The organism is Aeromonas sp. R9-2 (genome assembly GCF_040908025.1).
In the GTDB taxonomy this organism is placed as follows: domain Bacteria; phylum Pseudomonadota; class Gammaproteobacteria; order Enterobacterales; family Aeromonadaceae; genus Aeromonas; species Aeromonas veronii.
The window spans coordinates 228,475-285,766 of the sequence record NZ_JBFOCX010000026.1; the positions used below are offsets into that span (position 1 = coordinate 228,475).

Consider the following 57,292-nt stretch of genomic DNA (forward strand, 5'->3'; position numbering starts at 1 on the left):
GCCCCAGTCGCTGATGCGGTAGTGTCCCTGCAGGTGGCGAGCCCCCTCGGTCTGCTCGAAGGCGCAGCTGATGTCGAGCTCGGCCAGCGCGCTCAGGGTATCTTGCGCGGTGCGGCGCGGCATGCCGGTTGCCTCCATGATGGCGGGCACCGTATCCGTGCCCTGGCTGATCAGCCAGGCCACGTAGAGCCGCCGGTAGAAGCTGGTGCGGGTCTTGCTCGGCTCGCTCATAGCTCGTCCTCAAGACGATCGAAGTAGCGCCAGGTCGCAATCGCTGCTTTGCCCATCACCAGTGCCCAGAGGCCGAACCAGAACCAGCGGAAGAAGCTCCAGGTGGAGGCGTCAGGCTCTGTGCTCTCAATCTTGGTGACGTTGGGGAACATGGAGAACATGTTCACGCGCCAGCCGTAGGAGGTAATGATGGCCAGGCGTTTCTCGAACTCCATGGACTTGGCCTTGGCCTGGACGTCGGCGGCGTTGAACTTGAAGTAGAAGGGCCAGCCCCACTCGGTATCTTCATTGCGAAACACCCGGATCTTCTCGCCGGGGCGCTCGGTGTAGATGTAATAGACGTCGGTGGTGGGGCCGTCAGCCGGGTTCTTCTGGCTGATGGGGCCATCCTTGTCGGTGCGCTTCACCTCGACCCCGGTGATGGTGGCGATGGTGTGCTCCGGCAGGTAGTAGTCGAGCCAGGCGGCGGAAATGAGGGCGATGAGCCCCAGGGCGATAAAAGCGGGTTTCTTGAATCTCAGGCTCATGGTGTGCTCACGTGAGGGGGAGTAACGTGCCTCTACCATACCGATATTTGACAGGGCAGCCCAGCCCCTTATGGCACCAACGGCCAAAAAATGGCGTTTAAAACAGAGACAAAGCCATTGCTCCATCAACAAGAAAGGCCCTTGCGGGCCTTTTTGTCTGGTTCACTTTGTGCGCTTACAGCTGGAATTGGGCCAGCTGCTTGCGTTGCTGCTCGGCGAGCTGGGAGAGCTCGTTGCTGGCACTGGCGCTCTGGCTGATGCCGGCAGAGCTCTGGCTCACGATCTCGTGAATATTGGTGATGTTGCGGTTGATGTCGGCGGTAACGCAGGACTGCTCCTCGGCGGCGGTGGCGACCTGGGCGTTGGCATCGTTGATCTGGCGCACGGCACCGGTAATGCCGCTTAGCAGATCCTGCACCTGAGCGGACAAACGCTGGTTATGGCTGAGGATCTCCAGGGTCTCCTGCACGCCGTTGTTGGCGGACTGGGACTGGCCCTGCAGCCGCTCGATGATGGCCTGGATCTCCTTGGTGGAGTCCTGGGTGCGGGCTGCCAGCATTCTCACCTCGTCGGCCACCACCGCAAAGCCGCGCCCCGTTTCACCGGCTCGTGCCGCTTCGATGGCGGCATTGAGCGCCAGCAGGTTGGTCTGCTCGGAGATCCCCTGAATCACTTCAATTACCTTGCCGATCTGCTCGGACTGGGATTTGAGCTGAGCCACGATGGCGGCGGCATCTTCCAGACTGCCTGCCATCCGGCTGTTGGCGGCGATGCTTTCGGTAAAGAGGGCGAGCCCCTGTTCGACCCGGCCATTGGCATCCCGCGCCAGCTCGTCGGCGATGGCGGCGTTGTGGTTGACGTTGTCAGCGGTGCTGGAGAGTTCGGTCACGGCGGAGGCGACCTGTTCGATCTCGCTGTGCTGCTGCTTTGCATTGGCCTCGGACTGGGTCATCACGGCGGCCAGCTCGGTGGCGGCGGAGGCGACGCTGTTGCTGATTCCGGTCAGGCTCTCGATGGTGCTACCAAGTTGCCCCAGAGTGAGATTGATATCTTTGGCCAGACGGGTCAGCTCGTTGTTGCCCTCCGCTTTGGCGCGCACGTTGAAGCGCCCTTGCGCCACGGCGTGCATCACCTCTTGCAACTGACCGATGGGGCTGACGATGCGCCCGGAGAGGACCCAGCCACAGATCAGCGCTGCTAGCAGGGTACCGGCGGTGAGCAGCAGGGTACGCAGCAGGGTGGCGTCGTAGTGGGCCTGCTCTTCGGCCAGCTCTTGCTGGATCAGCTGGTTGATGTGGGCGGACATGCTGTCGATCTGTTTGATCAGCTGTTCACCCAGCTCGCGGAAATGGAGGCGAGCCGCCTCGTAGGCGACCGGATCGCCGCCACCCTGATGTTTTTGCGCAAGCAGCGGCAGCATGTTGCTGCGGGTATGGCTGAGGTAGGCCTGCAGGGCGGCAGCGACCTGACGGTTATCCTGCTCGGCACCGGGAAGCACCAGACGGCCGAGGATGGCGTTGATCTCCTGCTCGGCGCTGTTGAGGTTTGCGGGCAGAGCGGCAAACAGCTTGGCATCGTAGAGGCCATAGATGGCGCTGGTGCGCAGCCGGTAGGTGGCGTGGATCAGTTTGGCAATATCGTCCTTGTGCTGGACCACGCTCTGGGTCGTCTCATCTATGTCATTGATGGCTTCATCCAGACCCTGTTTGCTGATGGCGATCATCACCATCATCAGCAGGCTGGCCAGCAGCAAAGGTATCAAGACCTGGACACGTATTGATAGATTATTCAATGACATAAATGGCTCTAATCCGGAATTGGAGGAGCCGACATCTTACACATGCACGTCAGGAGCTGTCACAGGCTTTTATTGCTGAAATGTGCTGAAGAAAAGGTTTTTTCTTGTGAGAAAGGAGCCATTTAGGCATGATTGAGCGCTTTATCCCCTGAATATGTGGTACAACTGGCTGGGTTGTGTCAATCCTGTCCCGTTTTCGTGATTTCCCGCTCTCGTCATATGGAGGTGTGTTGTGTCCAGCTGGATCGATCCGGCCATTCTGGCTCTGTTTATCCCGACCTTTTTCTTTGTCTCGGTGACCCCCGGCATGTGCATGACCCTGTCGATGACGCTGGGGATGAGCCTGGGGGTGCGCCGAACCCTGCACATGATGTGGGGGGAGCTGATCGGGGTCGGGCTGGTCTCGGTGCTGTCGGTGATCGGGGTGGCAGCCATCATGCTCAACTATCCGGGGATCTTCGCCGCCTTCAAATATGTGGGGGGCGCCTATCTGGTGTGGCTTGGCATCCAGATGTGGCAGGCTAAAGGGAAGATGGCCATTCCGGCGGATCTCTCGGCCGGTCAACAGACCAGCGCCATGGGGTTGGCGCTGCAGGGCTTTGTCACCGCCATCGCCAACCCCAAAGGGTGGGCCTTCATGATCTCCCTGCTGCCCCCCTTTATCTCTGCCGACAAGCCGATGGCGCCGCAGATCAGCGCACTGGTGGCGCTGATCCTGGTCATCGAGTTCTCCTGCCTGCTGCTCTACGCCAGCGGCGGCCGCACCCTGCGCCACTTCCTTGCCAAGAGCGGCAACGTCACCCTGATGAACCGCATCGCCGGTACCCTGATGCTGGGGGTGGGAGTCTGGCTGGCGCTCGGGTAAGAGCTGTCAGTGACTCTCGCCACAAAAGAAAAATGCCACCGATCGGTGGCATTTTTTATGGGCGCAGGGGAGCTCAGCGCGGTTTGAAACGCTCGACCCAGGGGTTGGCAGTGAGGCCGTGCAGGATGACGCTCAATATGATGGTGCAGAGCACGGTGGCGATGATGGGGCGTTGGCCAATCAGGGAGGGCTCGTTTTGCAGCACCATCACCGCAAAGACGATACTGGCAAGGCCCCGCGGGCCGAACCAGCCGATAAAGAGCTTGAGCTCCGGCTTGAGGCCGGTGCCGATGAGGCTCAGCCAAACCGGCACCATCCGCAGCAGGGTGAGGCTGGCAATGGCATAGAGCCAGTATTGCCAGTGCAGCAGCTCCGGCAGAATGGGCATCAGGGTTGCACCAAACACCATCCAGATCACCACGGAGAGCAGGTCGCCGTAGCCTTCGCAGCTGTCCATATAGGCGTGCTTGTGTTCGCCGAGGCGGCGTCCCATTAGCAGGCCACCAACGAAGGCGGCGATAAAGCCGCTGCCACCGAGAGTCTGGGCCAGCGCAAAGCAGAGCAGGGCCAGTCCCGGCATGGTGAGCTGGCGCCAGAGCGGCAGTTGCCAGCCGTTGAGATAGGAGATTTTCAGTAGCCGGATGGTGAGGCAGGTCAACACAAAGGCGACCAGCAGGCCAATGCCGATCTCCTCCAGCATCAGAGTGATAGCCAGCGTCGCGGTGCCTGCGTGCTGCTCGGTGGGGGCGATAAGGGCCAGCAGCAGAAGCAGCACCGGTACGCAGATGCCGTCGTTGAGGCCGCTCTCCTGATTGAGCCCTTCACGTACCGGTGCCGGCACCGCGGGGTTGCTTACCACCGCCTTGCCGAGCGCCGCATCGGTGGGCGCGAGAATGGTCGAGAGGATCGCCATCTCCAGCAGTGGCAAGTTGGGGAAGATCCAGTGGCCAAACAGGGCGCCACAGAGCAGGGTGAGGGGCAGGCCAATCAGCAGCAGCCGGATGGGGAGCTGGCGGTTGGCCAGCAATACCTGCCAGTTGGTGTTGGCGGCATCGTTGAACAGCACGATAACCAGCGTCAGCTCGGCCAGCAGCTTGATGCCGGCGCTGTCGATAGAGAGGGAGAGCAGCTCCAGCCCTCCCGGCCCCAGTAACCAGCCGGTCAGCAGAAAGAGCAGGGGGCCGTTGACCAGTTTTGACTCGAAGCGCCCCGCGATCAGGCTGTAGAGCAGTAAAAAGGCGGCGATCACCGCCAGATTCTGGTAAAGCAGGTGTGTATCCATACAACCTCCTTCCAGCCCCGGGGGGCGGTTTAATCGGTCAGGCAGTCCGGGTCGAACACATACTCGCCGTCCAGCCAGCGCACGATTTCATCGACGCAAGCCTGATCGCGAAACGGCAGGTAGCGCGCCTTGAGGGCGGCAATCTGCTCGGGAGTGAGCCGGGCCAGCCCCAGATCCTGAAACAGCGGCAGGTCGGCCTCAATCATCGCCGAGATCTGCGGGCCGCAGGTGGCGTTGAGGGAGGCGTGCAGCGCCTTGTCGGGATCATACTGCTTGCCGAGCTTGTAGCTCATCGGCAGGGTGGCGAGGGGCAGGGCGGAGAGCGCCGCCTGCTTCATCGGGTTGACCGCGTGGCCGGAGAGCAGCTCCGCCAGCTCGGCGGGGCGGTTCTCGAAGGCACGCAGATAGAGATAGCTGCTCGCCTTGCTGCCATCGTTGACCGGGTAGTTGTCCCACAGGAAGGGCTTGCGGCCGAGCAGCTCGGTCACCTGCTTGAGGTGCACCGCCGGATACTCGGTCGAGCAGACCTTGGGGCCGGTCCAGAAGATCTCGAAGCGGCGGTCGAGTTGCTCGCCAATCTCCTCCAGATAGCGCGGTGGCATGGCGCCGAACACCTTCTCCAGCACCGGATCGGTCGAGTAGTAGCTGGGGCAGAAGATGAGGCGGGTCGCCTTGCTGTGGGCCGCAATGTCGTGGGCGATGGTGAGCTGGTGCCGGGCCAGGTCCGGGGTATCCCCCTTCATGTCGTCAAACAGTACCGCCAGAATGTCGGGTTGCAGCACTTCGTCGATAAGGCGCACCTTCTCAAGCAGCGCCGGGCGCTTGCGATCATAGTCGTGATGCGCCCCCATGGGGCTCAAGCCCACCCCGAAGGCGAGCCCGTTGGCACGGCACTGGCGTGCCAGTTCGGCGAGATCCGCCAGCTGCTGCTCGGGCCAGGGGAGGGCCCAGTGCTTGCGCAGATAGCCATCCTCTTTCGGGGCGTAGATATAGAAGCCGTAGCCGTGGCGCGGCAGCCACTGGGCGTAGCGGGCACGGGCCTGCCAGCTCCATCCCTTGCCAAAAAAGCCCTCGATCACCCCCAGATTGGCAGAGGGGGGCAGCAGACCGGACTGCAAACTTTGATATGGCATAACTCTCTCCCTTCTTGCTGGGGACTTGATACGGGACGGTCGGTCAGACCGGGTCCTCTTCCTGAAAGCGCACCCCGATCTTGCCCGGCACGCTCTCGTCCATTTCGGCCACGGTCCAGATCAGGCCCTGCCATTCGATGTTGTCACCGACCACCAGATTATCGCCCAACTGGCTTGCAATAAAATCGCCCAGTGTCTGATCCGCCACCTCGCTCACATCCAGACCGTAGAGAGGGGCGAGATCCACCAGCCGCGCGGCTGCTTCCAGCAGGAAGTCACCGAAGAAGCGGGGGCCGAGATCTTGCTCCGGCGCCTGACTGAACAGCTGACCGAGGGCTGGGAGGTCGCGTTCGTGACCGATGACGCAGAGGATGTCATCGGCCTGTAGACAGGTACTGCCCGAGGGGTGGAGCAGCTCGCGGCCACGAAACAGGGCGCAGATCCGGGTGCCGGTAGGCATCTGGAGATCCCGCAGCGGCGAGCCGATGCACCACTTCTCCTCCCCCAGCTGGTAGACGAAGGTCTCCCACTGGCTGTCGAGATCGATTTCGAGCCCGGAGCGGTTGATGGGGGACGGTGGTGCCGGTACCTCCACCCGCGCCAGTTTTGAGGCCAGCGGTAGCGAGCTGCCCTGCAAAATCAGCGAGACCAGCACCACGAAGAAGGCGACGTTGAAGTAGAGCTGAGCGTTGGGCAGCCCCGCCATCATGGGGAACACTGCCAGAATGATGGGCACGGCGCCGCGCAAGCCGACCCAGGAGATAAACCAGCGCTCGCGGGGGGCGAAGTTCTTGAACGGCAGCAGCCCGATCCAGACCGACACCGGGCGGGCAAACAGGATCATCCACATCGCCAGCGCCAGCGCGGGCAGGGCGATGGGCAGCAGCTTGTGGGGGGAGGCGAGCAGCCCCAGCACCAGAAACATGCCGATTTGGCTGAGCCAGGTCAGACCGTCCAGCACCGACAATGTGGTGCTGCGACTGCGCAGGGCGAGGTTGCCGAGCAACAGACCGGTGAGGTAGATGGCGAGAATGCCGCTGCCACCGACCGCCGTGGTGAGGGCGAAGATCAGCAGACCGCCGCTGACGGTGAGCAGCGGATAGAGCCCCGGCGCCAAGCGGGCGGTGTTGATAAGGCGCCACAGCAGCCAGCCGCCGCCAAGGCCAATCCCGGCACCAAGTCCAAACTGCTTGACCAGTTGCAGCAGCAGGAAGCCCCCATCCAGCCCTTGTTGGGCGGTGGCGAGCACCTCGATCAGGGTGACGGTGAGAAACACTGCCATGGGGTCGTTGCTGCCTGACTCTATCTCCAGCGTCGCGCTCACCCGCTCGTTGAGGCTGCGCCCGCCGAGCAGGGAGAAGACCGCTGCCGCATCGGTGGAGCCGACGATGGCGCCGATCAGCATCCCCTGCATCAGGTTGAGGTCAAACAGCCAGGCGGCGGCGAGCCCCGTCAGGCCGGTGGTGATAGCCACCCCGACCGTCGCCAGCGACAAGGCCGGCCAGAGCGCCACCCGGAACGAGGAGACCCGGGTGCGCATGCCGCCGTCGAGCAGGATTATGGCAAGCGCCAGGTTGCCCACCAGATAGGCGATGGAGTAGTCAGCGAAGTGGATGCCACCGGGGCCATCCTCACCGGCCAGCATGCCGACGGCGAGGAAGATAACCAGAATGGGAATACCGAGGCGGGAAGAGAGGGCGCTCAACAGTACGCTGGCTCCCACCAACAGGGCAGCGACAAAAAAGAAACTGTTGATGGTAGCGGCATCCAAGGGCGAACTCCTTCCTGGTAATGTGCAAAGTAGGCACATTATATGCAGTTAGGCCCCCCTTGTGTGGCTTATTTGTGCATCAATTTGCACTTTCTTACATTTTTCATCCCTTTTTTCAGCATGACCGCGCCATATTCTGACAGTGACGGGGTTAACAAAAGCGGAGTCAAAGGAGCGTCGATTTCAGGATACGCAGGGAGGAGAGGGCGGGGAAAAGTGAAACGGCACAGCAGAGGGAGAGGGGAGCACAAGGGCGCTCCCCACGGGATGGGGGCGGGATTCAGTCGTCCTCGTCATCCTTCACTTCGCGGATCTTGTCCTTGTAGTTGGGCAACTGCTTCTCCAGCCGTTTCATGTCTTTGATGGCATTGAGAAACAGCCCGAGCAGGAACAGCAGCGGCAACCCTATCCACAGCCAGAGATTCATGGGATTTTCCTTTCGTCAGGACAGGTGGTGACATAACGGGCCAAAATTTCATCAAGGTTGGCCAATATGGTCGACTTGCCTTCAATATCCGCCTGTTGCAGACAAAGCGCCAGTGCCGCGGGATCGAGCCGCTGCTCATCGGACTCCAGCGAGAAGCTGATATGCCAGGGCTCGTAGGCGACCCCGCTCTCTGCCCCGACCGGCTTGGCATAAGGGAGGAAGAAGCCGAAGTCGCTCATATGGTCGCTGAGCCACTCGCTGAGATCCGCAAACCAGCCCCCGGCTTCATACTCCCACGGCTCCAGCGCCAGTTTGGTGTCGGCAGGCAGGCAGTCCGGGTCGTAGATATCGAGATCGGTCCCCCAGTGGTGACGGCTGGTGCCGGGCAGGGCGCTCCAGCGCAGGATGGCGTGCAGCCGCTCCACCTCGCTTAGTTGCAGGGCATCGATGGGCTGACTGTTGGCATCGAGCAGCGGTCGCTCACCGCGCCACTTGCCATTCCAGATGGCGAGCTGGCGCTCGAAGCTGCGCCAGCTGGAGGCCGCCTGCAGGTTGAATCCCTCATAGGCGGCCGCCACCTGCATGTCGTTGAAGGCCGCCGCGGTAGCGGCGGTCAGCCGATGGGGGCCGCGTCCCACCAGAATAAGGTGGCTCTCGTCGAGCCCCAGCAGTTGTTCCTGCGTCATGCCAGCAATCTCTCGAGCACCCCTTGATACATGTCCGCCAGCAGATCCAGATCGTCCGCCTTCACGCACTCGTTCACCTTGTGAATAGTGGCGTTAACGGGGCCAAGCTCAATCACCTCGGCGCCAGTGGGGGCGATAAAGCGCCCGTCGGAGGTGCCGCCGGTGGTGAGCAGGGCTGGCTGCTGGCCATTGACCGCCTCGATGGCAGAGACTGCCGCCGCCAGCAGTTTGCCGGTGTCGGTGAGGAACGGCTGGCCGGAGAGGGTCCAGCTCAGCTGATAATCGAGGCCGTGTTTATCCAGCAGCGCTTCGACTCGCTTGCGGATATCCATGTCGGTCAGTTCGGTACTGAAGCGGAAGTTGAACTGTACCTGCAGCTCGCCCGGAATGACGTTGGAGGCGCCGGTGCCGGCCGAGATGTTGGCGATCTGGAAGCTGGTGGGGGGGAAGTAGGCGTTGCCCTCATCCCACACGGTGGCGGCGAGTTCCGCCAGCGCTGGCGCGGCTTTGTGAATGGGGTTGTCAGCCAGATGGGGATAGGCGACATGGCCCTGCACCCCGCGCACCAGCAGATCGCCGGTGATGGAGCCGCGGCGGCCGTTCTTCACCACATCGCCTACAACGGCGGTGGAGGAGGGTTCACCGACGATGCACCAGCGGATCTTCTCGTTGCGGGCCTCCAGGGTGTCGATCACCCGGGTGGTGCCATTGATAAAGGGCCCCTCTTCATCGGAGGTGATGAGAAAGGCGATGGACCCGGTGTGATCCGGATGCTCGGCCACGAAGCGCTCGACCGCCACCACCATGGAAGCCAGCGAGCCCTTCATATCGGCGGCGCCGCGTCCGTAGAGCACGCCATCCTTGATGGTCGGCTCGAACGGCGGGGTGTGCCATTTGTCCAGCGGCCCGGCGGGCACCACGTCGGTGTGACCTGCGAAGCAGAACAGTGGCCCCTCGCTGCCACGACGGGCCCAGAGGTTGGTGGTGTCCTCAAACACCATGGGCTCGATAACGAACCCGATCCTGGCGAGGCGCTCCGCCATCAGGGTCTGACACCCTTCATCGAGGGGGGTAACGGAGGGGCGGCGGATCAGATCCTTGGCCAGTGCGATGACATCCGACATCAGTTGTCCTTAGTTGTCCTTAACGGGAAAAGAGGGATTGGTAGTGATCAGCCTTGAAACCCAGGGTCAGTTCGCCGTCACGGTCGAGCAGCGGACGCTTGATCATGGCCGGGTGCTCCAGCAGCAGGGCGCGTGCCTTGGCGGTGTCGAGTCCCTGTTTGGCCTCATCCGGCAGGGCGCGGAAGGTGGTGCCGCGGCTGTTGAGCAGGGCTTCCCAGCCGAGTTGTGCCAGCCAGCTGTCCAGATCGTCCGGGTTCAGGCCGTCGGCGCGGTGGTCGTGAAAGCGGTAGTCGATACCGGCCTCATCCAGCCACTTGCGGGCTTTCTTGATGGTGTCGCAGTTCTTGATGCCATAGAGGGTGATGGCCATGGGGAGTCCTTCTCTTGTGGGCGCTGGCCGTGGCCGCGCCCGAAAATCCGAATCAACGCAGTGCAAGGGCCCGATTCTGGCATTGTGGCAATCCCATGGCAACGCCGATGGTCCGGCTCGCGGGTTTTACCGGAACTGGTCACACCTGAACGGCGATTTTGAGCACAAGGTCAGAAGCTGTGGGGCTGGCGTGCCCGATGGGGTTGGGTATTGCGGGAGAAGATCGACTATTGCAGGAGAAAATGAGAAGGGGGCAAACGCCAGATAGCCAAAACGCGCCAGTGGGCGCGTTTTGGTCGGCATCATCAAGCACCTCAATCAGTGCAGGGTGGTCCACTCATGGTCAAAGACCCGGGCCCGTTCCCAGGGTGCATCAGGCAGGCTGGAAGAGAGGCCAGTGTATTTGCCCACGTCGTCCACCACGATGGCGGAGAGGATCGGCAGGTTGTTTTCGGTGCAGTACATGCGGATGCGTTGCAGCAGGGTGCGCAGTTCATCCTGGCACTGCTCCAGCCCGGCCTGCTTGGCCAGTTTGGAGTAACGAATGGTAGTGCGTTCCTTTGCAGACTCGACGAGGATGTCCCACAGCTTGTAGTCGCAGGTCGAAGCACCTGCGGTGGCTTGGCTTGTCATAACTCTCTCCGGCGCGAAATGGTCGCTATGTGTCGAAGCGCATCTTCGCCAGTTCGGCGCCGTCATATGTTGATCCAACGCAAAAAAGAGGGGAGTCGCGTCACACAATTCCCGGATATGGGGTGATAAAGGTTTTTCGGTAGTTGAAATAACGAAAAATTGTTACATGGCCGACATATTATGCTAATGAATCACGGTGACGGCACCTTTATTGATAGGGATCAAAGGCAAACAGTGGTCAGATCACTAGATTTCGCTCTTCGATAAATTTATCAGGAGTGAATATTGGAACTTTTATTCGTCTTGCTCGTTCTGGTCGCTGTGGTCTACGGCATTATCAAGGATTACAACCCGCAGGCGGTGTTGGCGCTGGCGGGCATGGCCATTTTTGCGGTGGCCTACTGGCTGGGGTTGCACCCCATTCTGCCCGCCGACAAGAGCACCGGCTTCGCCCTGTTCGACCTGTTCGAAGTGTTCAAGGGGATCTTCTCCTACCGCGCGGCGGGCCTCGGCCTCACCATCATGGCGGTGGCGGGTTTTGCCACCTACATGTCCCATATCGGGGCCTCCCAGGCGCTGGTGCGAGTGGCGGTCAAACCGGTGGCGGGCATCCAGTCCAGCTACCTGATGCTCTCCATCTGCTATCTGGTGGCGGTATTCGTCTCTCTGTTTGTCACCTCCGCCACCGGCCTTGGCCTGCTGTTGATGGTCACCATGTATCCGGTGATGCGCAACCTCGGCATCAGCCCGGCCTCCGCCTGTGGCGTCATCGCCACTTCCCAGGCGTTCGAGATTGGCCCGACCCAGACCAACGCCATCTTCTCCGCCGGTCAATCCGGCATGGATCCGACCAGCTATTTTGTTGACTACCAGATCTGGCTGGTGGCCCCCATGCTGCTGGTGACCATGGTGCTGCACTTCTTCTGGCAGCGTCACTGCGATCGCAAGGATGGCTGGGATCCTGCGCTCCATCGTGGCGATCACGCCGAGCTGGACGAACAGGGCACCGAGAGCGTGCAGGCGCCCACCTGGTATGCCCTGCTGCCGATCATCCCCTTCGTGCTGATGATGACCTTCTCCAAGCTGCTGGTGAGCGACATCAAGATGAGCGTGGAGGTGGCCATGCTGCTGTCGGTCTTTATCGGCATGCTGTGCGAGCTGCTGCGTAGCCGCTCGGTGCGTACCGCTTTTGCCGGGCTGTCGAGCTTCCTCGACGGCATGGGCAAGGTGTTTGGCCCCGTGGTGGCGCTCATCGTCTGTGCCGAGCTGTTTGCCGAATCCCTCAAGGCCATCGGCGCCATCGATACCCTGCTGCACTCTGCCAGCAATGCCGGTATCGGCAGCGGTCTGATGACGCTGGTGATGGTGGCGCTGATCATGGTGGCGGCGGTCATCATGGGCTCCGGCAATGCGGCGTTCCTCAGCTTCTCGACCCTGGCACCGGCGGTGGCAGCCAAGTTTGGCGTACCTGCGGTAACCATGCTGCTGCCGATGCAGCTCGCTTCCAGTATCGGCCGTACCGTCTCCCCCATCGCGGCTGTGCTGATCGCCTGTGCGGGGATTGCCAAGGTATCGCCCTTTACCGTGGTCAAGCGCACCAGCGTGCCGATGGCGGGGGCGCTGCTGACGGCGCTGACCCTCAACTATCTGCTGTTTATGTAGTGATGTGGGTTATGTAGTGGTGTTTGGAATTTACCGGTCGGGCGGGTGGCATGGCTGCCCGCCTTTTTCTCACTGTGTCGCATTGTTGCAATAGACGATCGGCCATCAACGCTGATTGTTGCATGGAGAAGATAATGACAGTTGTAAAGAGCCCGTTTTCCCTCGATAGCTATCTGGCCGATCTGGCCCCGCTCATCAACCTCGATTGCGGTACTCGCACCCCGGCCGGGGTGGCGAAGGTGGCCGACATCATGACCGAGAAATATGAGGCCATCGGCTGGCAGGTGACCCGCCACCAGTTTGCTGCCGAGTGCGGCCCCTGCCTCGAGATCACCAATGCGCCTGGTGCCGATCACTACGATGTGATGCTGTGCGGCCACATGGATACCGTCTTCCCCGAGGGGACGGCGGCCAAGCGCCCGCTGAAAATCGAAGGCAATCAAGCCTTTGGCCCCGGCGTGTCAGACATGAAGAGCGGCCTGCTCTCTATCTGGTATGCCCTCAAAGAGATGGATCCGGTGCTGCTGGCCAAGCTCAAGGTGCTGGTCTGCTACAACTGCGACGAAGAGATTGGCTCCCCCTGGTCCAAGGATTGGCTGGTGAAAAAAGCCAAACTGAGTGGCTGCGTGCTGGTGGCCGAGGCAGCCCGTCCCAACGGGGATCTTATCAGCGCCCGCAAGGGCAATGCCAAGTACCGCATCACCTTCCACGGCAAGGCGTCCCACGCCGGTTCGGCCCTCACCGAAGGGATCTCTGCCATCACTGAGCTGGCGCATTGGGTGCTGGCCATCAACGAGCAGGTCAACATGACCACGGGCACCACCATGAACGTCGGCGTGGTACAGGGTGGCACCGGCGTTAACGTGGTGCCGGACTTTGCCGAGGCGATCGTTGATCTACGCTTCTGGAGCAACGAAGAGGCTGCTGCGGTGCACGACCGGCTCACCTTTATGGCCAACAACCCCTTCCTCGTGGGTTGTCGGGTTGAGGTGGATCGCCAGACCTTCAAGCCGGCGATGCGACCGAGTGGTGACACCGAGGCGCTGATGGCGCTGGTGGAGGCGGCAGCCAAAGAGGAAGGTATCCCATTCAACTGGCTGGAGGCCGGTGGCGGCTCGGATGCCAACTTCACCGCCGCCGCAGGGGTGCCGTCGCTGGATGGCTTCGGCCCCATGGGTGGTGGTTTCCACTCGGAGGCGGAGTTCCTGCTGCTGGAGAGCATCGAACCACGCATCCGCCTGCTGCAGCGGGTGCTGGGCAAGCTGACGAAATAAGCCGGTTTATCCCTTGTTCGGGTCGTCATGGCCCGCTCAAAACTGGTCCGCTCAAATCCAAACGGGAGGCTGTTGCCTCCCGTTTTTTATCTCGATTTTTCGCGCTAGCTGAGTGAGTTGGCCAGATGGCTTGCGGCCGTTACCCCTGCGGTTCGGCCAGATAGGCCAGATGATCCTGCCGCGCCACCTGCCAGCCATCGAGGCGCAGCGGGGCCGCAAAGCCCGGGCCGTCGGTCACCATGGTGTGGTACTCCCCCTGCTCGCCGCAGGCATCGAAGCCCTCGCGCTCGGCCAGTTGCTGCAACTCGGCGAGGGTGGCGGCATCGAGGGTGCGCCCAGTCCACTCGGGGGCCAGTACCCGGGTATCGACGCAGGAGAGGTGGGCGATGATGCCGCGGGCCAGCATATCCGCCAGCAAGGCTTGACGAGATTGCTGCCAGAGCGGGGTGTGGACGGTGAGACCCAGCGGCTGGCAGCGTTCGCGGATCCAGTTTGGCGCGCCGCCTACGCTGTCGATATCGCCGGTGACTACGCCATCGAGTTGCCACTCCTCCTTGAGCCGCGCCAGTGCCCGCTCATAACCTAGGTCGAACGGCGCTTCTATGGTGACCAGCAGATGGGGCAGCGCGAGGGCCGCCGCCTGCCGACGCACTTGCGACAGGGGATGGGCCAGAAAGCGGGGGGCTGGGGGGGCAAAGGTAGCCAGTGCCACTACCTGATGGCCCGCTTGGCGAGCATGACAGAGGGCCAGCATGGCATCTTTGCCACCGCTCCAGAGCAGGATGACGCGAGACATGGATGAGATTCCAATGGTGAACGAGGGGGCATGCTACCCAGCGGCGTGGGCACAGGTAAAGGTATTGTGTCCGGAAATGGCGGTGGGGAAATGGTTGGGATCACAGAGCGGGAAAAAAGCAGGCCCCCGAAGCGGGGGCCTGTATTGCAATAGCGTGGTAAACGCCGCTGCGATTAGAGCAGGATGCTGGTGAGGATAAAGCCCAGCGAGCAGGAGGTCACCACCCCGATCAGCCCCGGAATGATGAAGCTGTGGTTGATGATGAACTTGCCGATGCGAGTGGTGCCGGAGCGGTCGAAACCGATACAGGCCAGATCGCTCGGGTAGGTCGGCAGCACGAAGTAGCCGTAGCTGGCCGGCAGGAAGGCGATCAGCAGCTTGGGTTCGACACCCAGCGCCAGACCCATGGGGGCGATGGCGGTGAGGGCGGCGGCCTGGCTGTTTACCAGCTTGGAGATGAGGAACAGCACCAGGGCGTAGGTCCAGGGCTGGGCCTGTACCACATGGGCCAGGGTCTCTTTGAGCAGCGGCATGTGAGCCTGGAAGAAGGTCTCACTCATCCATGCCACCCCGAATACGGAGAAGATGGCGACCATACCCGCCTTGAAGACGGCACCGTTGGCGATCTCGCCCGGCTTGACCTTGCAGCGCATCAGGATGATGGCACCGGCGATCAGCATCATCATCTGGATCACCAGGTTCATGGAGAGCGGGCCAGTTTTGTCCTTGATGGTGAATACCGGGCGCAGACCTTCGTTGGCGCCGAGCAATACCACGGCAGCGATGGCGGCGAAGAAGATCCAGGTAGACCAGTAGGCCTCTTTCGGGAACTTGGTGTTAAGCAGGGTCTCGCCACCACCGTAGATGAAGGCACGCTGCTCCGGGTCTTTGATCTTGGCCTGGAACTCTTCATCCTTGTCCAGATCCTTGCCGCGACGCAGGCTCCACAGGGCCGCCACGATGACACCGGTCAGGGAGGAGGGGATGGCGATCATCAGGATGTCGAGCAGGCCGTAAGCCTGACCGATACCATGACCGGCCGCCAGAATGGAGACCATGGAGACCACGGCAACGGAGACCGGGGAGGCGCAGATGGCCATCTGGGAGGCAACGGAGGCCACGGCCATTGGACGCTCGGGACGGATGTTCTTCTGCAGCGCGATGTCAGCGATGATGGGGAACATGGTGTAGACCACGTGGCCGGTACCGCACAGGAAGGTGAGGGTCCAGGTGGTGAGCGGTGCCAGGATAGTGATGTATTGCGGGTGACGGCGCAGCAGGCGCTCGGCCACTTGCATCATCAGGTTGAGGCCACCGGCAGTCTGCAGGGTGGCGGCACAGCCGATCACCGCCAGAATGGTCAGCATTACCTGAACAGGCGGTTCGCCCGGCACCAGGCCGAAGACGAAGGTCAGCAGGAAGAGACCGATACCACTGATGAGACCGAGTCCCATGCCCCCAAAGCGGGTACCCAGCAGCAAGCAGCCGAGTACCACCAAAAATTCCATCAAGATCATTCCGTTACCTCGTGTGATTCAACCCATATTGCCGCGGGTAGCCTGAACCATGAATTGTCATTGTCTGTTTTATTTAGCCCAAAAGGGTTAGTTGCTATTCTGCTCCCCTGAAAAAGTGAAAAAATTGAGTTACTTCAATAACTCGATGAATTTTTGATTAAACCACTTAAAAACCACGTACTAACAAAAACATCATTTTTGTCACCAAGTGGTATCACTCGGGGCCAAGCCATCGGGTGGTCATGGCGGTAGAGCAGAGCGGCAACAGGGCTGCAGGGGAGGGGCATAAAAAGGGCTCGATTGCGGCAGAAGAGGGTGAAAAAGCCAGCGCTCAGGCTACTTTTGCCAGCAAGGGCTGACTTCAGCGGGTTGGCTCATTTGGCCGCAGGTGCTTGCTGCAGATAGCGGCGCTGATAATCCTCGCTCAGCTTGGCAATATCCAACCTGGCAATGGCCTGCGCCACCCGTTGCTGCAACGCCTGCTGATCGGGGCGAAACATGATGTGCAGGCTCTTGTGTTCGAGGATCTTCGGGTGAAACTGTAATCTGGCGCTGATCAGCTTGCGATCATGGTTGATGAGCCAGTGGAAGACATCCCGGTCGATCACCGCCAGATCGAGCCGATCGCGCTGCAATTTGCGCAGGTTGAGCAGGTCGGAATCGACGGCGGCAGTGTTGAGGCGCTTGCTGGCCATCAGAGCATCGAATTCACGGGTGTTGACGTATCCCTCCACCACGCCGATCCGGTAGGGGGCGAGATCCGTGAGCTGCTGCCAGGGGATGGGGGGGCCTGAGCGCTGCGCCATACCCAGCACGCTGTCGCCTACGCTGGCGGAGCTGCGCCACAGGGTCGGCAGGGTGTCGGAGAGGTACTCGGGAAAATAGCCGCTATAAGGCTGGGTCGGGTCGGCCGCCAGCCGTACCGCCCGCTGCCAAGGATAGAAGTCGAATGTCACCTCCAGTCCCGCTTCGGCAAAGGCGCGCTTGACGATATGACCGGTGAGGCCGCCATCGGGCAGGCTCTGGCTGGTGTAGGGGGGCCACTCCAGGGTGGTCAGACGAATGGGCTCGGCCCACAGTTGAACAGGCATGCAGGTCAGCAGTAACGAGAGCAGCAGGCGATATCCCATAGGCGACGAGTTCCTTGTGCCGGTTGATCCTGAGTATCACCCATAACGGTGACAATAAAAAAGCCGACCCACAGGTCGGCTTTTGCAATGCAGTGGCAAGATGCCGCTGATCAGAACTCGGCGGTACGCGGAGTACGCGGGAACGGGATCACGTCGCGGACGTTGCCCATGCCGGTCACGTAGACCACCAGGCGCTCGAAGCCCAGACCGAAGCCGGAGTGCGGCACGGTACCGAAGCGACGCAGGTCGCGGTACCACCAGTAATCTTCCTTGTTCAGGCCCATCTCGGCCAGACGGGCATCCAGCACGTCCAGACGCTCTTCACGCTGGGAACCACCGATGATCTCGCCGATGCCCGGTGCCAGTACGTCCATCGCGGCAACGGTCTTGCCGTCGTCGTTGAGGCGCATGTAGAAGGCCTTGATATCTTTCGGGTAGTTCTTCACCACCACCGGAGACTTGAAGTGCTCCTCGGCCAGATAGCGCTCGTGCTCGGAGGAGAGATCGATACCCCAGGAGACCGGGAACTCGAACTTCTTGCCGCATTTTTGCAGCACTTCGATGGCGTCGGTGTAGTCGATCTGGGCGAAGTCGGAGGAGACGAAACGCTCCAGACGGCCGATGGCATCCTTGTCCACGTGCTGGGCGAAGAACTCCAGATCGTCGCGACGCTCGGTCAGTACGGCGTTGAAGACATACTTCAGCATGGCTTCGGCCAGTGCGGCGTTATCTTCCAGATCGTTGAAGGCCACTTCCGGCTCAACCATCCAGAACTCGGCCAGGTGGCGGCTGGTGTTGGAGTTTTCAGCGCGGAAGGTCGGGCCGAAGGTATAGACCTTGGAGAGTGCGCAGGCATAGGTTTCGGCGTTCAGCTGGCCGGATACGGTCAGGAAAGCCTCTTTGCCGAAGAAATCTTCGTTGTAGTCCACCTTGCCGGCGTCGGTGCGCGGCAGGTTTTCCATGTCCAGAGTGGAGACGCGGAACATCTCGCCGGCACCTTCGGTATCAGAGGCGGTGATGAGCGGGGTCGCAACCCAGAGGAAACCCTCTTCGTGGAAGAAGCGGTGGATGGCTTGCGCCAGGCAGTGACGAACGCGGGTCACGGCGCCGACGATGTTGGTGCGCGGGCGCAGGTGAGCCTGTTCACGCAGGTATTCGATGCTGTGGCGCTTGGCGGCCATCGGGTAGGTGTCCGGATCTTCGACCCAGCCGACTACCTTCACCTCGGTCGCCTGCAGTTCGAAAGCCTGGCCGCTGCCCTGAGAGGCGGCAACCACGCCGGTCACTTCCACGGAGCAGGCAGTGGTCAGACGCAGCACTTCATTCTCGTAATTGGCCAGGGTATTGGGGACAACTGCCTGTACCGGATGGAAACAGGAGCCATCGGAAATGGCCAAAAATGAGATCCCCGCCTTGGAATCACGGCGAGTCCGGATCCACCCTTTGACAGTTTGGGTGGTGCCGACCGGATACTTACCGGCCAGCACATCTACTACGGATGCGTGCGTCATCGAAATATTGTCTCCAGCTTGTTCTTGCAGCGCTATTTGCAACACTAGGGAGTCTGGCCCGGGCACAGATGGCCCACCATGGCAGACTAAGCCGTCAATCTTACCCGCGCGGGTTTGATAAACAAGCAAAAATGTCGGACTCTGGTGGGGTTTTCGGCATGGTTCACTCAACAAGAGTGTCACGGGCGCAGGAGAGGTGGGTGAAAGATCGGCGGCATGGGCCAGATTGGCTGACACGGGTGTTGCAGGGGTTGGTGATGCTCTGCTGGGGCGGCTTTATCGTGCTGCTCTCCCTTTACCACTATGCCCGGCCCGAAATTGCCTACGGTTTTCTGGTCTATGGCGGGATCGAGGTGCGCGATTATTGGGACCCGGCCCTTACCCCCTGGCTGGTCTACGGGCTCTGGAGCTGCTGCGCCCTGACGCTGGCGGTGTTGCTGCTGGAGCGCAAGCGCAGCCGCCGTCAGGATGACTCCCGGCATGTCAATCTGGCCATTCTGCTATTGGTACTGATCGCCAGTCTGCTTTTCTACTACGTTGGTTAAGCGCCCGCCTCAGCGGGACTGATCCGGCTCCTGCCTGCTGGCCTTGGTGCGTTTGCCGAGCTGGCGCTCCACACTGTCGAGCATCTGGTTGTAGGCCACCGCCACCCGGCCAATCTCGTCGCCGTCATCCCCCTCCAGCCGGTGGCCGAAGTCGTGCAAGTCGGTGGCCTCTTCCATGGAGCGGGTCAACTGGTTGAGGGGGCGCACGATCCAGGTGCGGATGACCCAGAGGGTCAGCAGCAGTCCCAACCCGAAGATGCCGGTGAGGATCAGCGCCGAGGTGAGAATGTTCTGCTCGACCCGGGTAAACAGCGAATCGAGGGAGTAGTCAAAGCGCACCGCACCAAGCACGGTATTTTCCGGCACCAGATGACAGCTGGTGCAGTCGGTGCCGCGAAAATCCTTCTTGGCCAGCAGCGGTCGGGTCACTACCAGACGGCTGTGCATGCCGTTGTGCACCACCTCCAGGCTCCCTTTGCCCGCCAGAGCCAGCTCATCAAACTCATCTTTTACCTGTTCTGTCTCCCGTCCCGGGCCGAACTGTTTGCTCACCGCGTCGCCACGAACGATGCGGGCATCCTCCACATGGGCGTGGTCGAGAAACTTGCCGCGCAGGGTATCGCGGGCATCCATCTTGCCGGTCAGCATCAGCATGTTGAGGCCATCGAAATAGGCTTCGGTCTGCTCGCGGCTCTGCTCCTTGATGAGGGTCAGGATGAGATCGCGCTCGCGCACCGCCTGATAGGCTGCGGAGAAGACCAGTACCATGGAGAAGATGAAGAGCAGGAAAAAGTTGATTTTGGCAGCAATGGAGAGGCGCATGAGCAGTCTTTCTTGATGGTAAAACCGCAGCAGTTTACCCCTCTTGGGGCCTCAGGTCTGGTGTTTTGCTCACATTACGGCAAGTGAAACTGCACTGAAGTGGATAAAGTTGCCCTCTTTATATATCAAATGCCGGTAGTCAAACGGGCGGCAGCGATGGCCGCCCGCTGCATGCATTAAAACTCGCCTTCGGCGATGGCCTGACGGATGGCGCCGGTCAATACCCGCAGCTCTTCAGGGGTGATGACGAACGGGGGCATCAGGTAGACCAGCTTGCCAAAGGGGCGGATCCAGGCGCCCAGTTCGACAAATTTGCGCTGGATGCGCGCCACATCCACCCGCTCTTTCATCTCCACCACCCCGATGGCGCCGAGCACCCGCACATCCGCGACCGCCGGGTGCAGGGTCAGCTCTACCAGCTCGGTACGCAGCTGATGCTCGATGGCGCGCACTCGCTCCTGCCAAGGTGAGGCCAGCAGCAGATCGATGGAGGCGTTGGCCACCGCGCAGGCGAGCGGGTTGCCCATAAAAGTGGGGCCGTGCATAAAGACCCCCGCCTTGCCGTCACAGATGGTGCGGGCGACATGCTCGGTGGTCAGGGTCGCCGAGAGGGTGAGGTAGCCGCCGGTGAGTGCCTTGCCCAGACACATGATGTCGGGGCTGATCCCCGCCCAGTCGCAGGCAAACAGCTGGCCGGTGCGGCCAAAGCCGGTGGCAATCTCGTCGGCAATCAGCAGCACGCCGAATTCGTCGCACAGGGCGCGCACCCACTGCAGGTAGCGGGGGTGATAGAAGCGCATGCCGCCAGCGCCCTGCACTATGGGCTCAAGCACGATGGCGGCGATCTCTTCGTGATGATCGGCCATGAGCGTCGCCAGCTCCACCACGCACTGCTCGTCCCACTCGGCGTGGAAGCGGCAGCTGGGTGCGTCGACAAAATAGTGTTCCGGCAGGAATCCTTTGTAGAGCTCATGCATGCCGCCATCGGGATCGCAGACGCTCATGGCGCCAAAGGTGTCGCCGTGATAGCCGCTGCGCAGGGCGACAAATTTGGCTCTGGGCGTCCTCTTGGCGTGCCAGTACTGCTGCGCCATCTTGAGCGCCACTTCCACTGCCACCGAGCCGGAATCGGCCAGAAATACCCGATCAAGCCCCTTCGGAGTGATCTCCACCAGCTTGCGGCAGAGCTCGACAGCCGGGGCGTGGGTGAGGCCGCCAAACATCACGTGGGACATCTTGCCGAGCTGGGCGGTGGCGGCGGCGTCCAACTCCGGCACCTGATAGCCGTGCACGCAAGCCCACCAGGAGCTCATGCCATCCACCAGTTCACGGCCGTCGCTGAGAGTGATCTTCACCCCTTTGGCGCTGGCCACTTCATAGCAGGGCAGGGGGTGAGTGAGGGAGGTATAGGGGTGCCAGATGTGGTGCAGGTCGAATTCTTGGTTGGTCATTTGTTGTTCTGTTGTCAATTGATTTGATCTGGTCGGTGTTGACAGTCTACGCGTGCTCTCTACACTAGCCAACAATTTCAGCCACTTGGCACTGCGCATCACCTTGAGCGCGCGGGCCCGGCGGCGGGTTCTGTGGCCGTCCATCCCAAGATGGCGGGCGCAGGATCCCACTAATAACAACCGGAAGCCATGTATGAATGCTCTCACCGCGGGCGGTCACGCCCTTCGTCATGACTGGACCCTCGCCGAGGTTCAGGCCCTGTTTGCCCTGCCATTTAACGATCTGCTGTTTCAGGCCCAGACCGTCCACCGCGCCCACTTTGACCCGAACGAAGTGCAGGTGAGTACCCTGCTCTCCATCAAGACCGGCGCCTGCCCGGAAGATTGCAAATACTGCCCCCAGAGCGCCCGTTACCACACCGGGCTTGAGGCCGAGCGGCTGATGGAGGTGGAGAAGGTGCTGGAGCGGGCCCGTGAAGCGAAGGCCAACGGCTCGTCACGCTTTTGCATGGGGGCCGCCTGGCGCAACCCCAAAGAAAAAGACATGCCCTACATCATCCGGATGATTGAGGAGGTGCGCGGGCTGGGGATGGAGACCTGCATGACCTTGGGGATGCTCACCGCCGATCAGGCGGCGCGTCTTGGCGCTGCTGGGCTTGATTACTACAACCACAACCTCGATACATCGCCGGAGTTTTACGGCGAGATCATCTCCACCCGCACCTATCAGGACAGGCTCGATACCCTGGAGCATGTGCGCGGTGCCGGTATGAAGGTCTGCTCTGGCGGCATCGTCGGTATGGGTGAGCAGGCCAAAGACCGTGCGGGCCTCTTGATGGCGCTCGCCAACCTGCCGCGGCACCCGGAGAGTGTGCCCATCAACATTCTGGTCAAGGTGAAGGGGACGCCGCTGGAGAACGAGGAGAACCTCGATCCGTTCGAATTTATCCGCACCATCGCGGTGGCGCGGATCATGATGCCCGCCTCCCATGTGCGTCTCTCCGCCGGGCGGGAGAAGATGAATGAGCAGATGCAGGCCATGTGTTTTATGGCCGGGGCCAACTCCATTTTCTATGGCTGCAAGTTGCTGACCACTCCCAACCCGGACGAGAACAGCGATATGCAGCTGTTCAAGCGACTCGGCATTCGCCCCGCTCAGCGGGCCCAGAAGCCGGATCAGGTTCAAGAAGAGGAGCTGCTGGCCGAGGTGAGCCGCCAGAGCGAACCTGCCGAAATGTTTTATGACGCCACCCGCCCCCGTGCAGGGGCCGCTCGGTCATGAACGGCCCTGCAGTAACGGGCCCCTTTGGGTTGGGCGCGGCGCTGGCCGAGCGCGAGCAGGTGGGTCTGCTGCGCAACCGCATCGCGACCGACGGTGCGAGTGGCGGGCGGCTCAGGGTTGCGGGGCGCGACTACCTCAACTTTTCCGCCAACGACTATCTGGGACTGGCGGATCACGGCGCCATCAAGGCCGCCTTCAACGCGGGGATTGAGCGTTATGGCACGGGCTCCGGCGCCTCGCCGCTGGTGACCGGTTACAGCCGTGCCCACCAACAGCTTGAGGAGACCCTGGCCGAGTGGCTCGGGGTGGAGGCGGTGCTGCTGTTCAACTGCGGTTTTTCGGCCAATCAGGCGGTGCTCAAAGCGCTGCTCGGCAAGGAACATCTGCTGTGGCAGGACAAACTCAACCACGCCTCTTTGCAGGAGATGGGCAGCCAGCTCCCTTGCAAGATGAAGCGTTTTGCCCACAACGATATGGCGGCCCTTGAACGACAGCTTGAGCCAAATCGCGGGCTCATCGTCTCGGAGGGGGTGTTCAGCATGGACGGGGATCAGGGCCCTTGGCGCGATCTCGCAACCCTCGCCGCCCAAAGCGGCAACTGGCTGATGATCGACGATGCCCACGGCCTCGGCGTGCTGGGACCCGAGGGGCGCGGCACTCTGGCTGCGCAGGGGGTTCCTCCTGCCAGCGTACACATCCAGATGGGCACTTTTGGCAAGGCGCTCGGGGTTGCCGGTGCCTTTGTCGGTGGCAGTCGTGAGCTGGTGGAGTATCTGGTCAACTTCGCCCGCCACTATGTCTACAGCACCCATATGCCCGCCGCGCAGGCTTGCGCGGTCAGCAAGAGCATCGAACTGGTGCGCGAGGCTGATGAGTCCCGCGCCCATCTTGGCCAGCTGATCGCCCGCTTCCGGCAAGGGGCAAAGGCGCAGGGTTGGCAACTGGGGGCGAGCGACACCCCGATCCAGCCGCTGCTGGTGGGGGAGAGCGTTGCTGCTTTGCAACTGGCTGAACGGCTGCGGGAGCGCGGCGTCTGGGTGAGCGCCATTCGCCCGCCCACTGTGCCAGTCGGTACGGCCCGGCTGCGTATTACCCTGAGCGCGGCTCACCGCGAGCAGGATGTGGATCGCCTGCTCGATGCCTTGGGGGTCTGCCCTGCAGCGACAACGCTTGGGGAGACTCATCATGGCTGAGCGTTTTCAAACGGTGGACAAGGCGCAGCTTGCTCGCCGTTTCGGCGCCGCCGCTCGTCACTACGATGCCCATGCCCGCTTTCAGCAGGAGGTGGGGCAGGCGTTGCTGGAATGGATGCCGAGCAGGCTGGTTGGCACTGATCTGACGGTGAGCGGGCTGGATCTGGGCTGCGGCACCGGCTTTTTCTTGCCCCAACTGGCGAACCGTTGTCACCAGCTGGTGGGGCTGGATCTCGCCCCCGGCATGCTGGCGCAGGCCGCCTTGCGTGGCAGCGGTGCTCGCCTGCTCTGCGGCGATGCGGAGCAGCTTCCTTTCGCCGATAATGCGTTCGACTGGGTTTTCTCCAGTCTGGCGCTGCAGTGGTGCGAGCGTCCGGCCCAGGCTTTCGGCGAGCTGCTGCGGGTGGTCAAACCGGGCGGGCAGATCTTTTTCTCGACCCTGCTCGATGAGTCGCTCTGGCAGTTGCGAGCCGCCTGGCAGCAGCTTGATGGTCGCGCCCATGTCAATCGCTTCCTCAGCCTGCCACAATTGGAGCAGGCGCTGGCTAGCGCCGGGGTCTCTGCTCCCGAGCTGCGTTGTATCACCTGGGATCTCGCCTATCTTGAATTGCCGCAGCTGTTGCGCGATCTCAAGGGGATTGGGGCCAATCAGGTCAATGACAATCAGGGGAGTGCCGCCCCGGCCGGTCTGAGCGGTCGCGCCAGATTGCAGCAGCTGGCGCAGGCGTATGAGGCGTTTCGCCAGCCCGATGGCAGGCTGGTCGCCAGTTATCGGGTGTGCCTCGGCCGTCTCAGCAAGCCTCGCTGAGCGCCGGGAATCGCATTGTGTGCAGGGTAGTCAACGGGCCCTGCCAAGGAGAGAACCGTATGAAATCATTCTTTATCACCGGCACCGATACCGATGTGGGCAAGACGCTGGTGGCGCGCACCCTGCTGCGCGAATTCAGCGCACAGGGAATCAAGTGCGCGGGTTACAAGCCGGTCTCGGCCGGATGTGCTCGCACTCCGGACGGGCTGCGCAACCTGGATGCCGTTCTGTTGCAGGAGGCGGCGAGTCTGCCGCTGCCCTATGAGGTGGTCAATCCGTTCGCCTATGAGTCGCCGATTGCACCCCACATTGCCGCCAGCGAGGCGCGCCAGCCTATCACCATGCAGGGGTTGAGCGAGGGGCTACGCAAGATTGAACAGGCCGGGGCCGAGCTGGCGGTAGTAGAAGGGGCGGGGGGCTGGTATCTGCCGCTCGATCGCAAGCATCTGCTGTCGGACTGGGTCAAGCAGGAGAACATGGCGGTGATCATGGTGGTGGGGGCCAAGCTGGGTTGCCTCAACCATGCGCTGCTCACCTTTGCCGCCATTCGCAATGATCAGTTGCCGGTAGCGGGGTGGGTAATTAATCGGCTCCATGGTTCCATGAGCCATTATCAGGAAAATCTGGACACCCTGAGGGGCTTGCTGCCAGCCCCCTTCCTCGGCGAAATTCCGTTTATAAACAATCCGCTTGAAGCCGATTTGCAGGGGCGTCTCGATATCTCGCCGCTACTTTGACGGCATATTCAGCGAACATTCATCGAATCTCCCTAGAATGTCGACATTAACATGATCAGGTGGGGATCCCGAGTGATCCCCGGTCATGTCCCTTATCTTCACAAGGAGTCTATATGAAGCGAATTATGCTATTCCTGGTGACCAACCTGGCCGTCATGCTGGTGCTGGGGGTGGTACTCAATATCCTGTTCTCGGTTCTGGGGATCAACAAGTCCAGCATTTCCGGGCTGTTGGTGTTCTGTGCCGTGTTCGGTTTTGGGGGTTCCTTTATCTCCTTGCTGATGTCCAAGTGGATGGCCAAGCGCAGCTATGGCGTCCAGGTCATCGAGCAACCCCGTAACGAGACCGAGCACTGGCTGGTGAGCACTGTGGCCCGTCAGGCCCGCGAAGCGGGTATCAAGATGCCGGAAGTGGGGATCTACGACTCTCCCGAGATGAACGCCTTTGCAACCGGCGCCCGCCGCGATGATTCGCTGGTGGCGGTCTCCTCCGGCCTGCTCTACAGCATGAGCCGTGACGAGGCGGAAGCGGTACTGGCCCACGAGGTGAGCCACGTGGCCAACGGCGACATGGTGACCCTGACCCTGATCCAGGGGGTGGTGAACACTTTCGTGATGTTCTTCGCCCGGATCGTAGCTGGCGTGATCAGCAACTTCTTCAGCTCCAACAACGAGGAAGAGAGCAGCAGCACCGGCGGTTTTGCTTACATGATCACCGTGTTCGTGCTGGAGATGCTGTTCGGCATTCTGGCCTCCATCATCGTCATGTGGTTCAGCCGTCAGCGTGAGTTCCGTGCCGATGCCGGTGCCGCCAAGTTGGCTGGTCGCGACAAGATGATTGCCGCCCTTGAGCGCCTCTCCCGCGGTGCCGAGCCGCAGCTGGAAGGCTCCATGATGGCCTTTGGCATCAACGGCAAGCGCTCCATGAGCGAGCTGTTCATGAGCCACCCGCCCATCGAGCAGCGTATCGCCGCCCTGCGTGGTTGATAGATACTGAATGACGGGAGATGACCCCGAATAAAAAACGGCTGCCTTCGGGCAGCCGTTTTGCTTTTCAGCGTTCTTTAAAGCTTGAAGTGTCCCATCTCCTGACGCAGTACCCGTGACAGCTGCTTGAGCTTGGCCGCCTCTTGAGATACGTGACGGGCGGCATCCCCCGATTGCTCGGAGAGAGAGGTGATGTTGCCGACGGTAGAGACCACCTCGTTGGCGGCGGTGGACTGCTCGCGCAGGGTGTGGCTGATCTCCCCCATCAGGCCGGTGAGGTTGGAGGCGTGGCTCTGGATGCTGGCGATCGCCTCGCCGGTCTGGTTGGCCAGCGTGACCCCGCGAGAGACGTTGTTGACCGTGTTCTCCATGCTGCGGATGGAGGCATCGGCCCCGCTCTGGATCTTGCTGATCATCCCGGTGATCTGCTGGGTTGAGGCCGCCGAGCGACTGGCCAGATTGCGTACCTCGTCGGCCACCACCGCAAAGCCGCGACCCTGTTCACCGGCTCGCGCTGCCTCGATGGCCGCGTTGAGAGCCAGCAGGTTGGTCTGATCGGCGATACCGCGGATCACCCCGATGATCTCCGAAATCTGCTGGGTATGGCCGTTGAGCTCGGAGATGGTGCTGGCTGCATCCCCCACTGTGGTGGAGATATTCTCGATGCTGCCAAGCGTCTCTTTAATGACCCCTGATCCCTCCTCCAGGGTATTGGCTGAGACCTTGCTCAGCTCGTCGGCATGGGTGGCGTTGTCGGAGAGGTGACTGATGCTCACCACCAGCTCCTCGATGGCAGCGGCCATGGTCTGGGTGCTGGTTTGCTGATCGGTGGCAAACTGGGCAGTCTGTTCGGCGATCTGGGCGATGCTGTCGGCAGAGTGGGATAGCTCCTCGGTGGAGTGGGAGACCTTGGCGATGATCCCCTTGAGGGTGGTCTGCATGCCGCCGAGCAGACCGATCAGGCTCTCTTTCGATCCTGGCGGCACCTTGATGGGGCGCGAGAAGTCCCCTTCCGCCATCATATGGAGATCGGTCTTGAGCTGTTCGACCGAGGTGCCCACCAGATCGAGCAGGGAGCGATAGGTGCGCCAGAGGAAGAACATCAACACCAGACCGAGGGCGATAAAGAGATAGCGCAGCATATCGGTATTGGCGATGGCGCTCTCGACCGCCTCATGGTTGCGCTGCTCCATCATCACGTAGAAGTCATCGATGGGGGACATGATGCGCCCCTTGTTCTGGTGATAGGCCTTGTCATGCATCATGACGATGGCTTTTTGCTGGTTGGCAACCAGGTCGCCATCGCTCTGCTGCACCAGTTTGAAGGCGGCGACCTCGGTGTTGACCAGCGCATCCGAGTTGTTTTTGGCCTCGTTCAGTTTGGCGAGTTCGCCGTCGGTGAAACCGGCATCCTTCATCAGATCGATCAGGCCACGGCGAACATTGCTGTCGGGGCGGGGATTCTGGCCGTTGGCGGCGACAAAGTCCCAGTAGATACGGTTGTAGCCATCCGGCCTCGGCTGTTCGCCGTTACGAATGGCCAGGATCCGCATGTACTGCTGCTCGTAGGCTGGATCCTTGGTGATGACGTAGGTGCGCCCGAGTCGGGTCAGATCATCGGAGGATTGGCGCAGTTCGTCGGCCAGTAGGTAGGAGACATATTGTTGTCGATAACTCTCTTCCAGTTGTTTCCCAGCCCAGCTGTAGGCGAAGAACACCAGTGACAGCAGGATCAGGGTGATGACGGATAGCAGCAGGTTGAGCTGAAAGGCGGGCTTGTTCTGTTCCATGGTATGGGCGTCCTTTCCCTATGGCTGAGTGTCGTATGGAGCATCGCCAAGTCAATGGCTGGCAAGGCTTTTTGCTCTGAGAGTATAGGAAGGGAAACTCACTGATGAAGGCCGTGGGGGCAAATTAAGGGCGGATCAGGTGAACAAGTGTAGATAAAGATGACCGGGGTCAATTCCCTGGTCATCTGGGTTGGCGTGAATTAATGCGGCCCGATCACCCGATCATAGGATTTCAAGGTCGGTGAGCGGCACGGCGCAGCAGGTAAGGATCTTGCCCTCGGCCCGCTCGGCGGCGGTGATGGCGGGGGCGTCGGGGTGATCCACCTCGCCCGAGATCAGCGTCTGTTTGCAACTGCCGCAGATGCCGGCGCGGCAGCTCCAGGGCAGCTCAACTCCCTGCTTGTTGGCCTGATCCAGCACAGTGCCCTGATTGTTGCCGGTAAAGGCTTGGGCGCCGATACGCAGTTGTACCGCCTGATGGGGGCGGGCCACCGAGAGAATGGCGCCGCCAAAACTCTCCTGTTTAATACGCGCGGCCGGAACGCCGAGGGCTGCCACTTTGGCGGCTGCATCGGCCATAAAGCCGTGGGGGCCGCAGATAAAGACCTCTTTTTCGGTCAGCCCTTTGATCCGTTGCAGATGCTCATCATTGAGTCGCCCTTGCAGCCCCTGCCAGTGATTGTCCGGCTGGCTCAGGATAATGGTGAGGGTCATGCCCTGCTGCGCCATGGCGTGCAGTTCACTGGCGGCGGGAATGTCCGCTTCACTGCGGCACAGGTGCATAAAGTGAACCTCTTCCAGCTCCCCGCGCAGGGCCAGGGTGCGGGCAATCGCCAGCATGGGGGTGACGCCGGAGCCTGCGGAGAGCAACAGTAGATTGCGCTCGGACCCTAAGTGAAACTCGCCAGCGGGGTTGGCGGCCAGCAGCCGATCACCCACCTGCAACTGCTGGTGCAGCCAGTGGGAGATGCGGCCACCCTCCACCTTTTTGACGCTGATGCCGTAACGCTCCGGGTGATCCGGTGTGGAGCTCAGGGTATAGCGCCGCTGGATCCGCTCGTTTTTGATATCGAGGCTGATGGGCAGATGCTGGCCAGGCAGGTATTCGGGCAGGGGCTCGCCATCGGCGGCTTCGAACCAGAAGGTCTCCAGATCCCGCGCCAGCGGTTCGCGGACCACGCAGATCAGCTCCCGCTTCTTCGGCGCGGCGGCGGGATAGACCACCGGACGGGTACGCTCCAGCACCTCGATCTCGCTGCCTGCCTCAATCCAGCCCTCGTTCAGCGCCACCAGATTCTGGCCGAAGTAGACCTCGCCATCCTCGCCACGGCGGTAGCGGGTGAGGGTGGCCAGCGGCTCTTTGAGGGCGTTGAAGCGATCGGTGCCTGCTTCCACCGTGGTCATGATGCAGCGGCTGCAGGGTTTGACCACCTTGAATTCCACTTCGCCGATGCGGATGCGCACCCAGCTGTCCTCCTCGAAGGGCTGGGTGTTGCTTGCCACCAGATTGGTGCGGAACTGGCTCATCTGGTGCAGCGCATCGGAGCGCAGATTGAGATCCTCAAGGGAAGCCTGGCTTATCAGCAGCAGCGGATAACCGTCGGCAAAGCTGACCCGGGTGCCGGTCTTTTCACGAAAGCGATCAGAGGTTTCACCCAGCCAGAGCAGTTGCACCGTCTCCCCTGCCACCCGGCTCAGCCACCCATCGGCTTTGGGGTCGGTGTGCAGTGCGGTGAAACGGTCGCTCCAGACTCCGGTAGCTTGCGGGGCGCGGCTGAAGTCGACCTCTTGCAGGGTGAGCGGTTCAAAGCCCGGATAGCGCAGTTGCAAGCCTCCTTCGATGGGGGTGGCCACGACCTGTTGCAGCTGGGGATGGGTACGGGCGGTGATAAAGGTGCCGTCCGGTTTGACCACCATGTAGCGGCGATCCCCTGCCAGTCCCTCTTCGGTCACCCGGGCGCGAGCCAGCGGCATACCTGCAGTCGATTTGATGGGGTAGAGGTGAATGCTGTCTAGCCTGGGCATCTTCATATCCTTGTGACGCGGCGCGATCGCCTGGAAAAAGGGGAACATAACGGTTCCCCGGCGATCCGGCAATCCTTTCAAGGGGCGGTCTATAGTTGGGAAAACAGAACAAGAGGGCATCGGGATGAAAATAAGCTGGTTGCTGGCGGGGAGCCTTTTTTGCCACGGGCTCTGGGCGCAGGAGCTGACCCTGACCACGGGAGAGTATCCGCCCTACTGCTCCGAGACGCTGAAATATCAGGGGCTGATCCCTCATGTGGTGAGCGAGGCATTCAAGAGTGAAGGGGTGAGCGTCAAGTTCCAGTTTCTTCCCTGGAAGCGGGCCTTTCGCTTGTCGGAGGAGGGGGGGGTGGATGGCACTGTCCACTGGTATGAGTCGAGCGAGCGGCGCAAAACCCATCTCTACAGCGATCCCATCCTGAGCGAAACCTACGTCTGGTTCTATCTCAAATCAAACCCGCTGGAATGGCGTGGCTATCAGGATCTGGCGGATCGCAAGCTGGCTGCGGTCAGTGGCTATACCTACAATGCAGATTTTTTTGCAGCCATCGCGCAGGTGCCGCTGCAGGTGCAGTTCGTCACCCGGCTGCGCCAGAGCTTTGATCTGCTGCTCTCCGGCCGCGCCGACCTGACCCTGGAGAACATAGATGTCGGCTACTACTCCCTGCGTCAGTTCTACCCGGCCAGCACGGTCGATCTCTTTGCAACCCATTCAAAACCCGTGATGAAAGTTGAAGGTCACCTGCTGATCAGTCGCAAGCGCGCCAACGCTGACGAACTGATCAAAACCTTCAATCGGGGGCTCGCCAAACTGAAAGCCAGCGGTCAGCTGGAGAAGATGTTACTTGAGTCACGTTCTGGTCTCTATGAACCATAAAGTGCAACATTTTTTGATCCTGATTCGCTAATCAGTACAAAAAAGCGGCCATTATCGACTCAGTTCCCAGTTTCTAACGCTTTCGCTTCTTCCCCATCCGGCCACCGTCCGCTTCGGCTACACGGTATCAAGCGCCATCGGGTGGGGCCTGTCACACAAAAAGAAGAAAGCAATGTATGAGCAAACAACTGGACATGACCCCATTGCCGGATCTCTCCCTGAAAACGGGAACAGGCCCGGTGCGTACCCGGCTACCCGTCTGGCGGCCGGCCCTGCCACCCTGCAATCATGCCTGCCCGGCCGGAGAAAATATCCAGGCCTGGCTCTCTTTGGCGCAGGCCGGCCGTTTTGAGGCGGCCTGGCAGACCCTGATAGAAGAGAACCCCTTGCCCGCCATTCATGGCCGGGTCTGCTATCACCCCTGCGAGAGCGCCTGCAACCGCGGTCAGGTGGATGAATCCGTCTCCATCCACGCCATCGAGCGCTTCCTCGGCGACGAGGCGCTGGCCCGTGGTTGGCAGCCTGCGCCACCTGCCCCTGCCAGCGGCAAGAAGGTGCTGGTCATAGGCGCTGGTCCCTCCGGTCTCTCCTGTGCCTGGCACCTCAACCGGCTCGGCCATCAGGTGGAGATCCGCGAAGCGGGGCCGCTGGCGGGCGGGATGCTGCGTTTCGGTATTCCCGCTTACCGTCTGCCTCGCGATGTGCTGGATCGGGAGGTGGCCCGCATCGTGGCGGCCGGGGTGACCCTGACTCTCAACCACAAGGTGGAGGATGTGCTGCGCGAGCGCGACGAGGGGGGCTTTGACGCCGTCTTTATGGCCATCGGCGCCCATCTGGCCAAGCGGGTCGATATTCCGGCCCGGGAGGCGGGCAAGATCCTCGATGCGGTGAGCTTCCTCGAGCAGGCCAGTCTGGCCGAAGAGCAGGGCTTGCTGCCACCCAAACTGGGACGACGGGTAGCGATTTATGGGGGTGGCAACACCGCCATGGATGCGGCCCGTACTGCTCGTCGCCTCGGGGTGGAAGAGGCGATGATCATCTACCGCCGCGACCGGGATCATATGCCTGCCCACGCCTTTGAAGCCGACGAGGCCGAGGAGGAGGGGATCAAGATCAACTGGCTGCGCAGCATCCGCCAGCTCGATAGCACCAATATCGAAGTGGAGGTGATGGTGCTGGATGCCGAGGGCAAGCCGGTGCCCACCGGCAAGTTTGAAACTCTCGAAGCGGACTCCCTTATTCTGGCGCTCGGTCAGGAGGTCGACCTCTCGGTGCTGGAGAGCATCCCCGGCGTGCGGGTCAACAAGGAGGGGGTCGTACAGGTGGCGGGCAACCTGATGACGGATGTGCCGGGTCTGTTTGCGGGCGGCGACATGGTGCCCTCCGAGCGCACCGTCACCATCGCCACCGGCCATGGCAAGAAGGCGGCGCGCCATATGGATGCCTGGCTGCGCGGTCGCCACTACCACAAACCGCTCTCCTACCCGCTGGTGGGGCCGGAACAGTTGCAACTCTGGTTCCAGACCCACGCGCCGGCCAGCAGTCAGCCGGTCAAACCGGCGTGGGCGCGAGATGACTTTGGCGAGATCATCGGCGGGCTGGATGAGCTGGCCGCCCGCTACGAGGCTGCGCGCTGCTACTCCTGCGGCAACTGCTTCGAGTGCGACGGCTGCTATGGCAGCTGCCCCGAGCAGGCCATCGCCAAGCTGGGGCCGGGCAAGGGGTATCAGGTGGATGCCGAGCGCTGCACCGGCTGCGGTGCCTGCCACGACCAGTGCCCTTGTCACGCCATCGAGCTGCGCCAACCGGAGGAGTCCCAATGAAACATGAACTGATCATGGTCGATGGCAACGAAGCCGCGGCCCGGGTGGCCTACCAGCTGAGCGAAGTGTGTGCCATCTACCCCATTACCCCGAGCTCGACCATGGCCGAACTGGCCGATGCCTGGGCGGCGGAGGGGCAGACCAACCTGTGGGGCAACATCCCCACAGTGGTGGAGATGCAGAGCGAAGGAGGGGCGGCCGGTACGGTACACGGCGCCCTGCAGGCGGGGGCGCTGGCCACCACCTTCACTGCCAGTCAGGGGCTGATGCTGATGCTGCCCAATATGTACAAGATCGCCGGTGAATTGACCTCGGCGGTGTTCCATGTGGCGGCCCGTTCGCTGGCGGCGCAGGGGCTGTCGATTTTTGGCGACCATCAGGATGTGATGGCGGCGCGCAGCACCGGCTTTGCCATGCTCGCCTCCGGCTCGGTGCAGGAGGCGCAGGACCTGGCCTTGGTCGCTCACAGCGTCACCCTGCAGTGCCGGGTGCCCTTTATCCACTTCTTCGACGGGTTCCGTACCTCCCACGAGGTGAACAAGATCACCGCCCTGCATCGGGATGAAATTCGCGCTCTTATCGACAACGACTGGGTGCGGGCCCACCGTGCCCGGGCGCTGAACCCGGATCATCCGGTGATGCGCGGCACCGCCCAGAACCCGGATACCTATTTCCAGTCCCGCGAGAGCGTCAACCCCTTCTACGAAGCGGTGCCGGCGCGGGTGCAGCAGTGCATGGACAATCTCGGCGAGCTCACCGGCCGCCACTACCGGCTGGTGGAGTACCACGGCGCGCCCGATGCCACCGATGTCATCGTGCTGATGGGCTCGGGGGCCGCCACCGCCCGCACCACCGTGGATTGGCTCAACCAACAGGATCGCAAGACCGGAGTGCTGGTCATTCGCCTCTATCGCCCCTTCCCGGTACAGGCGTTGCTCGATGCGCTACCCGCGAGCGTGCGGCGCATGGCGGTGCTGGATCGCACCAAGGAGCCGGGGGCGGGCGGCGAGCCGTTGCTGCTGGATGTGCAGAGCGCCCTCATCGACGGCTTGCAGCGCGGCCTTATCAAGCGGTTGCCGTGGCTCAGTGGCGGTCGCTACGGCCTCTCTTCCAAAGAGTTCACCCCCGCCATGTGCGCGGCGGTATTCGAGGAGCTGGCATCCGATGCGCCTCGCCCCCGCTTTACGGTGGGGATTGTCGATGACGTGTCGGGCCTCAGTCTGGCATGGCACCCCATAGGCGATCTGGAGCCCGCCAGCCGGGTGCGGGCGCTCTTCTTCGGCCTCGGTGCCGACGGCACTGTGGGCGCCAACAAGAACAGCATCAAGATCATCGGCGAGCTGGAGGGGTTCCACGCTCAGGGCTACTTCGTCTACGACTCCAAGAAGTCGGGCTCGCGCACCGTCTCCCACCTGCGCTTTGGCCCCGAGCCCATCGATGCCCCCTGGCTTATCGAGCAGGCGAGCTTTATCGGCTGCCACCAGTGGGGCTTTGTCGAGTCGGTAGACCTGCTGGAGCATGCTGCCGAAGGGGCGACCCTGCTGCTCAATGCTCCCTATGAGCCTGACCGGGTCTGGGCCGAGCTGCCCGAGCGGCTGCGTGCCCGCATCCGCGCCCTCGATATCCGCCTCTACTGCATCGATGGGGATCGGGTGGCCGAGCGCAACGGCATGGGCAATCGCATCAACACCATCATGCAGACCTGCTTCTTCGCGTTGGCTGGCATCTTGCCGCGGGATGAGGCGATTGCGCTGATCAAGGAGAGCATCGAGAAGAGCTATGCCCGCAAGGGGCCCGAGGTGGTCGAGCGCAACTTCGCGGCGGTGGACGACACCCTGGCCCATCTCCATCAGGTGGCCATCCCGGCCGGTGAAGAGCAGATCAGCGACTATCCGCTGCCACTGGCACCGGGTGGCAGCGAGTTTGTGCAGCGGGTTACTGGCGAGATGCTGGCGGGGCGCGGCGATCTTATTCCGGTCTCCATGCTGCCGGTGGATGGCACTTACCCCACTGCCACCAGCCGCTTCGAGAAGCGGGATATCGCCCGCGAGATCCCGATTTGGCATTCGGATATCTGCATCCAGTGCGGCAACTGCGTTTTTGTCTGCCCCCACGCGGCGCTGCGGGCCAAGTTCTACCATCAGGACTGGCTGGCGACCGCCCCCGAGGCAGCGCAGTCGGTGCCCGTCACCGCCAAGGGCTTCCCCGACAGCCGCTACACCTTGCAGCTCTACCCGGAAGATTGCACCGGTTGTGGCCAGTGCGTGCAGGCTTGTCCGGTGCGGGCCGGAGCGGATGAGAGCCATGAAGGCGAGCGCGCCATCGCCATGATGGACAAGGCCCCCCATCTGGCTGGTCAGAAGCAGGCACTGCGCTGGTTCGAGAGCCTGCCGTGGCCTGCCCGCGAGCGGGTGGATTTCTCCACGGTGCGCGGCACCCAGTTCCTCGAACCCCTGTTCGAGTTCTCCGGTGCCTGCGCCGGCTGTGGCGAGACCCCCTATCTCAAGCTGCTGACCCAGCTGTTTGGCGATCGCATGCTGGTGGCCAACGCCACCGGTTGCTCCTCCATCTACGGCGGCAACCTGCCGACTACGCCATGGGCCAAGAATGGTGAAGGGAAGGGGCCGGCCTGGTCGAACTCCCTGTTTGAGGACAACGCAGAGTTTGGCTTTGGTTTTCGTCTCACCGCCGATCAGCATCACGGTCAGGCGGTGGCGGCCCTTGAAGCGATGAAGGGGGAGCTGGGCGCCGAGCTGGTCGATACCCTGATTAGCGCCCCGCAGCGGCTGGAGTCGGAGATCCGCGCCCAGCGCACCCGGGTCGCGCAAGTGCGGGAGCGGCTGGGAGAGGTGAAATCCGGCAAGGCTCGCGAGCTGCTGTCACTCATCGATCAGTTGGTGCGCCGCTCGGTCTGGATCATCGGCGGCGATGGCTGGGCCTATGACATCGGCTCATCGGGGCTCGATCATGTGCTCGCCTCCGGCCGCGATGTGAACGTGCTGGTGATGGATACCGAGGTCTACTCCAACACCGGCGGCCAGATGTCGAAATCGACCCCGCTCGGCGCCGTCGCCAAGTTTGCGGCGGGGGGCAAGACGCTGGCCAAGAAGGATGTGGCGCTGCAGGCCATCTCCTACGGCAACGTCTATGTTGCCCGCATCGCCTTTGGTGCCAACCCGCAGCAGGCGCTGCAAGCCTTGCGTGAGGCGGAGGCCTATCCGGGCCCGTCGCTTATCATCGCCTACAGCCACTGTATCGCCCACGGCATCGATATGGAGTTTGGCCTGACCCAGCAGAAACGCGCCGTGGCCTCCGGTCACTGGCCGCTGATGCGCTACAACCCGGTATTGCGCAGTGCGGGGCAGAACCCCTTCAGCCTCGACAGCCTGCGTCCCTCCATCCCCCTCGCTGAATACCGGCAGGAGGAGACCCGTTATCGGGTGCTGGCCCAGAGCCATCCGGAGGAGGCGCAGCGGCTGATGCAGGTGGCGCAAAAAGTGGCGTGGCAGAAGTGGGCCACCTACGAGGAGATGGCCACCCGCGAAGCCAGCCATTTCCATCCGCCGGTGTGAGAATGGGGGGAAATCAGTATGAAGAAGCGGGCCGGTGGCCCGCTTTTTGTGTGTATAAAAAGTGAGTTCTCTGTTGAGTAAACATATATATTTTTCCGAAATAAAATTTTAGTTTCATGTAGAGAGACATCAGTGATAGCGTATTGATAAAAATGAAATTTATGGATAATCTACGTGCAAGTAAAATTAAAGGAAACCTGAAAAGTGAGCAAGTATATGGAGGGTGTCGAAAAGGTTTATTCGTTATCGAATCAACCGTGGATGAAACATATGGACAGAATTCAATCGATTCTAAATCCTGCATGGATGAAGGAACTTGAACGTATTAATGCTATTCAAAAGTCGATTCTTAGGCCTGAAGTTGCACAGCTTTATCAAACCATAAATACATACAGCTCTAATCTGACTTGGTTGGATGGATTTTCCCAATTGGGAATACAAAAACACTTGAGGTCTATTGAGCGAAATTTTCCAGCGTTCAATAATTTCCCGCACCTCCCTAACGAGTTTATTTTGACATTAAACTTGTTAAAACAACATCTGGCTTTGGTTCAAAGTATTGATTTTGATGCTTGCTCAACCGAATCAGTTGAATATGAAGATATCTCTGATATTTCCAGTGTATTATCTGAGGTAAACGAAACACTTAGGGAAAGTAATTTATCTCTAAATTCATTATTAGAGGCATTTCAGAAACTTCCGGTTGTTTTTAGATTTATCATACTGTTGTTTATAACTGAAGTAATGATTCCGATAAGTCTTGATATATATGTTAAACCTGCTATTGAAGAGTTTCTTAGGAACAATGATGAATCTCGCAGGGTTCAGTCTAATACGATTAAAAAAATCCCTAAAAGTATTGGTGTAGATGTGACATCTCTAAACAGATTTATTAGCGGAGATGAGGTTAGATTGAGAGCTTCACCATCTATAAAATCAGAGGTAATTACGACTCTAAATTTTGGGCAATCTGTATACGTTATTGAAAAGAATCGTAGTTGGGTAAAAGTTGCAATACCTCAAAAACAAGGTGAAGCGTTAGAAGGCTGGGTGTTTACTGAATATACAAAACGCTTTAATAAATAGCACTAGCTAGCTGTACAAGATATGGTCATTCTATTGATGGTAAAGTGTTCCTTTGCCGATATTGCCACATAAATATATGTTATTGATGAATGACAATAGAATGGTGTGACAGCAAAAGTGATTTGGTGAAATATCCAAATAACAAATATTACTTACTCAACAATATTTATCTATTAGCAGGTCAAAGCTTTCTTTTTATGCCAAGGCAGGTAAGCTGCGAGGCAAATAGCGTCAAGCAGGAGAAGGGACGATGACAGAACAACATATCGCCGGGACGATCGGCATTCTGGGGGCGGGGTGGCTGGGGCTGCCGCTGGCGCGAGCCCTGTTGGCGGCTGGCAAGCAGGTGGTGGTGACGGTCAGCAGCGCCGAAAAAGCGGCCCGTTTGCAGGGGGAGGGGATCGCTGCCCATCCGCTGACGATTTCTGCCCATATGTCGGATGCGTGGCCCATCCCCTGCGAATCGTTGGTTATCTGCGTACCGCCCAGCAAGACCGATGACTATCCGCAGGCGGTGGCAAAGGCCTGCACGTTGGCCAAAGCGAGCGGCACCCGGCGGGTGCTGTTTGTCAGCGCCACCTCGGTATGGGGCGCAGGGCAGCAGGAGGGGGAAGAACCCCAACCCCGCCATGCCCGTGGTGAGCGGATGCTGGCGGCGGAGCAGGCGGTGCTGGCGGCCGGTTTCGAGACGGTGATGATAGTGCGCCCCTCCGGCCTTTATGGCCCGGATCGCCATCCCGGCCGTTTCCTTGCGGGCAAGACCCTGGATGGTGGCGCCCAGTCGGTCAATCTGGTCCATCTGGACGATGTAGTGGCGGCTTGCATGCTGCTGCTGGAGCGAGGCAAGGACGGGGATGTTTTCAACCTGAGCGCACCGGTGCATCCGCGTCGCGAGCAGTTCTACCCCTTTGCGGCGCGCCAGCAGGGGCTGCCCGTGCCGGTCTTTATCGAGCCTGCCGGTGAATTTCAGCCCATCGACGGTCAGCTGATCTGCCAGCAGATGGGATTCAACTATCGCTGGCCCGATCCGGCCCACTGGTTTGCCGAGCTCGCCGCCTCGGGCAATTGAGGTTTGCCAAGGGGGTGATCGCCCCCTATCATGCCGCCATCCATGAGAGAGAGGCGGTAATGATGGTAGATACAAAACGTCACCCCGATGGGGAGTTGTTGCTGAGAACCCTGGCAATGCCAGCCGATACCAACCCCAATGGCGACATCTTTGGTGGCTGGATCATGTCCCAGATGGATATAGGTGGGGGCATTATGGCCAAGGAGCTGGCAAAAGGACGTATTTGTACCGTATCCGTCGAAGGCATGACCTTCCACAGTCCGGTCAAGGTGGGCGATGTGGTCTGCTGCTACGGCCGCTGCATGAAGATTGGCCGCAGCTCCATGAAGCTCAAGCTGGAGGTGTGGGTCAAGCCGGTACTGCGGGAAAACGATGCCCAGCGTTACTGTGTGACCGAGGGGATCTTCACCTATGTCGCCATCGACGAACAGGGCAAATCCCGCCCGGTTCCGGTGAGTGCCTGATTAAATCAGCCGGGCATTGATGATGGATATTTCCTGCTCAAGCCCGGTTTTTTGCCGTATCATGCGTTCCAGCATCTCTTCCGAGCCCACATATTGCAGGGTGTCGAACAGGCAGAGATCGCATTGAGGGTCCCGTCTTATCTGATAGACGGTGGACAGCTCCACTTGATGACAATTTCCTTGTTGATCATAAAACGTCACGTTGTACCGAAGTTCTTTCGCCATGAGACAAGGTCCTTCTGGTTGGGTGGAACAGGGATTATCAGCTTAGTCGGCGTGGATGACGTTTGTGATGGTCGCAACAAAAAGCAAAGGCGGGCGGTTGTTAGCCAATGAAAAATAGTTATCGCATTCTTGGCACCTCCCTGCTGACCCTGGGGTTGGTAGGCTGTTTTGAGGTGCCGGATCAGAACCATCTGGTCACAGCTCAAGGGATTGTGCCGGGACTCGACTGCCAGCGTCCGCCGCTGGTAGCGTTGGCGACCACGGCGCTGCCCCGTGAATTCGGGGTGACGGTGTGGAATCTCTACAAGGGCCAGCGCAAGAACTGGCGTGAAGGGATGGACAGTTACGCCAAGGGGCAGGATCTGGTGCTGCTGCAAGAGTCGGCCACCCGTCCCGATATGCTCGACTGGCTGCGCGCCGATGATTTCCAGTGGCAACAGCTGCAAGCCTTCACCCAGGGCGGCGTGTCGTTCGGGGTGATGACGGTGGCCAAGACCCCGCAGGCGTTCGTCTGTGGCGTGCGCTCCCCCGAGCCCTTGCTGCGCATCCCCAAATCCGGGTTGGTGAGCCTCTATCCGCTGCAGGGCGATCCTGACGGCGTGATGGTCATCAATATCCATGCGGTCAATTTCGAGCTGGGGATGGCTACCTTTCGCGAGCAGCTCAATGATCTGACCGCGCTGGTGCGCCGCCATCAGGGGCCGGTTATTCTGGCCGGTGATTTCAACACCTGGAGCGACAAGCGCCAGTTCTGGTTAAGCAAATTGGTGGACGAGCTGGGTCTGCAAGAGGCCGTGCCGGTGCCTGACCTGCGCCGTACCGCCTTCGGTCGCCCGCTGGATCACCTCTACTACCGCAATCTGGATCTGGTCGAGGTGAGTTCACCGGCCACCGACAGTTCGGATCACAACCCCATCATTGCGCGCTTTGTCGCCCAGTCTGTGACTCCCTGATCGGGGATGATGTGTGCGTGTTGCCCATAAAAAATCCGGCGCCTGATGGCGCCGGATTTTTTATACGCTCTGGCGGTCAACCCGCTCGGGATGACCCGCAGGAATTACTGGTAGAGACCCAGATTCGCTTTGGCGTAGGCTTCGAAATCGGTGCAGCCACCGATGTGCTGCTCGTCCAGGAAGATCTGCGGCACGGTATTGACCGGCTTGCCGGCGCTTTTGGCCAGATCTTCTTTGGTGATGCCTTCGGCATGGATATCCACGTATCGGAATTTGAAGTCATCGCGCTGTTCGGTCAGCTGCTCGGCGATCTGTACGGCACGGACACAGTAGGGGCAACCCGGGCGACCAAAAATCACTGCAAACATATTTTCTCTCCGTTTTTTAAGCCGTTTTTGTATGGCCGTTGATATGAGGCAGGCAACAGCATAGCCCTGCCTCGTGGCGACTTGAAGCCGAAATTATCGATACCCTGATTCGAGTGGGCCTATTGGCTCAGCTCTCATCGGCGATCTGGATCGGCTGCTGCTGATAGATGCTCTCCAGCACCCCCTTCTCGAATACGGTCCAGGGCCACGGCGCCTTGCTGGCACGGTAGCGCTCATGGGTGGCCGGATCTTGGGACAGGCCGCGCTGGAACATCACGAACGCCTTGCGCTGGCCGCCTGCCGTGTCGATGAAGCCCACCAGATTGGAGGTGCCGGTGATGGTACCTGTCTTGGCGTGCACCTTGTTCTTCATCATGGGGGCGGTGACACTGCGCCGCCACGCCAGGGTGCCATCCACCTGGGAGCTTGGCAGCAGCTTGATCAGGCCAAGTTCGGCATCATTTTTCTGGATGAAGTTGAGCACCGACATCATCTGACGGGCGCTGATGAGATTGTGAGCGGAGAGACCGGAGCCATCTGCCAGGGTGGCATTGCCCAGATCGATGCCGTTCTTGGTCAGGATGGCGCGCACTGCCATGGTGCCGCTGCGATAGCTGCCCGGCTTGTTGTAGTAGTGACGGCCCACGGTTTTGAGGAAAGTATCGGCATAGAGGTTGTCCGATTTCTTCAGCATCTTGGCGAGCATCACCGGCAGGGAGACCGAGTAGTGGGTGCCGAGGGTCTCAGCCCCTTCAGGGGCCTTGTGGGTGACCCGCAGCAGGCCATCATGCTTGATACCGGCACGGTTCATCGCCCAGCGGATGTTGTCCCAACCCCAGGCTTCCACATCGTGAATGGCGAAACGCAGTCCCTGCGGCTCCTTGTTCGGGGTGATACAGCCCTTGAGTTCGTAGAAGTTGCCCTTGGCCATGTCCACTTCCAGTGCGCAGAACTGGCGCGCCATGTCGCCGTAGCTCATCACCTCCACGTTGTCGGCACCGATGCCGATGGGGACGCCGGTAGCTACATTGCCCACCGCCGGTTTGCCAATCTGGGTGGCAGTGATGGTGCCGTAGGCGCAGTTCTTGTCGATGATGACCGAGGAGACGGGAGCGGCGAAGCAGAGGGTTTGATCCCCCCACGACCAGCCGTTGCCGCGCTCGTAGCCGTTGTAGGCGCCGGTGTTGACGTAGACGTTGCCCTTGATGCTGGTGACGCCGAGCTGTTTGAACAGGGCCAGCAGGTCCATGCGGGAGAGGGTGGGGTCGCCGACGAAGTTGATCCAGATATCGCCGTTGATGGTGTCACCCTGTTTGGCTCCGGGTTGGGCCTGAATGTCAGTGGCGAAGCGGAAGTCGGCACCCAGCTCGAGGCGGGCCGCCAGCGCGGTGAGCACCTTCATGGTGGAGGCGGGGGCGATCATCTGATCCGCGTGGCGGGCGAACTCGACGCCGTTATTGCCCTGCACCATGATGGCGTACTGGCCACCCTGAGGGGGCGTCAGCGGGGCGGCATGAGCCGCCATAGAAGAAAAGAGAGCACAAAAACCAATCAACAGCCGCTGCATAACATCCTCTAACGTGACGAAGGGCCCGGCAGTGGTGCCGACCCTGATAATTCAACCAGCCGATGCAGGATCGACGGGATAACGCAATTCATGCCATGTATGCCGGTCGCCATCATGCCAGCGAGTTGGCGGTACGATAGCGACCCTCATAATCAAAAATTTTCTCTTTTATCTGCCAGAAGCGACCCGATTTGCGGGCGATGACAAAATCCGGATGACGGAACTGGCTTTGCGCGGCCAGCACGCTCGCCAGGGTGGCAAATTCGGGCTCCAGCCCCGGGGCGGGCCAATGATGACGCACAAAGTGCTGTTGAAACAAGCGTCGTGCGCCCAGTGAGTGAAATCCGAAGTATTCGCTGAGGGTTAATCCATCCTCATCGTGATAGGTTACCTCCAGCCGCTCCCCCTGTTTGCCGCGCCCTGCGGTGAGGGTGAGACCGGCGCAGCGGATCACCATGCAATCCTTGAGATTGAGCGCCTTTTTGAGCTTGTCGTCAGGGTCCACCAGCAGCTGATCGCAGCTCTGGCAGCGGCGGGCGGCGATGTCGTTCTCCGCGCCACAGCCGGGGCAGATCTTGGCGCGAAAGCGGTAGTCACACTCTTCACGGTTGCCCTCGTCATCTTCGAACAGCCCCTGACAGCGGCGGCCGTAGTGCTCGATCACCTTGCCATCCTCGTCGGTCTTGCCCCAGAAGGTGTTGGCAAAACCGCAGGCGGGGCAGGGTACTTGTACCGGCTCGGTACCGGCGTGGGGGCGAGGCTCCCCCACTTCGGGGGCGAACAGGTTGAAGTTGTTGCCCGCATAGTCGAGCACCAGACAATCGGTCTTGCCCGGCGAGAGGCGCAGGCCCCGCCCGACGATCTGCTGATAGAGCGAGACCGACTCGGTAGGTCTGAGCATCACGATAAGATCGACATGGGGGGCGTCGAAGCCGGTGGTGAGCACCGCCACGTTGACCAGAAACTTGAGCTCGCGCGCCTTAAAGGCGTTGATGAGGGCATCGCGCTCCGGTCCCGGTGTCTCGCCGGTGATAAGAGCCGCCAGCTGGCCTCTGGCGCCAAGCAGACCGTGAATTTCACGGGCGTGCTCGACGGTGGCGGCGAAGATCATCACCCCCTGCCGGTCGGCGGCATACTCCAGCACCTGGCTCAGGATATGGGGGGTAACCCGCTCCTGACGCTTGAGCTCGCCGTTGAGATCTGCCTCGCTGAAGAGGCCGTTCTCCCGCGCCACCAGCTTGCTGAAGTCGTAGTGGACTATGGGGGCATCCACCATGCGCGGCGGCGTCAGGTAGCCGTTTTTGACCATAAAGCGCAGTGGCAGCTCGAACACGCAGTCGCCAAACAGCCGCTCGCCGTGGCTTTTGACCATGCCGTGGTAGTGGCGCCGGTAGATCCAGCCCAGCCCGAGCCGATAGGGGGTGGCGGTGAGGCCGAGGATCTTGAGGGCCGGATTGGCGGCCTTGAGGTGGTCGATCACCTGATGGTACTGGCTGTCATCATCGAGCGAGACCCGATGGCACTCGTCGATGATCAGCAGCGAAAACGCCCCGTCGAATGCATCCAGATTGCGGGCAACCGACTGCACCGAGCCAAACACCACCTGGGCGCTCGCCTCCTTGCGATCCAGACCGGCGGCGAAGATGTCTGCCTTGAGCTCCCACGCCTCGTACTTGGCGTGGTTCTGCTCCACCAGCTCCTTGACGTGGGCCAGCACCAGCACCCGACCGCGTGCCTTGCGGGCCAGCTCGGCGATCACCAGACTCTTGCCAGCCCCGGTGGGCAGCACAACCACGGCGGGATCCGGGTGTTTGCGAAAGTGGTTGATCACGGCGTTGACGGCGTCTGTCTGATAGGGTCTGAGAACGAACATGAGGGCGTGGCGTTTTGGCATGGTACGGCGCAGGGTGGCGCCATTATAGGGTGCTTGCCGCCACAAAAACAGCGGGCCGACATGATGCCGGCCCGTTGAATAGATTGTGTGCTTAGTGGAAGGGGAAGAGGTAGTTCATCCAGCTTGCCATGCGCAGCAGCACTTTGCGCATTACAGAAACATGGTGGAAATACTCGGTATAGACAGCGGCTTGCCCGCTGGCACCGGCAATCACCTGATACTTGGCCCACTCGGGGTCGGTGATGGAGATGAGCACCGGCATGCGGCCCGGGCGGATAGCGCTGGTCTGATCCAGCAGCATAGCGTTGGCCTGCACGTTACCGGCGGCAATGGCCGGGATCACGGCGGTCACCTTGCCCTTGAAGATCTTGCCGGGAATACCGTCGATCACCACTTCGGCCTCATCACCCACCGCCAGACGCTGCATGCTGTTCTGCCAGAACCAGCCAACATAGGCAGTCTCATCTTTATGGATGAAGGTCATCACCGGACGGTACATAAACGGGGTGGCGATCATGCCTGGACGCAGGGCAAGCTGCACCACATGGCCATCGCTCGGGGCATAGACCACGGTCTGGGCCAGCTGGTATTTGGCTTCATCGAGCTGGGCCTGCAGATCTTCCAGCGTGGCGCGTTGCTGATCCATCTGGGCGGCGATCTCGTCTACGCTCGCCTGAGTCACGTCGAGGTCACGCTGCTTGCCCACGCCACGGCGCATCAGGTCGCTGGCGCGATCTCTGTCCAGTTTGGCGGAGCGTAGTCTGGCGTCAATGGACTTGAGTTGATCCTTGTTGGCATCAAGTCGGGCGCTCAGGCTCTCCACTTTCAGTCTGAAAGGCTCGTCATCGAGGCGAAACAGCACATCGCCCTTCTTCACCGGCTGGTTGGCTTGCACCGGCACCTCGACTACCCGGCCCTTGACCAGCGGCACTATGGGGGTGGAGAGGTAGTAGTTGCGCGCCATCTCGGAGTAGGGGTGGTTGTAGTTCATCAGCATGATGAGGGTGCCGATGAGCACCACACCACCCAGCGCGGCAGTCGGAACAGTCCACTTGTTGAGCGGGATGCGGAAGATTTTGAAAATGGCTACACAGAGTGCCGTATAGGTCAGGATCAGTAGCAGGTCCATGATTTATCCCTGTTGCTCTTGCTGTTCGATATGGTTGAGGCGGCCCTTCAGCTCAGCCAGCTCTTCTCTGAGGGCCGCGATATCATCTTCATCTTTTTGCAGGCGCTGGTTAAAGCCCCAGCCGCGATCGGGGCGATAGATGGTTGCCCAGATCCAGAGGAAAGGCCACAACACATGCAGGGTGAAGAGACTGACCCAGCCGGCAACATGGATGGCATCCTGATGGGGATGATTGCGATGTTTGGCGATTTCGTAAGGAATATCGTGGATCACGATGATTCCGTAGAAGATGACCAGCGCGACAAAGACGAGCAGGCCAAGGGCAAAGTAATCAAGGAACATGTATAACCTCCACTGGCTTTAAGCACAGCTTTATCATTGATTCATATATTCGGGAAAGCAATTTAAAATCACATATTTATCGTCAGGTCGCACGGAATCTTAAGGGCTTGTGCTGTATAGGAGCTTAAGGGAATAACGAGTTGTTTTATTGGTTTTTTTGTCAATTAAAAAGGGGCCTTTTGGCCCCTTTTTTACCACCTCAAGTCAGACATCACCCTTCACTTGGATTGCTAACCAGTGGTTGGCGGAACTTCATCAGGAAGGCCACGGTAATGGCCGCCGTTGCAGTCAGGCCGATGATGGTGGAGGTCCCCATCTCCAGCCCGAACCCGATGGGGGCGTTGGCCAGATAGGTAATCACGACAGCAGTCATGAACATGGCGGGAATGGTGCAGATCCAGTGCAGCTTGCCCTCTTTAATGAGGTAGGCGGCAGCGGCCCACAGCATGATGACGGCGGTGGTCTGGTTGGCCCAGCCGAAGTAGCGCCAGATCACCCCGAATTCAGCCTTGGAGATGATGAAGCCAAGGATAAACATGGGGATGGCGATCAGCAGACGCTTGGCCAGCGGCTTCTGGGTCATCTTCAGGAAGTCCGCCACGATCAGGCGAGCACTGCGAAACGCGGTGTCACCGGAGGTGATGGGCAGGATCACCACGCCGAGGATGGCCAGAATGCCGCCCACGGTGCCGAGCAGGCTGGTGGAGACTTCGTGTACCACGGCTGCCGGGCCGCCGTTGGCCATAGTAGCGTTGAGCGCTTCGGTGCTGTCGTAGAAGGAGAGACCCAGGGTGCACCAGATCAGGGCGATGATCCCTTCACCGATCATTGCACCGTAGAAGATGAAACGGCCGGATTTTTCGTTCTGCATGCAGCGCGCCATCAGTGGTGACTGGGTGGCGTGGAAGCCTGATACCGCGCCACAGGCGATGGTGATGAACAGCAGCGGCCAGAGCGGCAGCTCGGTCGGGTGCAGGTTGGAGAAATCCATCCCGGTGTTGTAGAAGCCTTTGCCGGAGGCGATCAGGCCAACGATGAGGCCGACCGACATGAAGACCAGCAGGGCGCCGAAGATGGGGTAGAAGCGGCCGATGATCTTGTCGATGGGGACTATGGTCGCGAGGATGTAGTAAGCAAAAATCGCCACAATCCAGTAGACCAGATCGGTGGAGGTGAGGTTGGCGAGCAGCCCTGCCGGGCTCAGCACGAATACCACGCCCACCAGCATCAGCAGCACCACGGCAAACAGGTTCATGAAGTGCTTGGCGGCGGTGCCCAGATGCTCACCGACCACGGTTGGCACCGAGGCACCCTTGGCGCGCACCGACAGCATGCCGGAGAAGTAGTCATGTACCGCACCGGCGAAGATGCAGCCAAAGACGATCCAGAGCATGGCGACCGGGCCGTAGAGGGCACCCAGGATGGGGCCGAAGATGGGGCCGACGCCAGCGATGTTGAGCAGTTGAACCAGATAGACTTTCTTGTCCGACATCGGGACATAGTCCACCCCGTCAGCCATGGTGATGGCGGGGGTTTTCAGCTCGGGTTTCGGGCTGAATATCCGTTCGATGAATTTGCCGTATATGAAGTAGCCGGCCACAAGTAAGCCGACACAGAGGAAGAACCAGATCATTGCTACGCTCCTGCATTGTTATTTTTTAGTGTGCAGAGCGAGTCTAAAACGGTTGCGCCTGACTGGCAGGTGAAACTCCCCGAGCGGCGCTTTGGCGCGCCGAGCGGTCGGCGGCTGTGATCAGGCGCACACTCCGCGGCTCAGTCCAGCCCCAGCTGATCTTTGAGCTCCTTGAGATAGCGACGACTGACTGGCACCCGGGCGCCGCTCGGGGTGACAATCTCTGCCAGCTGGTTATCCAGCAGCCGGATCTCGAAGATGGCGTTGGGGGAGACCAGATACTGGCGGTGACAACGCAGCAGCGGGCTCTTTTCTTCCAGCGATTTGAGGGTGAGCTGGGTGTGGAACAGCTCGCCCTGACAGGCCACATGGACCCCGCCCAGATCGGAGAAGGCATACTCCACCTGCGCGATGGGCAGCAGCCTGACCCGATTGTGCAGATAGCCCGGAATGTGTTCGATGGTGGGGGCCAGCCGCTCGATGGGCTGCGGGGAGATATCCTGCTTGAGGCGAGCGAGAGTCTTGGCGAGCCGGGCGGGCTCCACCGGCTTGAGCAGGTAGTCGAAGGCGTTCTCTTCAAAAGCCTGAATTGCATATTCGTCAAAGGCGGTGACAAAGACGATGCGGGGCAGGGGGTCGAGCATGGCGACCAGCTCCATGCCGCTCAGCTTGGGCATCTGGATATCGAGGAACACCACATCAGGCTTGAGGCGCTGAATAAGCGGCAGCGCCTCGATGGCATTGGCCGCTTCCCCCACGATCTCGATGGCGGGATCGCAGGCCAGCTGCTGCCTCAGCTCTTCGCGGGCGTAGTGTTCGTCATCGACAATCAGGGTGCGGATCATGGTTGCTCCTTGGGGATGGTGAACGAGACCCGGGTCCACTGCTCCGGCTCGCAGGCAATAGTCACGCCATAGCGCTCGCCAAAGGCGCTTTTCAGTCGCCGGTCGACGATGGTCATGCCCAGACCGTCGCCAGCGGGGTGCGCTTGCCAGGTGCCTGCATTGTCCTCCACGTGGATAGTGACGCTGGTGGGATGCTCATCAGTCCAGAGGCGAATGCGCCCTTGCTCTAGCAGGGTCGAGATGCCGTGCTTGATGGCATTCTCGATCAGCGGTTGCAGAGTGAAGCTGGGCAGTCGCAGTGTGGCCAGATGGGGCGGGATTTCGTTTATCACCGTCAGCCGATCGCCAAAACGGGCCAGCTCGATCTCCAGATAGGATTGGCAGTGCTCCTGCTCCTCCTGCAGGGTCGCAAGGCCGCTCTGGCGTTTGAGATTTTTGCGAAAGAACAGCGACAGGTGCAGCAGCAGATCCCGCGCCTTGTCCGGATCGCGCCGGGTGATGGCACTGATGGTGTTGAGGGTGTTGAACAGAAAGTGGGGGTTGATCTGGGCCTGGATAAGTTTCAGTTCGGACTGTACCAGCAGCCGCTGATGTTGCTCCAGCCGACCGGCCAGCAACTGCTGTGACAGCAGGTTGGCAATCCCTTCCCCCAGGGTGTGGTTGATCTTGAGAAACAGCCGCTTCTTCGGCTCGTAGAGCTTGATGGTGCCGATCACTCCTTTATCCCCCTGCAGCGGGATCACCAGCACCGAACCCAGCTGGCATGCGGAGGAGAGGCTGCAGCGATAGGGTTGACTGTTGCCATCGGCAAACAGCACCTTGTTCTGGGCGATGGCCTGCATGGTGATGGCTGACGCAATGGGGGTACCCGGCAGATGGTGATCTTCGCCGGTGCCGATAAAGGCGAGGATCTGCTCGGTGTCCGTGATGGCGACCGCCCCCACGCCGGTCTCCTCCTGAATGATGCGGGCAATCTTGTTGCTCGCCTGTGGGGTAAAGCCCTGACTCATGATCCCCACTGTGCGGTTGGCGATATTGAGCGCCTTGGCGGAGAAGACCCGGGAGAACTTCTCATACATCCGCTGCTGGTCGCGGATCATGCTGATAAAGAGCGCCGCGCCGCAGGAGTTGGCCAGAATCATCGGGGTGGCGATGGTGCGCACCAGCAGCAGGGATTTGTCGAACGGGGTCGCCACCAGCAGGATGATCACCATCTGCATGATCTCGGCATAGAGGGTGGTAAAGAAGGCGATGCGTGGTTCAAACAGGGCATCCGTTCGCCCCGAGCGCATCAGTCGCCAGTGCACTATGCCCCCGAGCAACCCCTCGCAGGTTGTGGAGATAGCGCAGGCGAGATCGGTAAATCCCCCCAGCGTATAACGGTGCAGGCCGCCGGTCAGCCCCACCAGAAAGCCCACCAGCGGTCCCCCCAATAATCCCCCCAAGACGGCGCCGACAGCCCGGGTGTTGGCGATGGCATCGTCGATATCGAGGCCTACATAGGTGCCGAGGATACAAAAGCTGGAAAAGATGATGTATATCAGTATCTTGTGAGGTAGTCTCACTGAATAGTTGGCAAGCGGGCGCAGCAGCGGGCTTTTCGAGAAGAGATAGGCGATCACCAAGCTGACGCTCATCTGTTGCAGCAAGGAGAGGACCAACTGCATAAAAAACGCTCCTCATAAGCCAGCTGAAAAAATAGCCAGCCCGTGAATAAGTGTGATCAGGATCTTGTTCTGTTGGCCCAACTGGGCGCAACGGGCCGTCAGTTTGCCAGAACAAGTGGATAAAACCATATTAAATCAGCATGTTAAATTGATATTTGTGTAAGCGGCAGCGGGTTGATATTGATGGATGGAGCATGAATGTATCCGCTGGATACGCCACACGGAGGTGGCATGCTCCGCCCGGCCCCTTGGCTGGGCGTTTTTTATACATGGTCAGTTGGCAACCTTCTGATGGGGGTTTGAGCAATTATTCCGGTTTGTCCAATGAGTTATCCCCAGCTTCTGGGGATAACTCAGAATGCAAAGTAGTAGCAGAAGCGGCGGGTCAGGTTGAAGAACTGCCGTTGTCCCTCATCCAGCTCTTCCTGTTTGATAAATGCAGTGATGGTGCGTTCATCTTCCCGCAGATCGATCATGGCGACGGCTTCTGGCCGCTGGGCCTTGATATAGGGCAGGATCTTCGGCTTGAGAGGCATGGTGGGTTCGGTAGAGAGCACCAGCGCAATGCTCTCGTCCGAGAGTTTCACCAATGATCCCGGCGGATAGACCCCCAGCACCTTGACAAGCAACTTGACCAGATTCTGGTCGAATTTCTTCTGGGATAACTTGTAGAGCTGGCTGATGGCCTGACTCGGCGCGGCCGGGTTGCCGCTGTTGCGGGGATGGAGCAGCTCGTCGTAGAAGTCGACCAGCCCGATCAATCGCGCCAGCGGCGGGATCTCCCCGCCCTTGATCCCGAGCGGATACCCGCTGCCATCGAGTCGTTCGTGGTGCAGATGGGCGACCTGACGGATTTTCGGTTCAAAGGCGTTGAGCTGGGTCAGCATCTCTAGCCCGTACTGGGGATGCATATTGAGGAAGTTCTGCTCGGCCTTGTTGAGATCCCCCCGTTTTTGGGTGATCTGGCTCGGGATTTTCAGTTCGCCGATGTCGTGGATAAGTCCCGCAAGTCCCGTCTCCTCAATCTCGATGGGGTTCATGCCGAGTTCGCGGGCCATCAGCATGGCGATAAAGGCGACGTTGAGGCTGTGCTGCAACAGGATATCTGTATGGGGGCTGCGAATAAGGTGGAGCCCGAGAGGCCCTTCATGCTGACTGAGGGTGAAGGCGGCATTACGGACGATCTGGGCGGTGTTGGCCAGCCCTTCATCCGGTTTGAGGTTCAGAGCCCCGAGTGCATCGCGCAGCTCGCTCATGGATTGGCCAAAGGCTTTGTCGGCGGCGCGCATGGAGCGGCGAAAGGCCTTTTCGTCAAAGGGGGGCGGGCCCGAGGCAATCAGCTCTTCCAGCTCATCAAGATCAGGCCCGGCATCCGGGATATCGCCGCGCAGCAGCGGCTCGATGGGCAGATCGCTCTTGTCGGGGTCGACCATCAGCAGGGTGAGATCAAGATGACGGAGAATGTCGAGTTGCTGCTGATCCTTGATCTTGAAGGTATTGAACATAAACGGGTGGTTAGTCCATCCCGTGGGAAGATGGATATAGTGGCCTACTCTCAATTGCTCTATCGAGGCTTGGATCAGTGCCATCGGTTAACCTGCATTTCGTGAATGCCTACTCAACAAGCTAGCAAAATCCGATGGATAGACAACTAAAAATCCATTTCGGGGCCACGGAGCGCCCCGTGCTGTGATGGGGCGCACGAGCGCCGTGCTTCTCCTCTTAATTCGCGCTTAAGTTTTACTTCCTACGCTGGCCCCGTCGTTTTTGTTGGCTTGGCCGGCCCGCTGCGCTGCAGGCCGGTATGTAGGAGTTGTTTATGCGTGTAACTCTCGGTGTACTGCAGACCAATCTGTTGCTGGTGCTCTTTTTCGCTCTGGTACTGAACTGGCCAATCTTTTTGCATTTCTATACGGTGCTAAGTGCCCTGACCCATGTCAAAGCCGGATTTGCCATCTCGATCCCGCTGGTGCTGATCGCGGCGCTCAATGCCGTGTTTATTCCCTTCACGTTCCGGTTTGTGCTCAAGCCCTTTTTTACCGTGCTCATTCTGACTGGCTCCATCGTCAGCTACGCCATGCTCAAATACGGCGTCATCTTTGATGCAGGCATGATCCAGAACATAGTGGAGACCAACAGTGGTGAGGCGGGGGCCTATCTGAATGGCTCGGTTGCGCTCTGGTTTCTGCTGACCGGGCTGCTGCCTGTTCTGGTGCTCTGGTCACTGCGGATCCGCTATCCGGCTCGCTGGTATCAGGGGTTGGCGTTGCGGGCTGGTGCACTGGCTATCTCTCTGCTGTTTATCGGGGGCGTCGCGTCACTTTACTATCAGGATTACGCCTCGGTCGGGCGCAACAACAAGTCGCTGGCCAAAGAGATTGTGCCTGCCAACTATGTGCACGGCCTCTACAAATATGGGCGGGATGTGCTGTTTGCCACGCCGATCCCTTACCAGCAGTTGGGGACCGATGCCCGGGTGGTGGCCCGGGGAAGCAAGCCGACTTTGATGTTCCTGGTGGTGGGGGAGACGGCGCGCAGCCAGAACTACTCTCTTAACGGGTATGGCAAGGCGACCAACAGCTTTACGGCAAAAGAGCAGGGGGTGGTGTCGTTCAGGAATGTACGCTCCTGCGGTACAGCCACTGCAGTTTCGGTGCCCTGCATGTTCTCCAACCTCACGCGCCGTGGCTACGATGACCAGCTTGCCAGCTCCCGTGACGGCCTGCTCGATGTGCTGCAACATGCCGGAGTCTCGGTGTTGTGGAAAGAGAACGATGGCGGCTGCAAAGGGGTGTGCCGCAATGTGCCGACCATCGAGATCCTCCCCAAATCCTATCCTGCGCTCTGTCAGGGGGAGTCCTGCTATGACGAGGTGCTGCTGGAGGGGCTGGATCAGCAGATTGCCGGCATGAAGGGCAACAAGTTGGTGGCCTTTCATCTGATGGGCAGCCATGGCCCGACCTATTTCCGTCGTTACCCTGCCAGCGAGCGCGTCTTTATGCCGGACTGCCCGCGCAGCGACATCGAAAACTGCAGCAACGAGGAGCTGGTCAATACCTATGACAACACCATCCGCTACACCGACAAGGTGGTGGGACTGCTGATAGACAAGCTCAAGTCGCTGGAGAGCCAGTATGATGTGGGACTGGTCTATCTCTCCGATCACGGCGAATCCCTCGGGGCCATGGGGCTCTATCTGCACGGCACGCCCTACAAGTTTGCGCCGGATGATCAGACCCGGGTGCCGCTGCTGACCTGGTTCTCGCCTCAGTTACAGGCCGATCGCCAGCTTGATATGGGTTGCCTGGCAGCGGAGGCGAGCAGTCAGCGCTTCTCCCACGATAACCTGTTCCACTCCATGCTGGGGATCATGGATGTGCAGACCCGTGTTTACGACAACAAGCTGGATCTGTTCAAGCCATGTCGGGCAGGTTAAACCGCCAGCAAGCACACAATAGAAAACGGCAGCCAGTGGCTGCCGTTTTGTTATCTCGCAAGATCAGTGTCTTACTTCTGCTCCATGATGATCTGCAGCAGATCTCCCTCCAGCAGTGCGCGCTTGACCAGTGCAAAGCCGCCATAGGTCGGCTGGTTCTGGAAGCGGGCTTTCACGATGGGCAGGCCTCGGTGGAAGCTCGGCAGGGATTGATGCTCGACACAGCGACGAATGGCCGGGAAGAGGATCTCTTCGGCGGCGGTGATTTCACCGGCGATCAGCACCTTCTGCGGGTTGAACAGGTTGACCGTAATAGCCACCGCTCGTCCCAGATGCTCACCCACGTTCTCGATCACGCTGCGGGCCAGCTCATCACCTGCCAGTGCAGCCTTGCACACCTCCTGAATTGTGATGTGCTTCTCTTGCAGTGCGCTCTGGTGACCGCGGCTGATAAGCTCCTTCACCTTGTCGATGATCGCTTCGTTGGAGGCGATGGTCTCGAGGCAGCCGAAGTTGCCACAGTGGCAGCGCTTGCCGAGCGGCTCGACCTGAATATGGCCGATCTCGCCGACGTTGCGGTTCTGACCGAGGAACACCTGACCCTTGGTGATGATCCCGGAGCCCGTCCCCTGATGGACGCTCACCAGAATGGAGTCCATGCAGTCGCGGGACTCGCCGAAGAAGTGTTCGGCCAACGCCAGCGAGCGGGTGTCGTTGCCCACGTAGCAGGGGAGGTTGAAGTGGTTCTCAAGCAGCTTCGCCAGCCCCAGATTGCGGATCTGGTACTTGGGGGTGTAGATGACCATGCCGGATTCCGGGTTGACCAGACCCGGCATGGTCAGCGCGATGCTGATGAGGTTGCGACAACGTTCGCGGTTGGCATCGATAAAGGCGCCAATCTCCCGCAGCAGCATGTCGACCACGGGTTGCTGGTCGATCTCGGTCACCTGAATGACGTGCTGGTCGAGCTCCTTGCCATCGAGGTCATAGAGACTCAGTTGCAGGTAGCCGCGGCCCAGCTTGGCAGAGACAAACTGAAAGCGATGTTTGATGGTAGTCAGGGAGATGGCACGCCGCCCGCCGGTTGAGGCTTGCGGAGAGGTCTCCTTGATCAGGCCATGCTCGATCAGTTGCCGGGTTATTTTGGTCACGCTGGCCGGGGCCAGCTGACTCAACTCGGCAATCTTGACCCGGGAGATGGGGCCTTGCAGGTCGATGAGCCGATACACGGCTGCACTATTGACCTGCTTGATAAGATCTACGTTTGCTATTTGTCCGCCAGTCATGATGTCACTGTTGTGTGTAGTGTCCGTTAACCACGGTCCCACGGACCGTGAAGTCCTGATCGAAGACAGTGAGGTTGGCTACTTTACCGACCTGGATACTACCGAGACGTGAGTCCCATCCAATGGCGCGAGCGGGGTAGAGGCTGGCCATTCTCAGTGCTTCATCGAGCGGTAATCCGACCTGCTTGACCAGATTTTCCACCCCCTCAATCATGGTGAGGGAGGAACCGCCGAGTGTACCATTCTCGTCGACACACTGACCATCGCGTAAAAAGACGGTGGTGCCACAAAAATCAAATTTCTCAAAGCCTTCCGGCGCTCCGGCTGCTGCGGTGGCATCGGTGACCAGCACCAGTCGCTCCCCCAGCGCCTTGTGAGCCAGACGCACGTTGGCCCAGTGCACATGGTGGCCATCGACGATGATGCCCGCATAGACATCTTTGCGATCGTAGATGGCGCCCACTACGCCCGGCTCGCGACCGTTGAGGGTCGGGGTCATGGCGTTGTAGAGGTGGGTCGCAAAGCGAATACCGTTATCGAACCCGGCCATGGCCTGATCGTAACTGGCGGCAGTGTGACCGGCAGAGACCAGAATGCCCGCTTCCACCAGACGGCGGATATGGGCCGGCTCGTTGCGCTCCGGAGCTAGGGTGATCTTGGTGATGGCATCCGCGTTGGCGCAGAAGAAGTCGATCATCTCGTCCGCTGGCTGGCGAATTTGCGCAGCAGGGTGGATCCCCTTGCGCTTGAGGTTGGTGTAAGGCCCTTCCAGATGGACGCCCAGCACCTCGTTGGGGTGTGCAGCCATGTAATCACGGGTCACCGCAACGGCCTGCTTCATATCCGCATCCGGACTGGTGATCAGGGTCGGCAGGAAGCTGGTGGTACCGGATTTGAGGTTGGCCGCCTGCATGGTCGCCAGGGTCTCGACCGTGATGTCGGTGTTGAACATCACACCGCCACAGCCGTTGAGCTGCACATCGATAAAACCGGCGGTCAGGTTGGCGCCTTTGAGGTCAATCTGCTCGATGCCCGCAGGCAGTTCGGCCAGGTGAGAGATGGTGACAATCTTGTCGCCCTCGATAAGCACCCCATAGCCGGTCAGCACACAGCTGCCGGTGTAGAGGGTGCAGTTGGTCAATGCGTACATGACGACTCCTTACAGACGGCCGATGTTGGCGGCTTCCAGCTGCTGGAAGTAACGAACGGTCTTGACCTTGAGCTCCATGGTGGAGGGCTCGTCGCACACCATCATTCCCTTCGGATGCAGTTGCAGGGTGGAGATGGTCCACATGTGGTTGACGCTGCCTTCCACGGCGGCCTGCAGGGCCAGTGCCTTGCCGTGACCGGTGACCAGGATCATGATCTCTTCCGCATCCATCAGGGTGCCGACACCCACGGTCAGCGCCAGTTTGGGCACCTGCTCCATGTCGCCACCGAAGAAGCGGGAGTTGGCGATACGGGTGTCTTCGGTCAGGGTCTTGACCCGGGTGCGGGAGGAGAGGGAAGAGGCCGGCTCGTTGAACGCGATGTGGCCGTCGTTACCCACGCCCCCCATGAACAGGTGGATCTTGCCGTAGGACTTGATTTTGTCTTCGTAGCGCTTGCACTCGGCCACCAGATCCTCGGCATTGCCGTTGAGGATGTTGATGTTCTCGGGACGAATGTCGATGTGGCTGAAGAAGTTGTTGTGCATGAAGCTGTGGTAGCTCTCCGGGTGATCTTCCGGCAGGCCGACGTACTCGTCCATGTTGAAGGTGACCACGTTCTGGAAGCTCACTTCACCGGCTTTGTGCAACTCGATCAGGCGCTTGTAGGTGTTGAGCGGGGTGCCACCGGTGGGCAGGCCCAGTACGAAAGGGCGATCGCTGGTCGGCTTGAACGCGTTGATGCGGTCAACGATGTAACGAGCAGACCACAGGCCTACTTGGCTGGCAGATTTCAACGGGATCAGGCGCATATGGGATACCTCTGTGTCGGGTTGCGACCGGTTTGGCGGTGGCAATTGGCTAAGACGGATTCAAGTTGTTTTATAGCGTAAATAAAGATTGCGAACTAAGCCACATCTATCCACCACCTTTATCTTGTTTGGGTGATAACGATCACGATTATTGGTTTATTAATTTGCGCAGCGAAATAAAAGCCCTAGACTGCCAATCAAGCCTTGATGGCTTATGCGTCAAACGTGATAAGCACTTAATTTCTAGAAAAACATTAACTAAGGAGAGGAACCGTGAACATTCTCGGTTATTTGCAAAAGATCGGCCGTGCCCTGATGGTGCCGGTAGCGGTATTGCCTGCCGCCGCGATCCTGATGGGGGTTGGCTACTGGATTGACCCGAATGGTTGGGGTGGTGACAGTGCGCTGGCTGCCTTCCTGATTAAAGCGGGCGCAGCCATTATCGATAACATGTCCGTACTGTTTGCAGTCGGTGTCGCTTACGGTATGTCCAAGGATAAAGACGGTTCTGCTGCGCTGGCAGGTCTGGTCGGCTTCCTGGTCGTTACCACCCTGCTGAGCCCGGGTGCTGTGGCCCAGATCAAGAGCATCCCGGTGGAGCAGGTTCCTGCCGCGTTTGCCAAGATCAGCAACCAGTTCGTGGGTATCCTGTGTGGTGTTATCGCCGCTGAGCTGTACAACCGCTTCAGCAGCGTCGAGCTGCACAAGGCACTCTCCTTC

General features: G+C 60.1%; 50 protein-coding genes (2 of these 50 running past the window's edge). 18 read left to right on the forward strand and 32 right to left on the reverse strand.

Going from position 1 to position 57,292, the window contains the following annotated elements:
* The 3 genes from AB5Y71_RS15195 to AB5Y71_RS15205 form a co-directional block, all read right to left on the reverse strand.
* A protein-coding gene (locus AB5Y71_RS15195) for a helix-turn-helix domain-containing protein (RefSeq protein ID WP_005344341.1) crosses the window boundary here: on the reverse strand, window positions 1–231 show its 5' portion. Its footprint begins 66 nt before the window's first position; the window shows 231 of its 297 coding nt (coding positions 1–231); it begins with the start codon at window positions 229–231; its stop codon lies beyond the left edge, outside the window.
* Window positions 228–758, reverse strand: coding sequence for a DUF1523 family protein (locus tag AB5Y71_RS15200; RefSeq protein WP_005350438.1), 531 nt, complete (start codon window positions 756–758; stop codon window positions 228–230). The genes AB5Y71_RS15195 and AB5Y71_RS15200 overlap by 4 nt, the downstream gene beginning before the upstream one ends.
* A gap of 175 nt (window positions 759–933) precedes the next feature.
* On the reverse strand, window positions 934–2,556 hold the full coding sequence (locus AB5Y71_RS15205) for a methyl-accepting chemotaxis protein (RefSeq protein ID WP_368171939.1): 1,623 nt from the start codon (window positions 2,554–2,556) through the stop codon (window positions 934–936).
* A gap of 232 nt (window positions 2,557–2,788) precedes the next feature.
* On the opposite strand from AB5Y71_RS15205, the gene AB5Y71_RS15210 reads away from it, so the two are divergent.
* Window positions 2,789–3,421, forward strand: a complete 633-nt coding sequence (locus AB5Y71_RS15210; RefSeq protein ID WP_005344345.1) for a LysE family translocator — start codon at window positions 2,789–2,791, stop codon at window positions 3,419–3,421.
* A gap of 73 nt (window positions 3,422–3,494) precedes the next feature.
* On the opposite strand, the gene AB5Y71_RS15215 is transcribed toward AB5Y71_RS15210, so the two are convergent.
* From AB5Y71_RS15215 to AB5Y71_RS15250, 8 genes are all read right to left on the reverse strand, one after another.
* Window positions 3,495–4,703 (reverse strand): cation:proton antiporter, encoded by a 1,209-nt coding sequence (locus AB5Y71_RS15215; protein WP_323887412.1) that lies wholly within the window; start codon window positions 4,701–4,703, stop codon window positions 3,495–3,497.
* Window positions 4,704–4,732: 29 nt separating this feature from the next.
* Window positions 4,733–5,836 (reverse strand): beta-N-acetylglucosaminidase domain-containing protein, encoded by a 1,104-nt coding sequence (locus AB5Y71_RS15220; RefSeq protein WP_208736631.1) that lies wholly within the window; start codon window positions 5,834–5,836, stop codon window positions 4,733–4,735.
* Window positions 5,837–5,879: 43 nt separating this feature from the next.
* A complete protein-coding gene (locus tag AB5Y71_RS15225; RefSeq protein WP_005337934.1) occupies window positions 5,880–7,607 on the reverse strand; it encodes a potassium/proton antiporter in 1,728 nt (575 codons plus the stop codon).
* A 280-nt stretch (window positions 7,608–7,887) separates the two neighbouring features.
* Window positions 7,888–8,034, reverse strand: coding sequence for a hypothetical protein (locus tag AB5Y71_RS15230; protein ID WP_005337933.1), 147 nt, complete (start codon window positions 8,032–8,034; stop codon window positions 7,888–7,890).
* Complete coding sequence (locus tag AB5Y71_RS15235) at window positions 8,031–8,720, reverse strand: M15 family metallopeptidase (RefSeq protein WP_058058024.1); 690 nt, start codon at window positions 8,718–8,720, stop codon at window positions 8,031–8,033. The genes AB5Y71_RS15230 and AB5Y71_RS15235 overlap by 4 nt, the downstream gene beginning before the upstream one ends.
* Window positions 8,717–9,844, reverse strand: coding sequence for a succinyl-diaminopimelate desuccinylase (gene dapE, locus AB5Y71_RS15240; RefSeq protein WP_120415206.1), 1,128 nt, complete (start codon window positions 9,842–9,844; stop codon window positions 8,717–8,719). The genes AB5Y71_RS15235 and dapE overlap by 4 nt, the downstream gene beginning before the upstream one ends.
* 19 nt (window positions 9,845–9,863) lie before the next feature.
* Complete coding sequence (locus AB5Y71_RS15245; protein ID WP_005344356.1) at window positions 9,864–10,214, reverse strand: ArsC family reductase; 351 nt, start codon at window positions 10,212–10,214, stop codon at window positions 9,864–9,866.
* Between the two features lie 318 nt (window positions 10,215–10,532).
* Window positions 10,533–10,847, reverse strand: a complete 315-nt coding sequence (locus tag AB5Y71_RS15250; RefSeq protein WP_005337929.1) for a hypothetical protein — start codon at window positions 10,845–10,847, stop codon at window positions 10,533–10,535.
* A gap of 285 nt (window positions 10,848–11,132) precedes the next feature.
* Between AB5Y71_RS15250 and dcuC the strand changes: the two genes are divergently transcribed.
* Window positions 11,133–12,509: a C4-dicarboxylate transporter DcuC gene (gene dcuC / locus AB5Y71_RS15255; RefSeq protein ID WP_128836092.1), complete on the forward strand. Its 1,377-nt coding sequence runs from the start codon at window positions 11,133–11,135 to the stop codon at window positions 12,507–12,509.
* A 134-nt stretch (window positions 12,510–12,643) separates the two neighbouring features.
* Window positions 12,644–13,783: a M20 family metallopeptidase gene (locus AB5Y71_RS15260; RefSeq protein ID WP_368171940.1), complete on the forward strand. Its 1,140-nt coding sequence runs from the start codon at window positions 12,644–12,646 to the stop codon at window positions 13,781–13,783.
* 139 nt (window positions 13,784–13,922) lie between these two features.
* On the opposite strand, the gene AB5Y71_RS15265 is transcribed toward AB5Y71_RS15260, so the two are convergent.
* From AB5Y71_RS15265 to asnS, 4 genes are all read right to left on the reverse strand, one after another.
* On the reverse strand, window positions 13,923–14,579 hold the full coding sequence (locus tag AB5Y71_RS15265) for an adenine nucleotide alpha hydrolase (RefSeq protein WP_201908471.1): 657 nt from the start codon (window positions 14,577–14,579) through the stop codon (window positions 13,923–13,925).
* Window positions 14,580–14,752: 173 nt separating this feature from the next.
* Complete coding sequence (locus tag AB5Y71_RS15270; protein WP_005337916.1) at window positions 14,753–16,096, reverse strand: anaerobic C4-dicarboxylate transporter; 1,344 nt, start codon at window positions 16,094–16,096, stop codon at window positions 14,753–14,755.
* A gap of 374 nt (window positions 16,097–16,470) precedes the next feature.
* Complete coding sequence (locus AB5Y71_RS15275; RefSeq protein WP_368171941.1) at window positions 16,471–17,226, reverse strand: substrate-binding periplasmic protein; 756 nt, start codon at window positions 17,224–17,226, stop codon at window positions 16,471–16,473.
* A gap of 110 nt (window positions 17,227–17,336) precedes the next feature.
* Window positions 17,337–18,737 (reverse strand): asparagine--tRNA ligase, encoded by a 1,401-nt coding sequence (gene asnS / locus AB5Y71_RS15280; protein ID WP_058055992.1) that lies wholly within the window; start codon window positions 18,735–18,737, stop codon window positions 17,337–17,339.
* A gap of 200 nt (window positions 18,738–18,937) precedes the next feature.
* Here asnS and AB5Y71_RS15285 point away from each other — a divergent pair, with 200 nt between their 5' ends.
* Window positions 18,938–19,282, forward strand: a complete 345-nt coding sequence (locus AB5Y71_RS15285) for a hypothetical protein (protein WP_005359354.1) — start codon at window positions 18,938–18,940, stop codon at window positions 19,280–19,282.
* 9 nt (window positions 19,283–19,291) lie between these two features.
* On the opposite strand, the gene AB5Y71_RS15290 is transcribed toward AB5Y71_RS15285, so the two are convergent.
* Together AB5Y71_RS15290 and bioA are read right to left on the reverse strand one after the other, a co-directional pair.
* Entirely contained in the window at window positions 19,292–20,104 is an 813-nt protein-coding gene (locus tag AB5Y71_RS15290) for a HAMP domain-containing protein (RefSeq protein ID WP_368171942.1), read from the reverse strand.
* Window positions 20,105–20,280: 176 nt separating this feature from the next.
* A complete protein-coding gene (gene bioA, locus AB5Y71_RS15295; protein ID WP_368171943.1) occupies window positions 20,281–21,555 on the reverse strand; it encodes an adenosylmethionine--8-amino-7-oxononanoate transaminase in 1,275 nt (424 codons plus the stop codon).
* 193 nt (window positions 21,556–21,748) lie between these two features.
* On the opposite strand from bioA, the gene bioB reads away from it, so the two are divergent.
* From bioB to htpX, 5 genes are all read left to right on the forward strand, one after another.
* Window positions 21,749–22,837 (forward strand): biotin synthase BioB, encoded by a 1,089-nt coding sequence (gene bioB, locus AB5Y71_RS15300; RefSeq protein WP_368171944.1) that lies wholly within the window; start codon window positions 21,749–21,751, stop codon window positions 22,835–22,837.
* Window positions 22,834–24,030, forward strand: a complete 1,197-nt coding sequence (gene bioF / locus AB5Y71_RS15305; protein ID WP_368171945.1) for an 8-amino-7-oxononanoate synthase — start codon at window positions 22,834–22,836, stop codon at window positions 24,028–24,030. Before bioB ends, bioF begins: the two co-directional genes overlap by 4 nt.
* Window positions 24,023–24,838, forward strand: coding sequence for a malonyl-ACP O-methyltransferase BioC (bioC, locus tag AB5Y71_RS15310; protein ID WP_368171946.1), 816 nt, complete (start codon window positions 24,023–24,025; stop codon window positions 24,836–24,838). Before bioF ends, bioC begins: the two co-directional genes overlap by 8 nt.
* Before the next feature lie 59 nt (window positions 24,839–24,897).
* Window positions 24,898–25,575: a dethiobiotin synthase gene (gene bioD, locus AB5Y71_RS15315; protein ID WP_368171947.1), complete on the forward strand. Its 678-nt coding sequence runs from the start codon at window positions 24,898–24,900 to the stop codon at window positions 25,573–25,575.
* Window positions 25,576–25,688: 113 nt separating this feature from the next.
* The gene (gene htpX / locus AB5Y71_RS15320) at window positions 25,689–26,561 is read left to right on the forward strand and encodes a protease HtpX (protein WP_005337890.1); all 873 of its coding nucleotides are present in this window, start codon (window positions 25,689–25,691) and stop codon (window positions 26,559–26,561) included.
* Window positions 26,562–26,638: 77 nt separating this feature from the next.
* Here the strand turns inward: htpX and AB5Y71_RS15325 are convergent, their stop codons facing one another.
* Window positions 26,639–28,351 carry a methyl-accepting chemotaxis protein gene (locus AB5Y71_RS15325; RefSeq protein ID WP_139435878.1) on the reverse strand — a complete coding sequence of 571 codons (1,713 nt, stop codon included), beginning with the start codon at window positions 28,349–28,351 and terminating at the stop codon, window positions 26,639–26,641.
* Between the two features lie 222 nt (window positions 28,352–28,573).
* The gene (locus AB5Y71_RS15330; RefSeq protein ID WP_368171948.1) at window positions 28,574–30,376 is read right to left on the reverse strand and encodes an MOSC N-terminal beta barrel domain-containing protein; all 1,803 of its coding nucleotides are present in this window, start codon (window positions 30,374–30,376) and stop codon (window positions 28,574–28,576) included.
* Between the two features lie 124 nt (window positions 30,377–30,500).
* Between AB5Y71_RS15330 and AB5Y71_RS15335 the strand changes: the two genes are divergently transcribed.
* From AB5Y71_RS15335 to yciA, 6 genes are all read left to right on the forward strand, one after another.
* Window positions 30,501–31,253, forward strand: a complete 753-nt coding sequence (locus AB5Y71_RS15335; RefSeq protein ID WP_368171949.1) for a substrate-binding periplasmic protein — start codon at window positions 30,501–30,503, stop codon at window positions 31,251–31,253.
* 176 nt (window positions 31,254–31,429) lie between these two features.
* Entirely contained in the window at window positions 31,430–33,076 is a 1,647-nt protein-coding gene (locus AB5Y71_RS15340; protein ID WP_058058037.1) for an NAD(P)-binding protein, read from the forward strand.
* Entirely contained in the window at window positions 33,073–36,648 is a 3,576-nt protein-coding gene (gene nifJ, locus AB5Y71_RS15345) for a pyruvate:ferredoxin (flavodoxin) oxidoreductase (RefSeq protein ID WP_368171950.1), read from the forward strand. Before AB5Y71_RS15340 ends, nifJ begins: the two co-directional genes overlap by 4 nt.
* A gap of 204 nt (window positions 36,649–36,852) precedes the next feature.
* Window positions 36,853–37,734 (forward strand): SH3 domain-containing protein, encoded by an 882-nt coding sequence (locus AB5Y71_RS15350; protein ID WP_368171951.1) that lies wholly within the window; start codon window positions 36,853–36,855, stop codon window positions 37,732–37,734.
* A gap of 250 nt (window positions 37,735–37,984) precedes the next feature.
* Window positions 37,985–38,803: an NAD-dependent epimerase/dehydratase family protein gene (locus AB5Y71_RS15355; RefSeq protein ID WP_368171952.1), complete on the forward strand. Its 819-nt coding sequence runs from the start codon at window positions 37,985–37,987 to the stop codon at window positions 38,801–38,803.
* Between the two features lie 59 nt (window positions 38,804–38,862).
* Entirely contained in the window at window positions 38,863–39,267 is a 405-nt protein-coding gene (gene yciA / locus AB5Y71_RS15360; protein ID WP_005337875.1) for an acyl-CoA thioester hydrolase YciA, read from the forward strand.
* On the opposite strand, the gene AB5Y71_RS15365 is transcribed toward yciA, so the two are convergent.
* Window positions 39,268–39,492, reverse strand: coding sequence for a hypothetical protein (locus AB5Y71_RS15365; protein WP_005344394.1), 225 nt, complete (start codon window positions 39,490–39,492; stop codon window positions 39,268–39,270). It abuts the gene before it with no gap.
* 107 nt (window positions 39,493–39,599) lie between these two features.
* On the opposite strand from AB5Y71_RS15365, the gene AB5Y71_RS15370 reads away from it, so the two are divergent.
* Window positions 39,600–40,445, forward strand: a complete 846-nt coding sequence (locus tag AB5Y71_RS15370) for an endonuclease/exonuclease/phosphatase family protein (RefSeq protein ID WP_368171953.1) — start codon at window positions 39,600–39,602, stop codon at window positions 40,443–40,445.
* A gap of 104 nt (window positions 40,446–40,549) precedes the next feature.
* Here the strand turns inward: AB5Y71_RS15370 and AB5Y71_RS15375 are convergent, their stop codons facing one another.
* The 9 genes from AB5Y71_RS15375 to AB5Y71_RS15415 all read right to left on the reverse strand — a co-directional run bounded on the left by AB5Y71_RS15375 (window position 40,550) and on the right by AB5Y71_RS15415 (window position 51,479).
* Window positions 40,550–40,846: a GrxA family glutaredoxin gene (locus AB5Y71_RS15375; protein ID WP_224970215.1), complete on the reverse strand. Its 297-nt coding sequence runs from the start codon at window positions 40,844–40,846 to the stop codon at window positions 40,550–40,552.
* A 94-nt stretch (window positions 40,847–40,940) separates the two neighbouring features.
* On the reverse strand, window positions 40,941–42,380 hold the full coding sequence (gene dacB, locus AB5Y71_RS15380) for a D-alanyl-D-alanine carboxypeptidase/D-alanyl-D-alanine-endopeptidase (protein WP_236268496.1): 1,440 nt from the start codon (window positions 42,378–42,380) through the stop codon (window positions 40,941–40,943).
* A 112-nt stretch (window positions 42,381–42,492) separates the two neighbouring features.
* The gene (locus AB5Y71_RS15385) at window positions 42,493–44,253 is read right to left on the reverse strand and encodes a DEAD/DEAH box helicase (protein ID WP_368171954.1); all 1,761 of its coding nucleotides are present in this window, start codon (window positions 44,251–44,253) and stop codon (window positions 42,493–42,495) included.
* A 112-nt stretch (window positions 44,254–44,365) separates the two neighbouring features.
* A complete protein-coding gene (locus tag AB5Y71_RS15390) occupies window positions 44,366–45,403 on the reverse strand; it encodes an HlyD family secretion protein (protein ID WP_019445440.1) in 1,038 nt (345 codons plus the stop codon).
* A 3-nt stretch (window positions 45,404–45,406) separates the two neighbouring features.
* Window positions 45,407–45,745: a DUF3302 domain-containing protein gene (locus AB5Y71_RS15395; protein WP_005344404.1), complete on the reverse strand. Its 339-nt coding sequence runs from the start codon at window positions 45,743–45,745 to the stop codon at window positions 45,407–45,409.
* A 211-nt stretch (window positions 45,746–45,956) separates the two neighbouring features.
* Window positions 45,957–47,378, reverse strand: coding sequence for a carbon starvation protein A (locus AB5Y71_RS15400; protein WP_019445441.1), 1,422 nt, complete (start codon window positions 47,376–47,378; stop codon window positions 45,957–45,959).
* 140 nt (window positions 47,379–47,518) lie between these two features.
* The gene (gene btsR / locus AB5Y71_RS15405; protein WP_005350523.1) at window positions 47,519–48,223 is read right to left on the reverse strand and encodes a two-component system response regulator BtsR; all 705 of its coding nucleotides are present in this window, start codon (window positions 48,221–48,223) and stop codon (window positions 47,519–47,521) included.
* On the reverse strand, window positions 48,220–49,890 hold the full coding sequence (locus AB5Y71_RS15410; protein ID WP_244774272.1) for a sensor histidine kinase: 1,671 nt from the start codon (window positions 49,888–49,890) through the stop codon (window positions 48,220–48,222). Before AB5Y71_RS15410 ends, btsR begins: the two co-directional genes overlap by 4 nt.
* 353 nt (window positions 49,891–50,243) lie before the next feature.
* Window positions 50,244–51,479 (reverse strand): HD-GYP domain-containing protein, encoded by a 1,236-nt coding sequence (locus AB5Y71_RS15415; protein ID WP_040066103.1) that lies wholly within the window; start codon window positions 51,477–51,479, stop codon window positions 50,244–50,246.
* A gap of 230 nt (window positions 51,480–51,709) precedes the next feature.
* Between AB5Y71_RS15415 and AB5Y71_RS15420 the strand changes: the two genes are divergently transcribed.
* Window positions 51,710–53,326, forward strand: coding sequence for a phosphoethanolamine transferase (locus AB5Y71_RS15420; protein ID WP_368171955.1), 1,617 nt, complete (start codon window positions 51,710–51,712; stop codon window positions 53,324–53,326).
* A 71-nt stretch (window positions 53,327–53,397) separates the two neighbouring features.
* Here AB5Y71_RS15420 and AB5Y71_RS15425 read toward each other — a convergent pair whose 3' ends face one another.
* From AB5Y71_RS15425 to nagB, 3 genes are read right to left on the reverse strand one after another with little or no spacing between them, the layout of a single operon-like run.
* Window positions 53,398–54,612 (reverse strand): ROK family protein, encoded by a 1,215-nt coding sequence (locus AB5Y71_RS15425; protein WP_005334312.1) that lies wholly within the window; start codon window positions 54,610–54,612, stop codon window positions 53,398–53,400.
* Window positions 54,613–54,616: 4 nt separating this feature from the next.
* Window positions 54,617–55,762 (reverse strand): N-acetylglucosamine-6-phosphate deacetylase, encoded by a 1,146-nt coding sequence (gene nagA, locus AB5Y71_RS15430; protein ID WP_279485797.1) that lies wholly within the window; start codon window positions 55,760–55,762, stop codon window positions 54,617–54,619.
* Window positions 55,763–55,771: 9 nt separating this feature from the next.
* Complete coding sequence (gene nagB, locus AB5Y71_RS15435; RefSeq protein WP_005334308.1) at window positions 55,772–56,572, reverse strand: glucosamine-6-phosphate deaminase; 801 nt, start codon at window positions 56,570–56,572, stop codon at window positions 55,772–55,774.
* Between the two features lie 273 nt (window positions 56,573–56,845).
* Between nagB and nagE the strand changes: the two genes are divergently transcribed.
* Window positions 56,846–57,292, forward strand: the start of a protein-coding gene (gene nagE / locus AB5Y71_RS15440; protein WP_043818489.1) for an N-acetylglucosamine-specific PTS transporter subunit IIBC. Its footprint extends 1,032 nt past the window's final position; the window shows 447 of its 1,479 coding nt (coding positions 1–447); the start codon lies at window positions 56,846–56,848; its stop codon lies beyond the right edge, outside the window.

Excerpts from the sequence above, each read along its gene's own strand:
- AB5Y71_RS15200 (WP_005350438.1), bottom strand. The coding sequence starts at position 758 with ATGAGCCTGAGATTCAAGAAACCCGCTTTTATCGCCCTGGGGCTCATC.
- AB5Y71_RS15205 (WP_368171939.1), bottom strand. The coding sequence starts at position 2,556 with ATGTCATTGAATAATCTATCAATACGTGTCCAGGTCTTGATACCTTTG.
- AB5Y71_RS15215 (WP_323887412.1), bottom strand. The coding sequence starts at position 4,703 with ATGGATACACACCTGCTTTACCAGAATCTGGCGGTGATCGCCGCCTTT.
- AB5Y71_RS15220 (WP_208736631.1), bottom strand. The coding sequence starts at position 5,836 with ATGCCATATCAAAGTTTGCAGTCCGGTCTGCTGCCCCCCTCTGCCAAT.
- AB5Y71_RS15230 (WP_005337933.1), bottom strand. The coding sequence starts at position 8,034 with ATGAATCTCTGGCTGTGGATAGGGTTGCCGCTGCTGTTCCTGCTCGGG.
- AB5Y71_RS15235 (WP_058058024.1), bottom strand. The coding sequence starts at position 8,720 with ATGACGCAGGAACAACTGCTGGGGCTCGACGAGAGCCACCTTATTCTG.
- dapE (WP_120415206.1), bottom strand. The coding sequence starts at position 9,844 with ATGTCGGATGTCATCGCACTGGCCAAGGATCTGATCCGCCGCCCCTCC.
- AB5Y71_RS15245 (WP_005344356.1), bottom strand. The coding sequence starts at position 10,214 with ATGGCCATCACCCTCTATGGCATCAAGAACTGCGACACCATCAAGAAA.
- AB5Y71_RS15250 (WP_005337929.1), bottom strand. The coding sequence starts at position 10,847 with ATGACAAGCCAAGCCACCGCAGGTGCTTCGACCTGCGACTACAAGCTG.
- AB5Y71_RS15260 (WP_368171940.1), top strand. The coding sequence starts at position 12,644 with ATGACAGTTGTAAAGAGCCCGTTTTCCCTCGATAGCTATCTGGCCGAT.
- AB5Y71_RS15265 (WP_201908471.1), bottom strand. The coding sequence starts at position 14,579 with ATGTCTCGCGTCATCCTGCTCTGGAGCGGTGGCAAAGATGCCATGCTG.
- AB5Y71_RS15270 (WP_005337916.1), bottom strand. The coding sequence starts at position 16,096 with ATGATCTTGATGGAATTTTTGGTGGTACTCGGCTGCTTGCTGCTGGGT.
- AB5Y71_RS15275 (WP_368171941.1), bottom strand. The coding sequence starts at position 17,226 with ATGGGATATCGCCTGCTGCTCTCGTTACTGCTGACCTGCATGCCTGTT.
- asnS (WP_058055992.1), bottom strand. The coding sequence starts at position 18,737 with ATGACGCACGCATCCGTAGTAGATGTGCTGGCCGGTAAGTATCCGGTC.
- AB5Y71_RS15290 (WP_368171942.1), bottom strand. The coding sequence starts at position 20,104 with ATGCGCCTCTCCATTGCTGCCAAAATCAACTTTTTCCTGCTCTTCATC.
- bioA (WP_368171943.1), bottom strand. The coding sequence starts at position 21,555 with ATGACCAACCAAGAATTCGACCTGCACCACATCTGGCACCCCTATACC.
- bioB (WP_368171944.1), top strand. The coding sequence starts at position 21,749 with ATGAATGCTCTCACCGCGGGCGGTCACGCCCTTCGTCATGACTGGACC.
- bioF (WP_368171945.1), top strand. The coding sequence starts at position 22,834 with ATGAACGGCCCTGCAGTAACGGGCCCCTTTGGGTTGGGCGCGGCGCTG.
- bioC (WP_368171946.1), top strand. The coding sequence starts at position 24,023 with ATGGCTGAGCGTTTTCAAACGGTGGACAAGGCGCAGCTTGCTCGCCGT.
- bioD (WP_368171947.1), top strand. The coding sequence starts at position 24,898 with ATGAAATCATTCTTTATCACCGGCACCGATACCGATGTGGGCAAGACG.
- htpX (WP_005337890.1), top strand. The coding sequence starts at position 25,689 with ATGAAGCGAATTATGCTATTCCTGGTGACCAACCTGGCCGTCATGCTG.
- AB5Y71_RS15325 (WP_139435878.1), bottom strand. The coding sequence starts at position 28,351 with ATGGAACAGAACAAGCCCGCCTTTCAGCTCAACCTGCTGCTATCCGTC.
- AB5Y71_RS15330 (WP_368171948.1), bottom strand. The coding sequence starts at position 30,376 with ATGCCCAGGCTAGACAGCATTCACCTCTACCCCATCAAATCGACTGCA.
- AB5Y71_RS15335 (WP_368171949.1), top strand. The coding sequence starts at position 30,501 with ATGAAAATAAGCTGGTTGCTGGCGGGGAGCCTTTTTTGCCACGGGCTC.
- AB5Y71_RS15340 (WP_058058037.1), top strand. The coding sequence starts at position 31,430 with ATGAGCAAACAACTGGACATGACCCCATTGCCGGATCTCTCCCTGAAA.
- nifJ (WP_368171950.1), top strand. The coding sequence starts at position 33,073 with ATGAAACATGAACTGATCATGGTCGATGGCAACGAAGCCGCGGCCCGG.
- AB5Y71_RS15355 (WP_368171952.1), top strand. The coding sequence starts at position 37,985 with ATGACAGAACAACATATCGCCGGGACGATCGGCATTCTGGGGGCGGGG.
- yciA (WP_005337875.1), top strand. The coding sequence starts at position 38,863 with ATGATGGTAGATACAAAACGTCACCCCGATGGGGAGTTGTTGCTGAGA.
- AB5Y71_RS15365 (WP_005344394.1), bottom strand. The coding sequence starts at position 39,492 with ATGGCGAAAGAACTTCGGTACAACGTGACGTTTTATGATCAACAAGGA.
- AB5Y71_RS15370 (WP_368171953.1), top strand. The coding sequence starts at position 39,600 with ATGAAAAATAGTTATCGCATTCTTGGCACCTCCCTGCTGACCCTGGGG.
- dacB (WP_236268496.1), bottom strand. The coding sequence starts at position 42,380 with ATGCAGCGGCTGTTGATTGGTTTTTGTGCTCTCTTTTCTTCTATGGCG.
- AB5Y71_RS15385 (WP_368171954.1), bottom strand. The coding sequence starts at position 44,253 with ATGTTCGTTCTCAGACCCTATCAGACAGACGCCGTCAACGCCGTGATC.
- AB5Y71_RS15390 (WP_019445440.1), bottom strand. The coding sequence starts at position 45,403 with ATGGACCTGCTACTGATCCTGACCTATACGGCACTCTGTGTAGCCATT.
- AB5Y71_RS15395 (WP_005344404.1), bottom strand. The coding sequence starts at position 45,745 with ATGTTCCTTGATTACTTTGCCCTTGGCCTGCTCGTCTTTGTCGCGCTG.
- AB5Y71_RS15400 (WP_019445441.1), bottom strand. The coding sequence starts at position 47,378 with ATGATCTGGTTCTTCCTCTGTGTCGGCTTACTTGTGGCCGGCTACTTC.
- btsR (WP_005350523.1), bottom strand. The coding sequence starts at position 48,223 with ATGATCCGCACCCTGATTGTCGATGACGAACACTACGCCCGCGAAGAG.
- AB5Y71_RS15410 (WP_244774272.1), bottom strand. The coding sequence starts at position 49,890 with ATGCAGTTGGTCCTCTCCTTGCTGCAACAGATGAGCGTCAGCTTGGTG.
- AB5Y71_RS15415 (WP_040066103.1), bottom strand. The coding sequence starts at position 51,479 with ATGGCACTGATCCAAGCCTCGATAGAGCAATTGAGAGTAGGCCACTAT.
- AB5Y71_RS15420 (WP_368171955.1), top strand. The coding sequence starts at position 51,710 with ATGCGTGTAACTCTCGGTGTACTGCAGACCAATCTGTTGCTGGTGCTC.
- AB5Y71_RS15425 (WP_005334312.1), bottom strand. The coding sequence starts at position 54,612 with ATGACTGGCGGACAAATAGCAAACGTAGATCTTATCAAGCAGGTCAAT.
- nagA (WP_279485797.1), bottom strand. The coding sequence starts at position 55,762 with ATGTACGCATTGACCAACTGCACCCTCTACACCGGCAGCTGTGTGCTG.
- nagB (WP_005334308.1), bottom strand. The coding sequence starts at position 56,572 with ATGCGCCTGATCCCGTTGAAATCTGCCAGCCAAGTAGGCCTGTGGTCT.